Genomic DNA, 44,168 nt, shown 5'->3' on the forward strand with positions numbered 1-44,168 from the left:
ATGGATGCCGGCACACCTAACATATCTAGTAATTCCTGATCCCATTGCAAGTCGTAAATATTGTACATTAATGTTCTCGAAGCATTGGAATAGTCCGTCACATGCGTCTTACCGCCAGATAATTTCCAAACCAACCATGTATCAATCGTGCCAAATAATAGATCGCCTCGCTCCGCTCTTTCTCTCGCACCTTCTACATTATCCAAAATCCATTTGACCTTGGTGCCTGAAAAATAAGCGTCAATGAGCAAGCCCGTCTTATCGCGAACCATGTCATCATAGCCCTGCGCTTTTAGCTCTTCACAAATATCGGCAGTTTGTCTTGATTGCCAAACAATAGCATTGTAAACTGGATCCCCTGTATGTTTATCCCAGACAACAGTCGTCTCACGCTGGTTTGTAATACCGATGCCCGCAATTTGATTGGCATTGATATTTTTCTCTGACAATACGCCTGCAATTACGGCTAAAATCGAACTCCATATTTCGTCTGCCCGATGTTCAACCCAACCTGATTGTGGGAAATACTGCGTAAACTCCTGTTGAGACGAATGAAAAATCTCTCCTTTTTGATCAAATAAAATAGCCCGTGAGCTCGTTGTTCCTTGGTCAAGTGCTAATATATATTTTTCAGTCATGTTAGATTCCCCCAAATTCTATTTTTAATGTTATGCGCTCTTGGCAACTCTTTGTTTCACAACTACTTCTTCCTCTTTTTTAAGCGTTAATTGTGCGCCTAACAGAACTACCAATGCAACGGCCCCAACTACCCAAAATGCAACACTATTGACGCCTATGAAAACTTGTTGATAGAATAGTGCACCGAACGTACCGCCAAGAATTGGACCTACGATAGGTACCCATGCGTAACTCCAGTCGGATGAACCTTTACCGGCAATCGGCAAGAAGAAATGTGCAATTCTTGGTCCTAAATCACGTGCTGGATTAATAGCATAGCCAGTTGTTCCACCGAGTGACATGCCAATTGCAACAATAAGTGCACCAACAATTAACGGATTCAATCCTTCTGTAAACTCATTCGCACCAATCATCAAAAGACCTAATAGCAAGACAAACGTCCCAATCATTTCACTCGTTAAATTTGATAATGGATGGCGAATCGCAGGTGATGTCGCAAACACAGCTAGTTTCGCACCTTGATCCTCCGTCTTTTTCCAGTGAGGTAAGTATTGGAAGTAAATAATCACTGACCCCAGAATAGCCCCAATAATCTGTGCAAGTATATAGTTTGGAACATCAGCCCATGGAAATTCTCCGATAGACGCCAAGCCAAGTGTTACCGCTGGATTCAAATGGGCGCCACTAAAATTCCCAACTGCGTAAACTCCCATCGTCACAGCAAGTCCCCAGCCAAGCGTAATGACAATCCAGCCAGCACCTTCTGCCTTCGAATCCTTCATCAATACACCACCGACTACACCCGCCCCAAAGATGATTAAAATCATTGTACCGATCAATTCCCCTAAAAATGGTGTCATTCTCTCTTCCTCCTTTTCTGGTAAGCGGTTACATGTGGTATCATAAAAAAATCCACATTTAAACATCCGCATTGTGCGGGATGAATAAATGTGGACCTCAATGCTCAACCACTTCTTATTAACCTATCCATATCTTAGTAAAGATTCAAACTATTGTCAATACATTTTGAAAAATAAATTAATATTAAGATTGGCTGTCGTTTTTAAAAGCTGCCCAAAGCTGCTGATTGGATGTTGTCACAGCTTTCGCCCCTGCGTCCAATGCCGCATGAACATGCTCTTCTGAACGAATCAGTCCCCCGCTAATAATCGAAATACCCGTTCTTTCATGTACTTCACTAATAATTTGAGGAATCACACCTGGAAGAATTTCAATATAGTCCGGTTTCGTCCGTTCAATGAGCGAATAACTCTTTTCCAAAGCGATTGTATCCAATAAAAACATCCTTTGAATCGCAATGATCCCTTTGGCCTTTGCTTTCATAAGCATATTCGACCGAGTAGAAATAATACCCGCTGGTCGAATATCATTACAAAGAAACTCCGCGGCATAATCATCCGTTTTTAACCCTTGAATTAAATCCGCATGAATAATAATCTTTTTCCCATAGCGATCTGCTTCATTTTTTATCGTTTTGAGATTACTAATATGCACTTCCAACAAGACTATATATTCATATGGGCTGTTAAGCAATGCTTCAAGTTGCTTCAAATTACGCAAAGCCGGTAAAATTTTTTGTTTATGAAAAGGCATAATATTCTCACTCCCCTTTCGAACAATTATAACTCGACCGCAGTCGTCGCACATACAATTTCCTGCTGTAATTCTTCTTCATAACGTGTCTGCTGATCCTCAGTCCAGCCAAAAATCGTAGCCATTTCAGCCATCACTTGCTCTTTCCACTTTAAAACAGTATAGATATCGAATAGTAATGCACCCGTCCTTCTGATAAAAAAATCAGTCGGTTTAACAGCCATTTCATGGTGAATTGCATACATTAATTGAGCATATAAAACCGGGGGTAATGTCGTATCATTGTCCGCCAAATGGCCAAACACAGCATCGACATTAGAACCATACATCTTCGCCAACTTGAGGCCTTGGTGTTCATTCAATCCTAAACGCCGCGCTTGCTTATTCTTCGCATATAAAAATTGTTGCAACTTTGCAGAACCACCCACATCACCACCCGAAATCGGGAAGTTTTTTGTGATGCATGGACCAAATGGCTTGTCGTCCGTTGCGTTCAATTTTTCAACAACCATTCCTACAACCGTTTCCGCCATTTTACGATAACCCGTTAATTTCCCGCCTGCAATGGTGATTAAACCTGTATCTGATTGCCAAATCTCATCTTTCCGGGAAATTTCAGAAGGATTTTTACCCTCTTCGTGAATAAGCGGACGAATCCCTGCCCATCCTGACTCAATATCTTTTTCAGTAATTTGTAACTCCGGGAACATATAGTGAATCGCGCCCATGACATACGCACGATCCTCTGCCGTAATCTTGATCGTCGCACGGCTTGCATCGTAAAATGTATCCGTCGTCCCTACATACGTTTTGCCATCCCGCGGAATCGCAAATACCATGCGTTTGTCAGGTGTATCGAAATAGACTGCCTGCTGTAAAGGGAAAGCAGATTGGTCAAATACCAAGTGGACCCCTTTGGATAAAACCAAGTGCTTCTCGCTCTTAGACCCGTCAATTTCTCGTACATCATCCACCCATGGCCCCGTCGCATTAACAACTGTTTTTGCCTGAACAGACACGGTTTTGTCCGTCAGCATATCTTTTATATCAGCACCCACTACTTGCTTTTTTTCGTCGTAAATAAACTGCGCCGCCTTAGCATAATTCGTAATGACTGCACCATTTTCCGCCGCCGACTTGATCACTTCTATCGTCAAACGCGCATCGTCCGTGCGGTATTCCACATAGACACCGCCACCGAGTAAGCCATCCTTTTTGACAATCGGCACTTTACGAACTGTCTCTTCTAGTGACAGCATCGTTCTACGCTCCCGCTTCTTCACGCCTGCTAAAAAGTCATAGACTCGTAGTCCTAATGACGTCGATAGCTTACCGAAAGTACCCCCTTTATGAAACGGTAGTAGCATCCATTCAGGCGTTGTCACATGAGGACCGTTTTCGTACACAATCGCCCGCTCTTTGCCGAGCTCCGCCACTTCCTTAATTTCAAACTGCTTCAAATAGCGCAATCCGCCATGCACCAATTTAGTCGAACGACTTGACGTACCAGATGCAAAATCCTGCATCTCCACAAGTGCCACCTTCAATCCACGCGTTGCCGCGTCTAAAGCAATACCTGCACCCGTAATTCCCCCGCCAATGACGAGTAAATCGAATGGCTCACCTGCCATTTTTTCAAACGTAGATTGTCTCTCTAAAGCTGAAAATGTACCCATATTCATCTTCTCCCTTTTGTAATTTTTCCATGAAAAAGAGACCTGAACACACCACTGCATATTCGCAATAATGTCGTCAGGTCTCTCATTAGCTCAAACCGAATCTATTAACTTAATTGTAGTCTATCATATACAGATCATTTTGTGAACTTTTTTACTTTGAATGAATTATAGCTAAACTCAAAAAGCCAACCCATCACAGGTCGGCTTTCCATGTATTACGCGTTGAAATGTGTCATCGCTTCGGCAACTTTTACTGTCCGTTTCGCTTGGTGATGAACAGCCGCTTTAATCGCCACTTCGTCCTCGATAATTTTTCCATCTTGACCAACTGTTACGCTAGTTCCATATGGATTGCCGCCAGCTGCAAATGTAGCTGGATCTGTGAATCCTGGTGCTGCAACAACTGCGCCCCAATGGTACATCGTTGTGTAAAGAGATAGGATGGTTGCTTCTTGTCCACCGTGTGGATTTCCAGCAGAAGTCATTGCACTTACCGCTTTATTGGCAAGCTTGCCTTGGTACCAATAGCCACCCAATGTATCCACGAAGGCTTGGAATTGGCTAGCAACGTTTCCGAAACGCGTCGGTACGCTAAAGATGATCGCGTCTGCCCACTCAAGATCGTCACCTGTCGCAACAGGAACGTCTTTTGTTGCTTCAACATTCGCTTTCCAGTTTGGCGTTGCATCAATGACAGCTTGCGGAGCTGTTTCTGCTACTTTCACTAATCTTACTTCAGAACCTGCTTCTTTTGCTGCTTCCGCTGCCCATTGCGCCAACTGATAGTTTGTACCGCCCGAGCTGTAATAGACGATTGCTGTTTTTACGTTTGTCGTCTTGCCCATCTCCTTTTCCGTCATCTTGCCAAACAGTCTGTATAAGTAACCCATAAATTATTCACCGTTTCTTTTGTACTTTTAATTTCCAAACTTCGCGTTATACCATTCTGACGCCGCATCGACTTCTGTACGCGTCAACGAATGGCCATTCATCTCCCAATGGATAGCCGTTTCCGCTCCTACACCCGTTAGCAACTCATCCAAATCCTCCGACTCTTTCGCCGGACACATCGGATCATTTTTCCCTGCGGCAATAAACACCTGAACTCCAGCTAAATCTGGTAAATCAATACCACGTCTTGGCACCATCGGATGGTGGAGAATCGCACCTCTCAAAGCACCTGCATAATGGAACAACAAGCTTGCCGCAATGTTTGCCCCGTTCGAATAACCGACTGCAATGATATTAGTCCTATCAAAACCATATTCTGCTGCAGCTTCAATAAGAAATTCGTTCAATTCCTTCGTACGGAAAATTAAATCTTCCTCATCGAAAACACCTTCTGCTAATCTACGGAAAAAGCGCGGCATACCGTTTTCAAGGACATTCCCTCGAACACTTAATACCGAGGCTTCCGGGTCGATTAAATCGGCAAGTGGTAATAAATCATTTTCCGTCCCACCTGTACCATGAAGCATTAGCAACACCGGCTTCGAAGCATTCGTTCCTTGTTTGAATATATGTTTCATCTAATAGCCCCCTATTTTAGATACAATAAAACTATCTCGAATTCAAGGAAACTTTATCAAAGAGAATTAGCATTGTCAAAGAGGTTGGCTCGCCAACTAAAAGTTGGCGTACTAGTTTTGTGACATTACACTATCAGTTTGGCGATTTGCCATGACAATTCTTGACGTTGCTCTTACGGTTTAAACATTTGCCATGACAGTCCAGCTTTTCCACTGACAGTCCATAGTTCTTCATCCAAAACTCGAACAACGCCAGTATTGCCAGGCGATAACTGGTGACATCCAGGCGAGGCCTTTACTTTCTGCCTGGTGAATCGGCAGCCACTCATTGCCTTCTCCACGTATCATATAAACTTCGTGATGCGGTGCTTGGTCATGGTAGCCGGTCATATCAAACGTACCATCTTGCCGCAGTACCGCCTGCACTTCATAGTCTATTTTCGGTGCAGGTGTGAGAGGATTACCGACTGCATGTGTGATAAAAAATCCAGATTCCTCTTGCTTATGATCCAAACGCTTCAAGACAATACCCTCATGAGAGGCGGTTGCTTGTTCACGAAATTGCTTCAAACGATTATAAGCAATCGTCGGTCCAACAGCTTTCGTGAACGTCAACGGAGTGCCAATCTGATCATATGCAAGCTCAATATGGACACGGGTTCGAAAACCTTCTCCATGCACATCAAACCCTCTGTCATCCCCTTTAAAATAATGGTTCCACGCCAATACATTCGGATTCGTCACCCATCGATCTGCCAAAAAAGTTGTATAGCGGAATTGCCATCTATCCACATTCGGGCGGCGTATCCGATCTTGAACTGGCACCAACAATTCTCGCGGCTTAGCAATCCATTTCGACATTTCAAACACCTCGACCGCCGCCTTTTCTTTCGACGAAGCCGGATTGACTAGACCAAAAGCAGTTGAAAATATGGACTTACTGACATTAAATCGATCTTCCGACTGGGCTAGTGTACGCTTTGAGCGAATCGTATAACGGTAGGTTTCATCCAACGAAATATCCCGGTCCACGTAACAATTATTGTTGACCGTTGTCAGATACATATCATTACGAAACACGTCATAGTCCTCAACTTCACTCATTTCCTCCCACGACAAGGCGATTTGCGTCTTTGCAACAATCGTTGTCATGACAAGTGATTGAAGTGGGTTGTCCTTATTCTTCTGTTCAGCAAACGCCGATGTTTGCAACGCAATCACATCGACAACTTCCCCATTTTCTACGCGCTCAATCGCATATGTAAAGAGCTTTGCATGCTTAATATCACCATCACTAAACTCCGGTACAGTCCCCTCGTATACATGCTCCTCGTCCTTATAAACATGATAGATTCCTCCAACATCATTCCATGTGAATGAAATAACATCTTCCTGATGCACAACGGTTTTTATTTCAAAAAGCACCGGATTCACCTCCCTCATGATAAGTGTGAGGTACTTTATCCTCAGTTAAACATGGGGGCAAAATTCAAACTGTTTTACTTTCTCCTCCGATAATTGTATAGACAATCCCTCCGAAAATAAGAAAGATGCCCATAGTTTGCAGACCAGAAGGATGGAAATCTAAAATAATCGTATCAAGTAAAATGGCAACAACCGGGTCGACAAATACCAAGGCAGAGATGACAACTGTTGCTAATTTCCGGAGGCTATTGAAAAACAAATAATAAACAAATCCCGTATGTATTAAGCCCGTCCCAATGATGTATAGCCAGTTTGAATCGCTTAACCCTACGAATACAGTGAAGTTCATAAACGGAAATAACATCAAAATGCCAATCGAAGTTTGAACAAACGTCATTGCATACGCACTTAGCCCCGTAATCTCTTTCCCAATTAACATCGTCATTGCATAGCACACAGCTGAAAGAATAGCCCAGCCAAAACCCGAACCAACGAATTCTGTCAGCGAAGTGAAACTTCGTATACCGATAATGAAGACACTTCCTAGAAAACAAGTGATAATCGCCAGCAATGCTGTCACTGTCATCTTTTCTTTCAAAAATAAGCTGCCTATGATTAGTACAAAAATCGGTGCTAAATTATAAAGAGTGATAGCAACTGTAATGGACATTTCTTCGAATGCCTTGAATAAAAACACCCAATTCAACACTAAAAAGACACCACAAATAATCGTTTGCACAACTTCCCGTTTTTTCCAAACCTCCACTTTTTGTTGACCTGTGACGATCCAGCAGAAGCTTAAAAAAAGCGTGGCGCAAATACAACGAACAAATACTAATTCCACCGCAGGAATCCCAGTCTTTCCCGTGAAGAATCCAATTGAACCGAAAATTGCCATCGCCAGCGTCATTTGTAGCATCGGAACACCATTCAAATTGATCACCCTATACTTTATTAATAGTTTCATAATACTCTAAAAACAATATGTTTAACAAACTTATTTTAAAATGGTAACGAAAAATAATTTGTATCTTGTCAATTATCAATTTCATGTTATAGTTGTGATGAAAATAGAATATTTTTTGCCACTAGGGGAGTCTTGTAAAAGGCTGAGACGCATATAAATATGCGGACCCTTGGAACCTGATCTGGATCATACCAGCGTAGGGAAGTGGGACCGCGCTGTTTTTTATTGACCAAACCATCGTGGGCCGCTTCCTGATTGCAATCGGGAGGCGGCCTTTTTAATTTTATTCAGCGGGAATTCAAACCCCGCCGAATAGTGACCCAAAGCCTTCGGCGGATGTCACAGATTTTCAAAATTAGAGATACGAGGAGTGGGCAGGATGACGTTTTGTGAAGAAGTACGGTCGGAATGTGATGCGTTATGGCAAGGAAGCTTTGACCATCCATTTGTCAAAGGAGTTGCGGACGGCACGTTGCCGCTAGATGTGTTTAAGTTTTATGTGCAACAGGATTCTTATTATTTGTCCCATTTTGCAAAAATCCAAGCGCTTGGTGCTGTGAAGGCCAACAATTTGAAGACGACACAGCGTTTTGCGGTACATGCAGAGCAGACATGTAGTGCCGAAATGTCCTTGCACAAGTCATTTTTCACCATGCTAAAGGTAACTGAAGAGGAACAAGCCTCGTTTCAGCCTGCACCGACAGCCTATCAATACGTTTCGCATATGTATCGCGTAGCTCACGAAGGTGATTTAGCGGATATCCTTGCTGCGTTGCTACCCTGTTACTGGTTGTATTACGAAATTGGCGAACGACTAAAAGACGCTAAACCGAATCACCCCGTTTACGATAAATGGATTCAAACATACGGTTCTGAATGGTTTGAAGGGCTTGTACAAGAACAAATTTCCCGGATGAATGAACTGGCGGAAGCTGTTTCACCAGAGAGACGCCAGCAGCTAAAAGAACATTTCCATAAGAGTAGCTATTATGAATGGCAGTTCTGGGAAATGGCCTGGACGAAACAACAGTGGGCCATTCACTCATACGAGGGAGTGGTGAGCAAATGATCCAACAATTACGAACAGAACAACCACTCGTGCACTGCATCACCAATATTGTCGTTGCCAACTTCCAAGCGAACGGCCTGCTAGCACTCGGCGCATCACCCGTTATGGCAGATGCCGTAGAGGAAGCGGCTGAAATCGCTAGCATCTCGTCTTGTACCGTGTTAAATATTGGCACACTAAAACGAGAAACCGTAAAAGCAATGCTACTTGCAGGGAAAAGTGCTAATCAATATGGCAAACCTGTCATTCTCGATCCTGTCGGGGCTGGAGCAACCGCATTCCGCAAAGAATCCGTTTTAGGGATTTTAGATGAAGTCGATGTGACGCTCATCCGTTGTAATGCAGGAGAACTAGCCGCCATTGCAGGCGTGAAATGGGAAGCAAAAGGCGTCGATGCAGGTCAGGGAGATGCGGATTTAGCCACACTTGCGGAGGAAGTGGCACGTAGACACCACTGTATCGTCGCCGTTACTGGCGTAGTCGATATTGTAACTGACGGCAACAAAACGCTTCACATTAGAGGCGGGCATCCACTGATGGCTAAGATTACAGGTGCCGGCTGCCTACTAAGTGCAGTCGCAGGTGCATTTTTGGCTGTCGCGAATGAAAATCAGATAGATGCGGTGGCAAGTGCATGTACTTTTTATAAGAGGGCTGGACAACGGGCTGCCGAAAAATCTGAAGGCCCTGGTGATTTTCAAGTTCAGTTTTTGAACGCCCTTGGAGGTGAAGTGGAATGACAGCCATCGCTTTAACAGTAGCAGGGTCCGATAGTGGAGGTGGGGCAGGCATTCAAGCTGACTTGAAGACATTTCAAGAGTTAGGCGTCTTCGGCACCTCTGCACTAACGGCTGTAACAGCACAAAACACACTAGGTGTACACGGGGTTTATCCAATTGAGGCGGCGGGCGTGACCGCACAAATGCGAGCAGTACTAGACGATTTCAACGTTGGAGCAGTGAAAAGCGGCATGCTATTTTCCGCGGACATCATTCGTGCGGTGGCAGAAACGCTGCAATCTTACAGTACGCCAACGCTCATTATTGATCCCGTTATGATTGCCAAAGGCGGTGCTTCCCTTTTATTAGAGGAGGCTGTAGATGCGTTGAAAACATTTTTGATTCCAATGGCTTCTGTCATCACACCTAATATTCCAGAAGCAGAAGTGCTAGCGGGCATGACAATCGAATCGGATGTAGATGTTGAGGAAGCCGCAAATCGTATTTTACAGTTGGGCGCAGGAGCTGTCGTGATGAAAGGCGGTCATCGGCAAGGAGTCCACTTTGCGGAGGATTTATTTTTATCGGCAGATGGCGAACGCCTTGCCCTTCGCTCCGAATGGATCCACACCCAAAATACACACGGCACCGGCTGTACATTTTCTGCGGCGATCACCGCTGGGATTGCACTAGGCATGCCCATTTCTGAAGCAGTCGTCGATGCCAAACGGTTTATCCAAGCAGCGATTACTGACGGTTTAACGCTCGGCACGGCAGGACATGGACCGACTAATCATTGGGCATATAGACAAAGGAGTGAAGCAACACGAAAGGAGACTGTTTTCATTGATTAAGCAACAACTACAATTGTATTTCATCATGGGTAGCGTCAATACAGGGGCGTCTAAGCCACTAGAAGTATTGGAAGCGGCTCTGCAGGGTGGCGTGACCTGTTTTCAATTAAGGGAAAAAGGTCCAGGTGCTTTAATTGGAGATGAAAAACAAGCATTTGCAGTAGCTTGTCAGACACTTTGTCGGCACTTCAACGTACCCTTTATCGTCAATGATGACGTGGAGTTAGCAATAGCCATTGATGCAGATGGCGTGCATGTTGGGCAAGACGATGAAATGGCAGCAATAGTACGGGATCGAATTGGCAAAGACAAGATACTAGGCGTTTCCGTGCACAACGAGTCGGAAATGTTGGCGGCTATCGAAGTGGGTGCAGATTATGTGGGAATGGGACCCATCTATGCAACGTCATCTAAAGCAGATGCAAAACCTGTCAGCGGGACTGCTTTCATTCGAGAGATGAGCCGCCTTTACCCTGCCATGCCAATTGTCGGTATCGGCGGTATTACGATTGCTAACTTTAAACCGGTCTTAGAAGCAGGTGCTTCAGGCGTCTCAATCATTTCAGCCATCGCTTCAACCATTGACCCCTATATCGCAGCTCGCCGTTTCAAAATTGCATTAAACAAGGAGGTTATTTCATCATGACAACTAAAAAAATGGTTATTATGACAATGTTCGTCGCCATTGCAGTTGCAGGTTCCACATTCGTATCATTCCCGGCAGGTATTGCACGCGCCTATCCTATTCAACATGCCGTCAATGTCATTGCTGCTATTATGCTCGGACCAGTTCCAGCTGTCATTATCGCTTTTGTGACAGGACTCGTTCGGATACTCACCGGTACAGGCTCACTGCTCGCATTTCCAGGTGGCATGATTGGCGCATTCCTTGCAGGTATGTTGTATAAGCAGTTCGGCAAAACATGGCTGGCAGCTGTTGGAGAAGTCATCGGGACAGGCGTTATCGCCTCACTTATTGCGGTGCCTTACGCAAAAATACTGATGGGTACCACAATGACCGCCTTCTTCTTCGTACCACCATTTCTCGTATCCAGTATAAGTGGTGCAATGCTTGGTTTAGTACTTGTTGTACGATTGCAGAATACAAAGGTTAGCGGTAGGATTATGGGATAGTTGTGTGATTTTACACAGACGTTTCTAATTCGGAAAAATGCCCAGGAGTGGTTGCATAGACTACTAGCGGGAATCAGAATAGCGTTCTCTTGCACAAAGCACTCTATCGAAGTCCAGGTATTAATCAGTTTCCCGAAATACTTCTTTTATTTTATCCAATACGAAAACCACTCTGCATCACAGAGTGGTTTTTCAATCTTTTAGATGGACCATAACACTTGTTTTAGTCTGCTAGAAACTACTTAAGTTATCATCTGATACACAACTTCTCCATCCATGTACGTTTCATACACAGATACGTCCCCGATTTCCTCCTCAGGTATGGTGAACAAATCACGGTCAAGCACAGCAAAATTGGCTTTAAACCCCGTTTTCAGCATCCCTTGACGTTCCAGTCCACAAACAGCTGCCGCTTCTCGCGTATAGAGTGCAACTGCCGTTTCTACATCAATACATTCCGACTGTCCCGTATCCACCCCATTGTATGCCGTACGTGTCACGGCCGACTGAATACCTGCAAATGGGTTGACCGGATCTGCCCAAGACGTTGCAGGGGCGTCTGATGATAACGCCGTCTGAATACCACGCTCTAAAAATGTTTTGATTGGATAAGATGACTCGGTTCGGCCTTCTCCTAAGTTCGTTAAATAACTCTCGATTTCTGCGAACAAAAAGATCGACTGCGGCACAAAGGCAATCCCTGTCTGTTGGGCAATTGCCAGTGCTCGTTCCGTAGGCATTGCTGCATGCTCGATTCGGATGGATGGTTTGCCTTCCAGCCAAGGCTTACGATCTGCAAACGTCTCTGTAATCAAGTCAATCGCATTGTCGCCCATTGCATGAACGGCAAGCTGGATGCCATAGCGTTCAGCAAGATCCGCGGCTTCCGTCAGCTCTTCGCGAGTCGTCGTCGCAATCCCATGCTCATCTCGGCTTCCTTTAAACGGTTCAGATACCCACGCTGTACGCCCAGACACGCTGCCATCCGAGAACAACTTGATACCACCGATTCGGATGGATGCCTCATGATTGATACACGTAGCAGCATCAAGTTTCTTGAATTCATCCAACGTGTAATACATGACTGTGTCATGATTGAATCCAAGGCTACGTGCCTCCTCATACATCTCCAAATAATCATATGTCCCGTCATGTAACGCCATCATTTCCGTCACAGCAGTAATCCCGTGCGTCACTAGGTCATTGCCTGTTTCGACAAGTATTTTTGCAGTTTCAGTTTGCGTCAATTTCGGCATGTGGTCTTTTACAGCTTTCTGGGCAGGAATTTCACGTATAATGCCCGTCAGGTCGCCGTTTTCATCCCGCTCGAACTGGCCACCTTTCGGATCCGGTGTGTTCCGGTCAATGCCTGCTATTTCAAGTGCCTTGCTGTTGACCGAAATAATATGTGCACATGTTCGCGTCACGACAACCGGTGAATCCGAGCATGCTTCATCCAAATCATGACGATTTGGCGCACGTCCTTCGATAAGTTTGCCTTCGTCATAGCCCCAGCTTTCAATCCAGTCCCCTGCCTGCTGCTCACCTCGACGCTCTCGAATTCGCTCTTTTAGTTCTTCTATAGAATTTGTGACAGGTGCCATACACGGAATCTGCTTAGCGAAATCCGCTACGTATACGGGGTGCAAATGAGCATCGACGATTCCCGGAATGACTGTCCTACCTTCTAAATTCATGCCACCTTCCAAAGAAAACGGTAGAGCAGAATGGTTACCAATCCATTCAACAACTCCATCTTTCACACTAAATGCGTCTGCATATAACGCATCCGGATTTGCTGTAAAAATCTTTGCATTGTAGAAAACTGTACGTTTTGTCTGTATCATGATGTCACCTTCCGCTATCTGTAGTTGTTTCGTCAGAGACTGTTTGCTCAGAAACCTGCTTTCTCCCGCCCCAGTAAAAATCCAATGCCCATCCGACAGCACCGCCCACAATTGCCGGAACTAGCCAAGAAAATCCGCTTGTACCAAACGGTAAAAACCCGAGCGTTTTTAGAATGAATGCATCACCAATTCCAAACCCTGCAAGCGTCTCAAATGCACTAACAAGAAACGTCATGAGGATCGCTCCTCTGTAAATACCTGCATACAGGATGACCTTATGGAATACACCGAGCAGGACGAGTACAATGGCAATCGGATACAGCAATGTGAAAATCCATATCGTATAGTTAATAATCTTCTCTACGCCCAACGTACCCACAGATGCAGATACGATACAAATGATGGCTACCCAAGGCGTGTAAGTAATACGATGATTGACAAGTTTCGTTAAGAACTCCGCGATAACTGCAACAACACCGATTGTTGATGTTAGGCAAGCAAGTGCAATAACGACGGCTAGTACAGCAGACCCGCCACCACCAAGAAGGCGGCCAATTAATTCTTTCACAAGCATAGTGCTTTCAATATCCGCTGGAAGCTGTCCACTTGCACCTGCACTAATATATAGCAGACCTCCATATACAATTAGAAGTCCTGCTCCAGCAATGACAATTGACTTGAGCGCAATTTTTTTCGCTTCTTTACCCTTATAGCCATAATGCCGGATTGCAAGGAGAAAGATTGGGGCACATAGAATACCTGTAATGACATCCCCAGTCTGATACGCATTGACAAATGCCTTCGAAAAAGCCTGCGTAATTCCCGTGTCTGTCGGAGTACCCAATGGAGAAAAAATACCTTTGCCAACAATGAATAAAAGAAGAAGCACCATTACCGGCGTCAAATACTTGCCGATTCGGTCGATGACATTAGACTCGTCTTTGGCAAAGAAAAACGCAATGGCGAAAAATAGGATAATCGTCACTACAGGAGGTGTACCTGGTAATAACGCCGCCGTTCCGAGTTCATGGGTAGTTGCCGCCATCCGTGGAATTGTAACAAACACACCAATACCCACCATCAGCAGTAAATTAAACACTGTGTAAAACCAAGGACTAATCGGATTGGTCAAGTTCTCAAACTTGCCGTCAGCCTGCAAAATTGCAAACACAGCAAGTAGGGGAAGCACGATACCAGTTACAGAGAATCCGAGTAAAGAGGAAATCCACTCTGATCCACTTGCAAGCCCAATGGAAGGTGGAAAAATCAGATTTCCGGCACCGAAGTAAAGTGCAAATAATGCAAAACCTAAAATAAATGTATGGGATACCTGTCGACTCATAATGTACACTCCTTTGAAATCGCTTACAGTTTGTAGTAAGAATATTTGATACAATTCACTATATACTCATAAAGCCAACTAAAAAAGAGGGGAAAATTTTCCCCTCCCCCGTAAAAATTATAGCCGTAGCCCATATTTATCGAGTTTGTATTTCAGCGACTGTTTAGAAATCCCTAGCTTCCGTGCGGTCTCGGCAAGCACACCATCCGCTTTTTGATATTCTGTTTGAATGAGCAATCGCTCGTAATTATCCAGCGTATCACGCAAATTGCTTGCCACGTTCTTAGTTTCAGCCGTATCAGTAGAACGATCACCTGGATTGAATTCGGGCGGGAAGTCTTCCGCTGTGAGCAGGGTACCTTTCACATGATTGAATGCGGATTCGATGGCATTTCGAAGTTCGCGGATATTCCCTGGCCAACTGTACGCCAAAAACCGTTCAACTACACTATCTTCAACACCAGTTACACGCATATCCATCCTACTATTGTAGAAGCGGATGAAATGATCCACGAACGCACGAATGTCCTCTTGACGATTTTTTAGTTCAGGTAAGTTCACCCGAAGGACGGACAATCGGTAAAAAAAATCTTCCCGTAGCCGCTTGTTCCTGACGAGCTCTTCTGGGTCTTCATTCATTGCAGAAATAACGCGTAAATCAAGCAAAATTTCTTCGGTTCCACCGATCCGCCGTACCCGCTTTTCTCCGATTACTTTCAGTAGACGTGCCTGCATATCCAGCGGCAGCACGTTCACTTCATCCAAGAACAGCGTTCCCCCTTGAGCCTTTTCGAAAATCGCCGGACTCCCCTGCATACCAGGGAGCACATGATCCGCCAGTCCAAACAACACCCGTTCCATCACTTCCCCCGATAGTGCGCCGCAGTCGAGCGTCACAAAAGGAGCGGCAAAGCGACTGCTCGCATTGTGTAGACTTTGTGCCACCACGTTTTTCCCAGTCCCTGTTTTACCGTACAGTAAAATTGTCGTATCGCTCTTCGCTATGCGCTGCAGTTGCTCTTTCAGCGAAGCCATAACAGAACTGTCGACGATTAAATCCTCCATCGTGTACTGCGTACCATTCTTTCTATATATCGGATGACCAGCATATCCCTCAAAATGCTGAATATGATCTTTATCGAAAAAGTGAGAGGAAAACTCAATCGCGCCGATAATCTTCTCATCTTCTATAATCGGGTAAGTAGAACTTTTAGATGTATAGAATATTCCCGTTTTTGTAGCCAGACGCTGCTCCACATCCATCATCGCTTTTCCTGTCCGAAGCACAGTCATGATTGTACTTTCTTCTTCAGATAGATTTGTATAAAAACTCAGTATCTTTTTACCAATGAAATCTTCCGGACGATGACCAAGCTTCACAAGAATCGCCAAATCAGCAACATCATAATATAGCGTTTCTCCCTGGTCGTTAACGACAAGTACATTATCATAGCCTGCTAGCAGATCCAGCTGGCTTTTCAGCAAATGATCCATACAATTCCCCCTGTTTCGCAAGCCGATTTTATTTGTAAGTGTACCCGACAATCAGGCTTCTTACAATATTATGATGAGTACTTCAATTGTTCTAAGAGATGATGTTGGTTAAGCTATACACAATCGAAATAAAACGTACATACGATTCAGACGAGTTCTTCTACTATTGACGGTATCATATATAATCCCGACAAAAATTTAAATTTCTTCCTATAGTTCTCTCAACCGCTTACTCAGCTCATTAAAAACCCTATCTAGCTCAACGTACTCCTTATCACCTGCCTTCCTTAAACTCAGCTGTCCAAGTACAGCCTGCAATTCCGTTTCCAGACGCAACCGCTCCTGCGCCGACTCTTCCGGCTGCACCATCGTCCCATGTGCTTGCCATTCCGCCAACGTTAGCGGCACTTTCCGTATTGTCCCCTTATCAAACACCAGTAAACCGTCCGCCATCCGTTCTGTAAAATAACGATCATGTGAGGCAAACAACAGCGTTCCAGGAAACGATTCCAATGTTTTTTCAAGCTCCTCCCTTGAAGGCAAATCGAGATGATTGGTTGGCTCATCCAATATCAATACATCCACCCCTTCAAGGATAAACTGCATCAGCTTCACCTTCACGCGCTCCCCCATACTTAACGCAGACAGCGGTAAATGCCAATGCTCTTTCGTAAACCCAAGATTCATCAATTTAGTGCGAATCAATCCTCGCGCCTGAAACGTATCCACATAAAAGTACTCCGCCATCGTCAACTCCTCCGGCAAATCAAGCACTGTCTGACTTAAATAACCCATCGTCATCCCTGCCGTTGTCCACAAGTCTCCGTCATACATCTCCTCACCAAGTATCATCCGAAATAGTGTAGATTTCCCTGCACCATTGGAACCAACAAGACCAATCCGTTCACCAGCCTGTACTGTAAACGACACATCCGCAAACAACTCCTGCCCACCAAAGACCTTTCGAACGCCCTTCAACTCCAGTACTCGTTTGCCTTTCTTCTTGCGCCCCTTGACGTCAAAAGACACGCCTATTTCATCCTCCGGCTTGTCGATACGATTTTTCTCCAATTTGCCTTCTAGCCGCTTCTGCTTGGAGCGAATTTGCACATCCCGCTTTTTCGCCTTCATACGAAAGTATTCCTTAGCCCCTATCGTCCTTCCGCCCTTTTTCGCCGATTCCGCATGTGCCTTCGCAGACCAACTTCCTAACTCCTCAATCTGTTCCTCCACTTGCGCAATCTTCCGCTGCTGCTGTTCATAATGCTTCTGATGAATCTCTCGGTCCAACGCTTTCTTATCCCTGTAATCCGAATAATTCCCTGTATACACCGTCAATTTACCATGCTCAATCTCAAAAACAACATCCGCCGTCTTGTCAATGAAATGCCGATCATGCGAAACAATCATATACGTCCGCTTACCTTCACAAATAATCCGAATCAATTCCTCCAAACTATCACTGTCCAAGTGATTCGTCGGTTCATCCAACAATACAAGTTGGCTGTCATCCGCAAGTGCTGCAGCAAGCCGCATCTTCATCCGCTCCCCACCACTGGCAGACACATATTGCGCTCGCTCCGTCACCTTCCATTTCTTTCGGAACAAATGCGTCTCCGCTCGTTCCCAATCCGGCGTCCCTTCGTCTTCCTGCTCCTGCCTAAAATACGTAACAGACGGCGCCTTACCACTCCAACCAATCGAGCCCGAAGTCGGCAACATTTCTCCCGCTAACAACGATAACAGCGTCGTTTTCCCTGCACCATTCGCGCCAACAATTGCAATACAAGCTCCTTCCGGTATATCCGCAGACAACCGATCCAAAATCACCGTTTCACCGTGCGCAACTGATAATTGATGTAATGTTCCTAAAAGCATAGCCATTCCTCCATGTGCGGAGAGACAAAAAAAATCCCTCCGAAAAAAGTATCGGAAGGATCAGTCGCTATTCGTCCAAATCAAATACACCTTGGCGTATTTGCGTCCAGATTTTGAATTGAGCAAAACTTAATTAACTCCCTTCAAAATCTGTGACATCCGCCGAAGGCTTTAACTTGATTCGACAGTGAAATTCTGCTGAATCAAGTTAAAAGTTCCCTAAAAAACCCGTTGCATACGCAATGAGTAAGGAAATGACTTAAAAATGGACAGACTAATCCTATTTTCCGTGTGAATAAAAAATTCGTTTTCTCGGAATCAAAGATTAGTTATCCATCGTCCACCCGTCATTCCCTTCTCAATTAAAGTATCTTTAGTATATCATACTATTCTGTTTACTAAAAACTAATTCCAAATCCTCTTCACATCAGCCTCGTCATCAGTAATCTGCACCCGATACACATCCGGATTCGACAACGCTTGCCACCTCTCAAAATCAAACCGCTTATCATAATGCTTTAACAATAACGTCATCAAATTCCCATGCGTGACAAGCACAGTTCGAGAACCATCCCCAAGCTCATCAACCACATTACACGCACGGGACATCGCTTCACCAGAAGACTCCCCACCCTCATATTTCAAATGGAGGTCGGAAAAAGTATCCTCCAGCTTCACTAACCAATCTTCTAAATCACGTGAACTTAGCACACGCTCTGTCAACCGACTATCCACTTGCACATGCAGTTTTTTCCTTTCCGCAATTGGCCAAGCCGTGCGCAGCGCCCGCTTAAACGGACTCGTAATCATGCAATCGATCTCAATCCCGTCAAAAAACTTTGCGAGCTCTCCTGCCTGCAAAACACCTTCAGCTGTCAAATCCGCATGCGGCGGTTGACCTTCTGCAGAACAGTGACGGACGATGTAAATTATTTTCTCCATGAAATTTTCGCCCCAGTTCGTAAAGTTTCTGCCCTCCCAATACTTTCCTTCAAATAGTCTGGAGCTTCCACCTCCGCAAATACCTCTTTAGCCGTCATCCAATACACAGCCTCCACCTCATCAGCGCTTACAGCATATGGTTCTCCTTCAACATCTTCACAAAGAAAATTGATATTCACAATATGAATTCCTGTATCCGTTACAAAACTTGAACTATGTACATACCGCGGTCTACGGTTGATAATCACTCCAACCTCTTCAGCCACTTCTCGGACAACCGTGCGCTCTAAAATATCCGTCGAAAAACCTTCAACCTCCACCTTGCCGCCAATAAGCGAAAGCATTCCGGCAGCATGTTCTTCCTTCTCACTTCGTTTACAAATCAAATATTTTCCATCCCTATAAATCGCAGCCTCTGTATTAATGATGAACATATAACCACCCCTACTCTCTCGTAAAAGTTCTTGTATAAGCGGTACTCAAACATTCCTCTTTATTACGAACTTGATAATTATTTTCGTACCTGGCAGCATCCATAAACCACCATTTCCATTGGGACTCCATTCGATGTTTCCGTTTCAATAAATGAAGCTATTTTGGTAAACTGATTTCTTTCCAAAAGTGCAATTGATTTATGATTCATTGCATTCGTATACGCTTCAATTGTTTTAAGTCCCATGACTTCAAATCCATATTCAACGACTTTTACTAGCGCTTCACTCATAATCCCTTTTCCCGAACTTCCTGGAAAAAGCCCGAAACCTAATTCCGCTTTCGATTGTTCTGTTGATATATTCCAAATTGAAATGGTTCCAAGAATTGAATTTGTTTTTGCATCGGCAATACCCCAAATAATCCATTGGTTGTTACTTACACCCGCATTCATTTTAGTAACATAGTTTTGCGCCTCTTCTACGCTTGTATAAATCGGCATATCTACAAATTTAAAATTCTCTTCATTAGATTGATAATGAAAGATACGTTCATCATCATTCATCACAAGTTGCCTTAACAGCAATCTATCCGTTTTTAAGGTTGGAAAAGGATTGAAATTCAATTTATTCACAGCTATCACCTTCCGTTTCTTCAAGAATAAAAGCTTCCTGTTCAATTTCGAATTGCTATCGACACTTCAATATCTACCTTATAAAAACAAACATTTTTTGGGGTATTCATTGCATTGGAATTAATGGTGTTCAAAATATTTTTCCCGCATTGTATCCCTTTCGCCACTTTCCTTTAATACCGTTACTTTCTAAATCTATAATTACTAAAGATCTTTATACAACGTCTCGGACGTAAAGGTTTTATTAGTGGTAGATGGAATGCAAAAAAGCACCTACGTGAAAGACAATCACAATTGTCTCTCACGCAGACACCTTGGCTTACATTTCACTTATTCATTTGGGCGAGAAAATCCGCAAGGGGATCCATTTCATCCTCTTCTTCGGTAGGCACGCTTTCGGTTTCTTTTACTAATTGCCAATCGAAATTATCTAGATCATCATCATCCGTCTCGATGCCAATGACGTGATCTTCGGTCGTACTCGTTACTTCCTGAAGATAGAAGGAATCCTCTTTTTCTCCTGCATTACTGTTCAGTGATGCAAAAAGGGTAGCTGTCCGGATTGGATCAGATAGTAGCTGATACACGATACTTCCTAATAGCGCTTCAGAATGTTCATGCTTCAACCAGTCCCGTTGCGCTTTCGTTAATCCTTTCGGAAGAGGGATCATGATAGCCTCCCTATGCTTTAAAAGAGATTCATTAACGCCGTCGATTACGAATTCAGCAATTCTGCTGGAGAAGTTTCTTCTTTCAACTTCTTTTAACTGTTGCAGCTGCCTTAATACATGATCAGATGCATCAGATGGGATGCGAAACGTAATGGGTTGACCCCTTTTTATTCCTGTTTCTGTCACGAGCTATCACCCTACTTTGCTTTAACCAATTTCTCTTCTTGTTGTATAACTTGTCGATTTTTTTTCGCAAAATCGGAAATTAATTTATAATAAGCATTGGCCATCATCCAAACGCTTTCTTTTTCATCTTCAAAGAAATCAATGTTATAGCCATCTAAGCTATTATTTAAAGCTTTTAGGTAGTCTTTTAAAACAAGGGAGCCCCCGCCGATAAAATAGCAAATTTCCGATTGCGAGTTTCTTTGCCAGATATTCCGTAAATGGCGATATTGCTTTTTTGCTAAATCCAAGAGGATGCGATCTACAATATCATGGACGCTTGTCCGGCTGCCTTTTACCATAATATGATTCCGGTCATTTTTTCTTGTAATAATTTCTACAACGTCAAGACGGCTGTCCAGCTCTACGCCGTGTTTTGCGTAAATTTCTTCACGAATGGCATCAAGTGACTCCGAAACACCCAAATTGAAACCTTGTGCCTTGTCATCATCCACTTTGCGATTCTTAATCACCGCAACATCTGTCGATAATCCTCCAATATCTTGAATCAGAATTCGCTTATCAATCAGCTCTTTATTAATAATATTTAAATCATTATCCATCACGAGATTAATAAATGCCGCAAAGCCTTCAGGATATACTTTTACCTCTTCAAATTTAATATTCACTTTTAGACCTTGATATTTCGGCGTCACCAAAAACTCCACTTGGTGAACAGAGCCCAGCAATTGAGAACGATAACCAACATCCTTCCCTTCCTTTACTTCCCGCAGCGGAAGTCCTGTTCCAAGCGTATAGGTGGCCTCAATTACATTATTTGAACGTCTAAAGATTGTTTTATTTTCATCCCGTGCCGCGTCTAATGCTAGTGCAGCAAACAACATCACAAGGGTTTGATCCTCCTCGGATTTATTGCTCCCTGGATCTAACTCAGTTGAATTCCCGCTTTTTGTCGCTAAATTCCCGACACGGTAAATCGCGTTGTTATCTTGTAATGTGGGAGAGTGCAATCGAATATGAATGCCATCAGTAGGCTCTTGGCTGTCTAACTCTTCAATTCCGATGATTGGCCGATCTGCAATATCCTGTGCAATTACATTTGGGATCTTGAGTTCAACTTCCAACTTCCCAAAAATCGCTTTCAATGAATCATTTCCTACATCAATTGCCGCAATGCGAATTTCCGTCAAAGAAATCATCCTCCCCATCATTCTATCTACCTTCTAAATAATAGTATCCACATTTTATCCATACGTCAAACTATTCAGTTACTTATCACATAAATATAATATTGTGTGCACAGTTGTAAACTTGTATACATAGACACTTCCCCTTTTAAACACTGTATGCGTACGTGATTGTAAACTTGTACACGTTAATGTGTACATATGTATACATTAACGTGTACAAGTTTACTATTGATGTATACAACATATCTATTCATGTATACACAAGAGAACGGTGTAAAAATATCATTTTTCAGAAGTTTGATATCTTCTCTATTTACTCCCCGCTTCCCCTCTCGACACTCCCTACTCGGAACTCACTTACGTCGTCAAACGAAGGTATCTATTTTAAAAAACCGTTTATTTCATTCCACGTAAGGGAATAGTACATGTATATCAACCAATCGAAAGAAGGCGCATCATTTTGCACGATACAGACCACAGACCTGACAACCCCGACAAATCCATGTGGCTTAGTCTTTTAGCGGCCTGCATGATTATCGCAGGCATCATCATAACCAATATTACAATGCGTTAAGATGGTTACCCAACCAGGCCGACATGCAATCGGCCTGGTTTTAATTTGCTCACTAGACGATTCAATTGTTCTATTAAACAATGTTTGTTAAGCTATACCCAACAAATAAAGTTCAAAGGAGCATCAAATGAGCCAAAAAATTATTTTCTTCGATATAGACGGAACCTTATATGATCACGATAAAAAACTACCCGCTTCAACCAAAAAAGCCCTTCTCCAGTTACAGGAGAAAGGACATGAAGTGGCGATTGCCACAGGACGCGCGCCATTTATGTTTGAAGAATTACTAGAAGAGCTGGGGATTGAAACATTCGTCAGCTACAATGGACAATATGTCGTATTTAAAGGCGAACCTATCTATAAAAATGCTCTCGATAACGAGGCACTTCTTCGTCTAGCAGACCTCGCAGAAGAACGTAAGCATCCAATTGTCTACATGAACCATGAAGATATGAAAACAAACACACTGGACCATGAACATATATTAGCTGGTATCCAATCGTTGAAAATCAGCCACTTCCCAGCGCACGATCCAGCATTTCATGAAGGACGTGAGCTCTATCAGTCACTATTATTTTGCCAGGATCCCGAGGACAAAGAATACGAAAATGCATATCCCGAATTCGATTTCGTCCGTTGGCATCCATTCGCGGTCGACATCATTCCTGCTGGTGGTTCGAAAGCACAAGGCATTCAAAAAATTATCGACCAGCTAGGCATTGCCCCTGAAAATATTTATGCATTCGGTGACGGCTTAAATGACGTCGAAATGCTCAAAACCGTTGTCAATAGCGTTGCAATGGGCGACGGGCATGAAGAAGCAAAACAAGCAGCTAAACATGTCACAACAAATGTAACCGAAGACGGTATTGTCAATGGGCTGAAGATGGTTGGTTTATTGGAATAAATAATAAAAGGTCCCTCATTCTAAAAAGTTCTTTAGAGCGAGGGACCTATTTTACTCCGACATTTCCTCTTCAATCCGTTTGATGAATTCCTCCGCAGCACTATAGCCTTGTTGGTGAAGATACCAATTATTCGCCGCCGCTTCGATCAAGCTCGCAATATCGCGCCCTGGCTGAAGCTGGATTTGGATATATGGAATTTGAACACCCATATAATCCACAAACTTCGTTTCCAACTCCAACTCGTTATTTAGGGCATTATCCTCCCACTGGGTCAATTCAATATCCAATGCAATCCTCGTTTCCTCTTGGAAAGCAGCTCTGCCATATAGGCGTACAACATTTAGCAAGCCTATACTGCGCAGGGCAAGAAACTCTTTATTTTTTTCATCATGCGTACCGATAAGTGTTTGGGGACTCAGTTTTTTCAGTACGACAATATCATCCGCAATAAGTCGATGCCCACGACAAATCAGCGTATGTGCCGTCTCACTTTTACCTAATCCCGACTTCCCCCGCAATAAAATACCAATCCCTGATACATTGAGACAAACACCGTGCACTGCAATTTCTGGAGCCATTGCTTTCACCGTATACGCATCTAATTTCGCAGTCAGCTCACTCATCGAATCTCGCGTTCGTAACACAGGAATGTTTTCTTCCGTACAGTATTCAACCAGACCTAATGGCTCCTCTTGCTGAGACGTAATGATGATGCAAGGAGGATCATATTGAACAATATTGGCAATCCTCAGCTTGCACTCCTCAAATGTTAGCGTGTGCAAATAATTAACTTCATTTTTCCCTAGAATTTGGATATATTCTGTTGTAATGAAATCGAACTTATCCATAAACTCCAATCCAGGACGACGGACTTTTGTTCTTTTAATAATACGATGTAATTGGTCATGTCCGCTCAATACTTCCAGTGAAAACTTTTGGATAATCTCTTTAATCGTAATTGTCTTCATGACGGCCCTCTATTCTTCATCTATATAATGTAAACCTGATAAATTTTAACAGTATTCATATAAAACAAGTATAACAAATCACGTACTGTTTATAAAAGGAAATAAAAAGACCTTGGGAAACATTGAGCTATTTAAAATGAAAAACATTATATAAAAAGGAAACTAAAACTTCCGTTTTTATTAACTTTAAATTATTCTGCCTCTACTGACAATTCAGTATCCTATAGGGTTCTCTACACCAGTTAACCTTTTTTCATGCTCTTTTAATTATCTTTCCACTAACCCAACAGCATAGATTGACACACCCATTTTTCTCTGTTAAATTAACATATACTAACAAAAATATGCATGAGAAAAATTACGAGCACAAACTCGTCCCTTTGTTAGGGTCGAGTTTTTTTATATACGCAAGTTGAAAGGAGATTTACAATTTATGAAAAACTTAATTGTCGTCCTTGGTTCACTTATTATTGCCTTTGCATTTAACTGCTTCCTCGTTCCTTTCGGGATTTTGAGTAGTGGCATAAGTGGCATCGCCATTTTACTCGGGCTCATTACCCCATTTAACACCGGCATATTGAATCTAGTGCTTAACTTACCTTTAATCGTTTTAGGCTACTACAAACTCGGGAAAACCATCACCATTAACACCATGGTTTGTGTCTTATCACTTTCGACCTTCCTATACCTAATACCCGTCGTTGCAGTGACAGACAATATCATGCTGTCCACAGTTTTCGGTGGAGGGATTGGCGGTCTAGGAGTAGGTCTTATCCTTAAATACTCTGGAACTTCTGGCGGCTTGGATATCATCGCCATTATCGTTTCCCGCACAAGTTCTTTTAGCATCGGCCTTCTCCTTACAGGCATGAACGGCGTCATTGTACTGCTCTCTGGATTTGTTTTCGACTGGGAAATCGCATTATATACTCTACTATCCATCTATATCACAGGTAAAATGATTGACACTATCTTCACGGATCATGTGAAATTGACGATGCAAATTGTCACCACAAAAGGCGACTTTATCCGCAATGATTTACTCAGCTCCATCTATCGTGGCATTACGATTACAGAGGGCTACGGGGGCTATACACAAGAGAAAAAAGATATCTTAATGATGGTCGTTACGCGTTATGAAACGCTACATGTGAAAAAAATTGTGCGTAAGCATGATGAAGATGCGTTTATTAATATTTATGAGACGGTCGAGGTTGACGGCAAGTTTCATGTGAATTAAAAAAAATAGCCGCCCTGCTACCAAAGCAAGGTGGCTATTTCGCAATTGTTAACTGTAATTTTCGACCGGTGAGCTAACCAGCTGCCCAGCCACCATCACCCAACGATTTTTGGGCTTTCTCGCCACTACTTCAGCTGTAGAAGCCGCTTCGAAAAAGACAAAATCCGCTTTATCGTTCACCTGAGGCCATACTTGGTTGCCTCCGTTGTCTAACGGAGTGATCCCCTGCGTCACATATTTTAGTGCATAGCGTAGAGAACGTTCATCCTTTTTACCGTACATTTCACAGTAACGCGTCACTTTCTCTAATACATCTCCCGTTCCATATGGGCTCCAGCTATCATAAAAACCATCACAGCCAAAATGGACATTGACGCCATTGCGATCCAATAGTTCAATCGGTGGTAGCGTTCGATTTAGATTAATGGGCACAGTCGACATAATCGCGACCCCTTGGTCAGCTAAGCGTTGTGCAATGACCTGCTGCTGAGATGCGGATACATCGCCCAAACAGAATGCATGGCTCAGAGCTGTCCGTCCTTTATACCCCGCGTCCTCCACAATTTCGATCCATTTGTCTACCGTATAATAGCCTACGGAGCCGCCATCATGAAGGTGGATATCGATAGCGCTATCGGATTCTGTTGCAATAGCCATCACCTCATACAATGATCTTTCAATGGAACCGTCAATACCTGCCGGATCTAAGCCGCCAACCATCGTTGCACCCGACCGCATCGCTTCCCTCATCAATTTCGGTACGTCATCTCTCAACAAACCATGCTGTGGAAAAGCAACAATTTCGTGTGTAACCTTTCCTTTAAAGGATTCCAAGGCGGCTTTAACACCTTCCAGGTTTTTTAAACCAATATACGGGTCGATGTTCACATGCGTGCGAATATGTGTCGCTCCCTTGTTCAAAAGGGTTTCAATCATTTTAGTTGCTCGTTGTTCAGTAGAAACAGCCAACTCTACTAACTCTTCAGATTCCATTTGTAACCGCTCAACTAAAGAAGACACCGGAGTAACAGCTTTCCAGTCCAATGTCATATAGGTCTTATCCAAATGATTGTGCATTTCCTTAAACGCGGGGACAGCTAGCTTCCCTGCCATATCCACTTGTTTCCCCAGCAACTCACTTGTCTGTCCAGCTTGTTTAATCTCAGCAATCCGTCCATCTTCTATTTTTAAATGGAAGCAACCTGTTTCCGTTACATATTCACCATTGCCTACTTGTCTATCCCCAGTTTCCAATTTTACATTTGTCAGCCAAATGATTTCACTCATGCTTGTACCCCCTTTCCTTGTACTACTTTCCCTTGATAAATGACCCGCGTAATCGGTTGGCGCCTCGCTACTACTTGCGCGGAGCAGACGGCATCCAACAACAGAAAATTAGCGTCATCCCCTTTGCGCGGCCAAACTTGTTGCCCTTCATCATTTAAGGGTGTAATGCCACCAGATGCATATTTCCAGGATCTATTTAATGCATACTCATCCATAAATCGGAATCGCTCCGCCAGAATACACAGCTTTTCTATCGTATCGCCTGTGCCGAATGGCGACCAGTGATCTATCAAACTGTCATGCCCTAGCGAAACCTTCACACCATTGTCATACAAATAGGGAATCGGTATCGTCGTTCGGCCAATCGGTATCGTCGTTGTCACATCCATCTGTGCTGTCCGAAGAATGGACACCGTTTCCTCCAATTCACCACCCTTTAAATCTCCCAAAGCCATCGCGTGACTAATCGTCGCTTGTCCAATCTTCCCAGCCTCTGTAACGAGTTCAGCAAACTTTTTAAATTCAAAAGCTCCGAGTGATCCACCATCGTGAATATGCAAATCCAAACCAGCATTCGCCTCCACCGCGATGTCCATCGTAGCATGCAGCGAACGTTCAATATGACGATCGAGCGTTGCGGGGTCAACACCACCAACAAGTGTCGCCCCCTTACGCATCGCCTCTCGCATCAAAGGCTCCACCTTCGATCTCAACAAACCATGCTGCGGAAACGCAACCACATCATAAGTAAGCTTCCCTTCAAACTTCTTGAACGCTTCTACTGTTAATTCAATATGCTTAGTTCCAATATGCGGATCTACATTACAATGCGTCCGAATATGCGTGTGCCCTTGTGACAATAACCAGCCAATCATATTCTCTGCTCGCTCCAAGGCAACCGGCAATTGCTTCGGCAATAATAGTTCTTCCTCTTCAATGCGTGATACAATCCCTTTGGTTGCAGGCACAGTCGCTTTCCAAGGACCTCCAAAGTAAGTCTTATCAACATGAATATGCATCTCCCGAAAAGTCGGCATGAGCAAATCACCATTGCCATCTATGATTTCATCTGCATGGTTCGTCAAATCAGTGCCTATCTCTTCTATCTTGCCGTCTTTCACCAAAATATCGACTTCAGCAGTCGTTGTTCCTGAAACCCTATTACCAACGTATGTAAATCCAGTTTCAATTTTCACCCTTTTTATTAAAATTGTTGACATTCATTCCACTCCTTTATAAAAGAGAAAAGGTAGCCAATGATACCCCCATCCTCTTATCACACTATTATAAACTATCAATACACAATAATTTAAATTTTTCGGACTGAGTTTATTATTTACAATGAATTACTCGAATTAATTGATAAGGTACGATATGTTTACATAAGAAGACCGGACATCCGACTATATAGCTGAACAACTACTAGCAATTTTTCAGTGCAACCAGTAAATCGATTAGGAGTGATGATAATACTATGACAACAAACCTATACGTACACAACGACAAATTCATAGCAGGAATAACCATGAAAGACGAAGCAGAATTCGAACATAACAACATGGCCCTTCATGCCTGTACAAACCCTGATTACATTGTGGAAAATCGTAAAAAACTAGCTACATCCTTGCAATGCGAGCTAAGTGATTTCGTCTGCGCCAATCAAACCCATAGCGCAAACTTCCATCGCGTAACACTGGAGGACAAAGGACGTGGTGCCACGCAAATGGAAACCGCCATTGCGGATACAGATGCCCTCTATACGTACGAGCCAAATATCGTACTGTGTAGCTTCACCGCCGATTGTGTTCCAGTAATTTTTTACAATGAAGTGAAGGGTCTCATTGGCGTGATCCATTCCGGATGGCAAGGTACGGTGAAAGAGATTACCCTGAAGCTTTTTGAGCATTTAGCACAAGTTGAACAGTGTAATCCAAGTGATTTCCACGTTCAAATTGGTGCGGCACTTAGCCAAGAGAAATTTGAAGTCGACGAGGATGTCTATGCGAAATTCAAAAATCTTGGCTATGCGGATGAATTTATGTATCACAATAACCTGACTCGCAAGTATCACATTGATAATCAGCTAACCGTGAAAAGGCAATGTGAATTGGCTGGGATTCCGGCTGAGCAGATTGTGATGGATCGGACTTGTACGTATGTAGAATCGGCTGGCTTTTCTTATCGGGAGGATAGGAAGTGTGGGAGGCATTTGAGTTTTGTAGTGAGGAAAGGCGATTGACTATGTAGTCCATATTCAAAAAGCACATCTTTTTTGCCCTTGATGTGCTTTTGTCTATTACTGATGTATCGGGTAATGAAATAACCTCCATAAGCTTTACAAAAGCTGCGGAGGTTATTGTCACATATTACTGCTCTTCCACAATCCCCTGGACATCATTCAATTGCTGCTTGATCAAGTCTAACTGCTCTTTGTTTTGCTGGACTGAATTCGGTTGCTCATTTTGTTGTTCTACATTTGAAAATGCCTTTTCTGCACGTGATATTGAATTGAAGGCATGCTCCACTGCTATCTCTTCCGGATGTGACATTGCTTGCTTCACCGCACGATCTGCCTTTTGAACTGAGTTGCTAAAAAAAGTGCTTGGATTATCCTTCTTCCAACTGATGTCTGAATTCTTAGCCATTTATACCTCTTCCCTTCCTGCAAATAAGATAAGTTACGGAAAGCTTAGTATTGTAAAATATCCTGAAAGTATGCGCGGTTGAGGTCATTTCAATTTAATAATAATTAATTATCCCCAAATTTAACATTCAAAATTTTATATTATCTATTAACTAATTCAGTATCCTTGCTGTTAAAACTCAAATTATATGCTTCCCATAATCAAAAACCCATTCTTCAATCGAATGGGTTTTCCATTAATACTGAGCATCACTTACTATTTTTTCAAAGAGAAAATCCAGTGAAGGCGTTGGCTCAACGAATTTCAATTGCATATAAGGTTTATAATCAATAGCCAATTGGCTTGTATTGTAAAGACCTCTTCAGATATCTCTGTTACATCTTTTCAACTACATAAATCATAAAGAGATGCTTGAGTTGCAATTACTCTATCAATTCTTCTGGAAGCAGCGTGAACCCTTCAATCATTGTGTCTTCTTCCACCTCAATCAATATGCAACGTTTCCCATTGACAGTGACTTGCCTCACATATCGCAAGTCTTGCGGGCTGATAGAGATATTCGCCACTTTCGTTTCAATCTTGATGGACTTGGATGTGTAACTTGGAACGATATGGCTTGCCTGCATTTCATATGTTTTATCATCGATTACTTTCTGAAATGCCCTCTCCACTTTTTCCGTGCTCACATCTTTTACGCCACTCGCCTTCAGCACACGTTCCACTTCTTTCGTATCCAACGTAGGAAGGTACTCCTCTTCTCCCTCGTCTTCCACAACCAACATACTGTTGATTTCATCATAGACATTGGCAAGAGTTCTTGTATCCACCTCATTCCCAACCACTTCTTTTATGATTTCTTCAAAGACGGCTTTATCATCCTCAGCAGTCATTACCTCTTCACCGTCCAGTACATTCTCGATAAACTGGTAATTTGGCTTATTCGCTTTACCTGCAGCATACAAGACGTGATTGACGTCTGCCGCATTATCCGTGAAGACAGGGAACAAAAACCCACCCATTGGAGACGTTAAATTAATGATTGGATCAAGCATGTCACGCGACTTAAATTCCTTCTCATTGAAATCAAATACAAGTGACCGTTTCGGCAGTTCAGTCTGATTCATGCTGCATAGAATGAACGGTGTCTTGTACACTTCATCCCGCTTGGCGACTTCCTCTTCCTCGTGATTCCTTTTCGTCGGTTTAAAATAAGTACCGCGAATAAAAGTCACAACGACGTCCTTTTCATATTGAACATCTTGCACCATCTTTTCTGCGATGCTTTGCATATTCTCTTTCCAATCTCCTACTTCATTCGTGTGGAGACCCTCAAATAAAAGCTGTTGCGTATGATCCGCTTGCTCCTGCTCTTGTTGTCGAAACTTCACCTCAAATAGTTTTAAACCCAGTTTTCCACCTAACACTTTTTTAAAGTTGGTCAGAAACAACTCCTGTTGCTCCCTGTCCAATAGGGAAAATGGCTGACTTTCCTCATGATAGAACTCACTGCTCTCCTGCCTAATATACACTTTGTAAATATCAGTGATTGTCAGTAAATCTGTATCCAACTTAAATTGCTTGCGAATCGCCGCAATGTCCTTCTTGTTCATCACTATTTCAGCTCCCCGACTAGCATAATCTATCCTATCGAATCTAACATTCACGTTTTGAACGTCAAAAGAGCGTCAAAGCTTTCGTTCTGCATTTGACGCCTTCTTATTATAGCAATTTTTTTGATCATGGTAGAACTACAATCCATTTCGAATAATGAACGTTCCGAGCTGTCGTGTATTTCTCAGGGTGCCTGGCATCCCAGGGATGTATATCCATGCTTCACCGTAGTTTATACAACACTATTCGCTTTTTCCGGTTGCAATCCCTTTACATCCATTGCCTTTTTTCTAAAGTAAAAAATAACGGCCATTAAACACCCAAGAATAAAAGCACATAATACAAGTGACCATAGCGTAACGCTGATTGGATAGCGATCTATCAGTTCGCCAGCAATTCTTGGCAAGAATGCGCCACCTAATCCCCCCATCGCCATCAGTATGCTCGTCGTCCATTCCTCCAATCCTTTAGACGTTTCATTGACAATCAAGAGGCCAATTGAGAAAACTCCCCCCATTAATAAACCCGTTAAAAATATGGAGATAAAACTAAACATAGCAGAGGTTGAATAAGCAAACATCAATAGGGTGATAAACTGGCCGATACAGCAAATAACAAAGAGTTTGCTATACCCTATTCTATCGATGATACCCGTCATACTGATACGTCCAAGTGTCATCGCTGCCCAAAAGACTGTAATGCTTAAAGCCAGCGTGGAAGCATCTAAACTCGTTGTTTTGCTCATGATGGTCGGCAAGTAGTTCGGCAACACCATTTCAGTTCCCACATACATAAAGAAAAACAACGCACCCGTCGCAATAATCGGCAATTGCCTTGTAGAGTAACGCTTTCTCGCAGGTTTATTCCCATCCTCAGTTAAAGGCTTCGACTGTCTTTTTAAAACCGGATCCAATTCTCCAAACGAAAGAAATAACCAGAGCAACATAATGACCGTTGTAAACACGGCTACAAATGTAAACGAGAAATTCCATACACCCGTTAGTATCAAAAAAGCAGAGACGACTGGAATCACTAATGCGCCTACTCCAAAAAACACTTCAACGATGACAAGTGTCGAAGCTTTCTTTTCCTTCAAATGGCCAATAATAAGAGATGCAACAATTGTCTCGGCAATCCCTATTCCCGCCCCACCAAATGGCGCGATCGCTAACATCACATTCCAATTAGGTAAGATGCTAAACACAAACTGGGAAAGAGCAAACATGAGTAAGGCAAGAAAAATAGTCATTCTCCGACCAACCCTATTGACGATAAGCGGCGCAAACATAACCCCACCTAAAAAACCTAAAAATTGATTCATAATCAACTGCCCGCCATCCTTGTAATGAATTCCATACGAATCCACCATAGGTTCTAAAACGGTTCCGATGATAATATGGCCAAAGCCGTTTAAACAATAAATTAAGGAAGCAATCCATATAAATTTCTTCATTCTATTCTCCGTATCTGCATTATTCAGCATTATTTGAAAGTAGTGTTGCTTGTCTCATACTACCAATAATGGGCAGGGTCGTCTATATGGATTGGGGGTTATGTGAAATCAAATAAGGTGCTTGGCTCCCAACTGTGTGTAGTTGTCGAGAATCAGGCACCTTGTTTGATTTGTGGTTGGATTAATTTTTGAATGATTAATGCCCTGAGCTGTCGTTTGTTGTAGGGATTGCTTTTTGAATAGAAAATTTCACTCACTTGTAGTGTGGTATCCCAGGAGACCTAGCATAGATATTCATTCGCGTCCTTTCGCGAATTGTGGCTGAGCCTGGCATCCCGGGTTAAGTTAGTATCAAATAGTAGTATTTGGCATCTTGTAATGAGCTACTTAAATCAAATGACGCTTTGAAGGCAATATATAATGCAATACCAGCTAATATAGTTATAGTTACACCGCCGTCTTTAAGCATTTTTCTATTTTTCTTATAAAGGATAAGCGTTGTTATAATAACAAGTAAAAAGTATGATACCGATAAAATTAGTTTTACTAATACCAATTTACTATCATTTACAGCATTCATATAATTTACTAAATCATCTTCATTGGCGGCTCTCTGTTCGATAATAGATATATCTCCTTTGTAGCCAACCTCCCAAGAAAATTTATTTTGTTCTTTTGTTACGGTGTACTCATAACCCAAAGTCTTCCCATCACCAATAATCCCTGAATATTCCTGTGTATCTTCTTCACTTTGGGAACAAGCAGATAAGATTAAGGTAAAACTAAATAGCATTAGCAGAATACATTTTTTCATTTAAATTTCCTCCCATCTTTCGATAAATATATAAAAAAAGCAATACCAATTTGTACTTTAATGCGGTGTTATTTAAAGTTTTGTACCACTCAACTGAACGGGTTAGTATCAATCCTAGCGGTTTTCATTTTAGTATTGTATTTATCTTTTTCAATTAAAGCCATCTATACTATTGTTTGTGCCCTTTGGTTAACTGATGTTTTACAAAGTATGTGACCTAATAGGCGATCAATTTTAGTTCGATTAAACGTGTTAACAGGAGTGTGAGAGATATAGGGTGATATGTTGAATTATTTTGGGTGTACCGAATTAACGAACACGATTAACGGATTCACCACAACCAATCACCAAATCACCCCCCATTGCCTAAACAACCGAAAATAAGTATACTATATCAGGAACATAGACCAACTTTTGTCATGGGACATGAACTATTTTATCGGCCAAAGGAGAACCATATGAAGTATCTGGGAAGATTTATTTTATTATCACTATCATTGGCTAGTGCATGGATATATTTAATAGTCGGGAATATGGAAGTCATCCCATTTACTATTTTTACATTAATACATGTAAGTTTTTCATGGTTTATAGGAGGTTGGTATGACAAGTATAGGTACCTATCCTATCAAGATCCCTTAACTGGTGTGTATAATCGTAGATATGCCGATATTCAATTTAAGAAGAGTTTTAATCGAGCTAAGCGTCGAAATGAAAGAATAGGGATTTTAAATATTGATATCGATAATTTCAAATTGATCAATGATACCTACGGCCATAGCTATGGTGATTTTATATTAAAGGAAATATGCAGTTTAATTGTTGGAACCATTCGTAAAGAGGATATCCTAGTAAGGTGGGGCGGAGATGAGTTTCTTTTATTATTCATTGATATTGATTATACGTCTGCTCAAAATCTAACCAACCAAATCAACGAAACAATTAAAACTGAATTGAACAATTGCAGAGAATCTATGAAAACAGATATATCATTATCCATCGGCCATTCCATCTATCCAGAAGATGGTCAAAACATTTCAGATTTATTATCAATTGCCGATAAAAGAATGTATAAAGTAAAATCTATTAAGAAGGAAGTTAGTTTATCATGAGACATTTAGAAGAACTACACCATCCTATAGCAGAGATTCTTCCAGACAAGCCATTTACCCTTAGTGGGGTTGAAAAATGAAGAATACATCGTTATTACAAGAAGAAAAAAGAGCTACCATTTTATTTATGTGGTTATTTTATATTGTATTTTTTTTATATGATATTGTTTATTATAATCTATTTCCTTTATTACCATGGCTAGCGGATACTGCGCCAGATGCGGTATGGTATATTCTAAGTTTCATTAAACATTTTATCATCATCTGTCTGATCCCTGTCTCCCTCTTTTTATTTAAAAAAGAAAAACCTGAAAAGGTAAAATATATTATCGTCATTACTTTTTTAGTTACTAACCTAGTAACGGATATTTATTATTATTTTGGCAGCGTAGATTCCTATTCTAGCGGTAACCTAGTAGAGGTAGTTATTATACTGTTTTCACCTATTTTTATTAATAAACGATTTTTTCATCTAGTTACATGGGGATTAATCCTAAAATACATATTGGTAGGACTATTCATACAAGACCCTATCATATTATTTCCTGTTATTATCAACATCGTATTAGCTTTAATTGCCTATATCCTTCTTCATCGCATATTAATCTATGTTAAGGCACTAAAAAATTCCTATAGTAAACAATTAGAAGGAATTGTTAAAGGAGTTATTGCGACATTAGAATTAAAAGACCCTTATACGCGCGGTCATAGTGAACGAGTAGCCGAATATGCGAAAAATCTTGCAAAAGCAACAGGAAAATTGAAAGAATCTGAATTAGATCATTTTTATTATGCATGTCTATTACATGACATAGGAAAAGTGAATATTCCTGACACTATATTAACAAAGTCTGGTAAACTAACAGATGAAGAATATGAAATTGTTAAAACCCACCCAGTTGTAGGCGCTAAGGCAATTGAAGATGTAGAAGGAATTGCTGATAATATTGCTGTCGTTTATCATCACCATGAAAGATGGGATGGCAAGGGCTATCCAGATGGGCTTGTGGGAGAAGAAACACCCCTTGTTGCTAGAATCACAGCGATTGCAGATGCTTTTGATGCGATGACTTCCACAAGGTCTTATCGACCAGCGCTTCCTTTTGAAGAAGCTTATAAACGAATACTAGATGGACAAGGTTCCCAATTCGATCCTGCATTGGTGAAAGTTTTTAAACAAGTGTATCCGGATTGGATTACAATCTCTAAACAATATAATAAAGATTATTAACGAAAGGAGGGGAGCAAACATGAAAATCCGTAAACTTAAGAAAGTTAAAGTAACATGCTGGTGGTGTTTTATGTTTCCAAAAGGCTAAGTAACACGACAAATAGGATGCTAATCTATTAGCATCCTATTTTAATTTTTAAAGAGCGGTGGTGCTAAGTTTGGTATTAACGTTACAATCTCGAATCACTCTATATCCTTTATCGATTCAAAAAGATAAAAAAAATTATATCGTGGAAGAACCTGTTTCTGGTGATTTTTTTGAAATGCCAATGATTTGTATCGATGCGATAGAAAGGATAATTGAAGGTCAAACATTGGGTGACGTCGAAAGAGAGTTGCAGGGAAAATATCCGAATGAAAAAGTAGATATGATTGAATTTGGTGAACAGCTTATCGAATTAGGGCTTGTTCAAAAGCTAGATGGAGAAAAAATGACTCAAAAAAAAGAAACTCCAGCTACAGGTGGATTTACATGGATCCCCTCTTCTGTTGGACGTTTCTTTTTCAATGGAATCACGAATAAGATTTATCTCATTTTTTTATTGATCAATGTTGCACTTATGGTGTGGAACCCTGGATTATTCCCTCATTATCAAGATATATTTTTATTTGATTCGATGATGCTCAATATCATCACCTACATGCTAATATCCCTTGTATTAATCATCATTCATGAATTCGGGCATATCCTTGCTATCCGATCCTATGATTTACCAACTAAATTAGGTATTGGGAACAGGCTAATATTTGTCGTTTTTGAAACAGACCTAACTTCAGCATGGAAACTTGCGCCGAGGCAAAGAAATATCCTATATTTTGCCGGAATGTCTTTTGAACAAATTTTTGTTTTAAGCGCATTATCGATACAGCTCCTCTTTCCAGAAGCGAATGCTATTTTTATAGGTATTTTAGGTATAATCGTTTTTGATATTTTCATAAAAACCTTGTACCAATGCTGTTTTTACATGAAAACAGATGTCTATTATTTCGTTGAAAATATAACAGGATGCTATAACTTAATGGAAAGTGGAAAGCAGTTTTTAAGCAGATGGTTGCCATTTGTAAAAAGTGATTCTAGTGATTCAGATATGTTCGATGGAGAGCAAAGAATTGTTCGTATGTATAGCGTATTTTATATTGCTGGGATTTTGTTAACGCTTAGTCTAATTGCCTTTTACTTTCTACCACAGGCTTATTATGCTTATTCACAAGTTTTTTCTAATTTACTTTGGTCTACGACTCCATTTGCTTTTTGGGATGCAATAGCTTTTCTTGGACAAACAGTACTTTTACTAAGTTTATTCTTTTATTCTAAAAGAAAGTCATAATACGTAGGTACAAGTTCCATAGCCATCAAGCTAACAAAATCAGAGGAAATTATCTTTAACTTTTGTTAGCCTTTTCCTTTCTAACTTCTTCTGGATAGAATCCTTTCATCATGTCGTGTTCAAAGAATGACATGATGTAGTCACGAAGTTCACCTTTAGGTTTCATTGACCCATGGATATTCCCTTTGGGTCCTCATATTTCTCTTCATCCAATCAAACTTTACACTTATCCACTTGTATATCGTGACACGGATAATGAACACATATTTTCAATACCCACTTCTGATAAAGAACTAACACCTAATTCACAACTTTTTTGCCTCTATTTAGGGTACGGTTCACCGTAACTATTGTAAGTGCGGTTTTTTCATCTACGTTTATAAAATAAAAAAGCCGGTGATAGGCATGCTAAGTGAGCAACTTCAAAAGCAACTCATTGAGACTTTAAACAATGGCTTACTCCTAATTTTATTATGCTATTTGGTTCTTTTGCAAAAGGGACAACAAAAAATGCATGCCTATAGTAGCATTAAATTAATAGCGTGCAGGGATCATTGATACAATTTAAGAACGAGAAAGTGCATTTAGCGAAAAATGATGATATTTTAAAATTAACTTCGTATAACTGTTTGTTTTTTTGCCCTTTTTTGTTCGTACATTTTTTGATCTGCTTCAACAAATAATTGTTCCATTTTGTTGATAGATTGCTCACTAAAAGCATAACCAATTGAAATGTTGATTCGCATCTCATGATTTATACTATATATGTCAATCGCTGACTTTAGCCCCTCATAATTTGTACATATTTGAGCATCGGTAATTCCCGCTTGAATAATCACAAACTCATCACCGCCAATTCGTGCTACAACTGCTTCTTGCGGAAAATAATTCACTAAAATTTCCGCTATTGCACAAATTAATTCATCTCCTTGCTTATGGCCAAAATTATCATTAATATATTTTAATTCGTCTAAATCACATAACATAATGCTAATTGATGTATTAACTTCTTTGTTATACTTATTCATCTTCTCTTCATAATAACCGCGATTGTAAAGGTTTGTTAAAGAGTCGTGCGTAATTTGATATTTCAAATCCTGCTCTAACTTTACCTTTTCATCAATATTACGCATCACGCCTTGTATCGCAACTAATTCTCCATTTTTATAGATTGGCGTCGTAAATTCTTCAAACCACTTATAAATCCCGTTCGTACCACGAAGGCGTTGAATAATTCCTTTACTATAATCTGCCCCGTCCATTACTTTTCGATTCATAATATCTAGATCATCTGGATGAACCATTTTAAATGGCATATTTGGGTCACTGTTTAACATATCTAGCGTCCCCTCACCTAAAAAATAATCTACTGAAGGTGTAGTGTAGCAATGCTTATATTCTGGCTTTAATTCATAATAATAAATAATATCCTTAGACATCTCTACTAATTTCAAAATACTATCATTATCTTTAAAATTCGTTGTCTTTTTTGCCTTTATACATTTCATACAGGTAAAGAAAATAATGATTCCCGTTATAAAACCAAGCGCAAAATATGTCCAGTTTGTCATTGATGCTCCTCCGCTCAAGTATATTTAAAATATCGGTTAATTAGGCCTAATAAATTGTAAGCTATTTAATTACAGATACTACTTTGTACATGAAATTTCTCGTTACTTTAATATAACATATGCATCAAGTATTTTATGAATATTAGTTTATGACACAACCCATCTTCAAATAATTAATTGGAATGTACCTGTTGTAGATTCTTTGTATTGATGCTAGTTTTATTAAAAAACAGCAAAAAAACACCAAGTCGTTATTGCTTCAACGTTCTTGGCGGTTATTTTTTAAAACCGCACTTACTTATGATACGGTTCTCCTTATCAAAAATAAAGCTAGCCTCCTCATTCCTCCATCAAATAATGATACAACTTCCCCTCCACAGCCTGCTCCATCACCATGTTCATATGCACGACCGGAAGTTCCTTCCCATTCTTATCAATCATTCGATCTTCTTCAACGCTAGACTTGTCCGGAACCCCTCTCCCCAGATAATAAAAATCAGTTCCTTCATCGTCATCTTTCTTTACAAAGATATGAATATCCATGTTATTTTCAACGGATTGAATAACTTTTTGAACTTCCTGAGATTGTAGCGTTCTGTTACTTCTTGTATACCATTTAAAAATTCCTGGGCTTAAGAACTCATCACCATAGTCGACACTCGATTCGACTTCATCATTTTTATGGTAGGTCACGAAGATTGGACATGTGCCGTGCTTTGGCTTGTACCCGTACATCGTCGAGCTTTCGTCACTGCCCCAATTCAACAATTTACATGCATCTTTTCTTGAATACTTTTCGTACAGTGTAAGCGGCTGATCACATTGATATTTTTTTGCTTTCTCTTTGGCACTGTCGATGACATCTTTAATTAGTTTTGTGAAATATGGATTCTTCGATAAGCTTTCCTGTATGGATGTATTGTGCTGATAGCTTCCATCCTCATTCAGTTCCACAATTGGCTTTTCTCCGTACTTACTTTTATTGGCCTGCGTAAAAAATGAAAGATCCAGGATGCGATTTACTGATTGAAGCGTGCCTTCATCTGTACGACAATCATTGGCTGTTAGCTGCTCCAAATAAGCGGCGTGAGAAACTTCATTTTGTTTCAGTAACATCTCAATCAAAATGATTTCATGCTGTCTTTTACCATTTAACACTTCCGCGGAAAGCATTGTTAATACTTTATCTTCATAAACGCTTAATGCGGGAACTTCTTCGTTCATTTTCAATAAAAAACGATAGTAGTTCACATACTTATCTACAATAACGGTCGGATCAATGGAGTGATTTATGACAAAGTCATATAAATATGGAACTCTACCGATTTTATTTTTCAAATCAGTATACGCGTCTCTCAAAATCTTTAATGCTGTTAGATTGCTTTGATTTATGGAGCTGAAGATTTTTTTCTTCGCAATTTCTTCGAAGTTAATCGTTGAAACACCCTTTATATAACTCGTATCTTTCGTGTGTCGGCGTATATTATCTTTATTTAGGGATCGGTCACCTGACAAAGCCACGGGAATAAGATAGTTGTTTTTATAGTTGCCGATAAAATCAATGATCGTGACATAGCTTTTCGAATTATGCTTCCGCAGACCTCTTCCAAGCTGTTGAATAAAGATAATGCTCGACTGCGTTTGTCTCAACATGACGACTTGATTGATACAAGGAATATCGATTCCTTCATTAAAAATATCCACAGTTAAAATGTAATCAAGGAAGCCATTTTCCAAGAGATTTATTTGACGCTCGCGCTCCTCTGGGGAGTGGTCGCCTAGCAAAGCAACCGTTCGCAATCCTCGTACATTTAACGCATTGGATAACTCTACTGCTTCATCTTTTCGACTACAGAACATAAGCCCCTTTACACTCTCACCTGAAAAACCATAGTAACCTACCTTTTCAATTACATGATTGACCCGTTCTTCCGTCACAAGCCTCGATAAAAGCGTTGCATCGTCAATTTCCTCTCCGTCACGTTCAAAATCCGTCACGCCAAAGTAATGAAATGGGCAAAGCATATCCTCTTCAAGTGCTTCTTGTAAACGGATTTCATACGCGATGTTGTAATCGAACAGCTCATAAATATTAAAGTCATCTGTTCGTTCTGGCGTAGCTGTCATGCCCATTAAAAACTTCGGCTTGAAGTAGTCAATTACTTTTAAATAAGAAGCTGCACCAGCCTTATGTACTTCATCTATCAATATATAATCAAAATCTGCCGGATCGAATTGGCTTAGGTTCTCTTGTTTTGACAAGGTTTGAATACTAGCAAATAGATATTTCTTATCTACCTGCTTACTTGTCCCAACATACATCCCAAAGTCTTCACTGATGCCGCCAAGAATCCTTTGAAAGTCATCCTTTGCCTTGTTTAAAATCTGCTCCCGATGAACAATAAACAACATGCGTTTAGGCGCAAAATTTCTCACATCAAATGCAGATAAATAGGTTTTCCCAGTACCCGTTGCAGAAATAACGAGTCCCTTATCTTTTCCTTCATCACGAACCGCTTGAATTTGTAGCAATGCGGCTTGTTGCATATTGTTGGGGACTATTTTTAAAGACTCTTCGATTGCATTAGTCGTATACTTCCCAGGTATCTCAACAACTTGCTCAGCTATCCTTTTGTCCGCATTTTTCTCGTACTCTATTTCATAGTTTTCTATCCATTTTTCAGTGAGTAATTCTGAGTTGGACCATACGTCTTCAAACTGATTTTTAAAGTGATGAACAATGTCGCCATCTTCATGGGAAGTCAATTTCACATTCCACTCGTAATTCACTTTCAATGCATGTGCAGTTAAATTGGAGCTTCCTACAATCAACGAGTAATGTGTTTTTTGTTTGAATATGTAGCCCTTAGAATGGAAGCCTTTTAAATTGGTTAATCGTACTTCTATGTTTGTTAATTTCATAAGTTCTTTAAACACTTTTGGTTGATTAAAATATAGATAAGTTGAAGTTAGTATACGTCCCGCAACGCCTTTTTCTTTAAGGTCCAAAAATAAGGACTTTAACGTAGCTAATCCACTTTCGGTTATGAATGCAACTGAAAAAAGGAAGTCCTCGCTACTTGCAAGTTCCTCCTGTAAAGTATTTAATACATGACTATTTTTCTTTTCATTATTGATGAGTAGCTCCGGTTTAAAGCTTCCAGAATTGCTTTGATTTTTATCGATAAATCCTTCATGTAATGATGTTGTTAAATTACGAATAAAGCTTTCCATATATACATCACATCATTTCTCTGTATTATTTATTCAGGATTGTATTCGATAACTTTTCAATAGCAGGAACATCTGCAGGCGCCCAGTTAAGTGATGGTAACTCTTGTCTAGTCATCCACTTTAGTTCCGCGTGTTCAGAGACTTCTGGTATTCCTGAAACAACCTTAGCCATAAACGTCTCTAATCTCACAATGACTTTTTCATATTCATATGTCGTATCTTCCACATGATCAAAAACTTCGATCGTGCAGCCCAACTCTTCTTGAATTTCCCGCTTTAGCGCCTCTTCCTTTGATTCACCTTGCTCAATTTTGCCCCCTGGGAACTCCCAGTAGTTTGGTAATGTCATTTCTGGTCCTCGTAGTGCACAAAGAATTTCTTTATTATCATTTTCAATAATTGCACCTACAACATGTACTGTTTTCTTAATAATTCTCACCTTTTCTTTCTATTCACATCAAATTTCTTTCCGAATTATCTGTATACAAACATTATCCAACATCTACCGCCAATTTTCAACAATCATACCAATCCGTCCAATAAGCATCACCATTCCCATTATCATGGATCACCAAATACTCCTCCCACGAAATCACTTGCGTCAGACACTCCACACTACAATACTGCGTTGCATCCGATTCAAAGTAAAATCCTTCTTGCATCGGCACTCCGCATTCCGAGCATAAACGCTCCTCTTCGTCTGGATCTTTCATGCGGAAATCTTGAGCAATAAGCATGGTTCTCAATTCCAAAAGTGTTGCACATGAAAACCTGAAACAACCTTCATTCACATCATAAATTGCGCAGATTTCTTTGCTTTCTATCAATATCCCATCCTGAATCACAATCGTTCCATTCCCATCTACCACTTTAACTGATGTACTTTTGAAATTCACTGTCCTTCCCTCCCACTCAATTGATTAGTTGTGATTGAGGAACAATCCGCATGCTTTCAGAATCACAAACTTGGCATACGTATGTTTTATCTTCGTGCATTTCGTGGCACTCATTGCAGACGTAAAGCATTTTTTCATCAGACGGTTCTTCTACTCGCATCGACAGACCTTGGAATGACAGCATCTGATCCAAATCCTCAATCAGGGCACAAGCGAATGAAAACGACTTGTCATCTAAATCATAAATTGTACAAAGCTGATCCCCTTCTATTAAAATCCCATTCATAATGACGATTTCTCCATCATCTTGAATCACTTGAACTTGTGTTTCTTGAATTCTATACTGGATCATCAGTTTCAAATTAGACACTCCTTTCTCTGTTATATATCCGATCCCCTACAACCGATTTTCTAAACCTGTTGGTGTGTAAAACTCGCGAGTGTCTGTCACCGTAGCTTTTTCTCATGGATTCAATAAGAACAATTATGGGGTTGGCTTCATAGCGTAGCGGTAACAGGCACTCGGATGGTCATGTACTTGGTGTCACTTTTTATTCATCTAAAAAATAAGGACCAAATAAGGTACGCTAAATGTACCTTATTTGGTCCTTATTCAGCAAAAATCCTATTACAACGCGCTATAAGCCAAAGGATTTCTCTATTTCAACTTAAGTACCTATATTCATCCCCAACGTATAATCCCACCTACACCGGATACAATATAGCTACATTAGAAAGGGGGAATTTGGATAGCATATAAAAAACTATAAAAATAGTTGAAAGACTATTGATAGTACGCATATTTTTCCGTGCAAAGGGTAAAGGATTTGTACGGAGGTGATTTTGATGATTCTAGGGAAGAAGGTCAGGTTGAAACCTACAAAAGCGCAAGAATTAAAAATGTGGAAGTCGGTTGGTACCGCAAGATGGGTCTATAATTGGACGCTCGCACGTCAACAGGAAAACTACAAACAGGTTAACAAATTCATATCTGACAATGACTTGAGGAAAGAAATCACTAAATTAAAACAGCTGGATGATTTCAACTGGT

Annotated in this window: 41 protein-coding genes and 1 riboswitch (1 of these 42 only partly in view); of the genes, 12 read left to right on the top strand and 29 right to left on the bottom strand. The window is 41.1% G+C overall.

The window, feature by feature from the left end:
* From glpK to R2B72_RS09300, 8 genes are all read right to left on the bottom strand, one after another.
* A protein-coding gene (gene glpK, locus R2B72_RS09265; RefSeq protein ID WP_318616197.1) for a glycerol kinase GlpK crosses the window boundary here: on the bottom strand, nucleotides 1-638 show its beginning. 856 nt of this gene lie to the left of the window's left edge; the window shows 638 of its 1,494 coding nt (coding positions 1-638); its start codon is at nucleotides 636-638; its stop codon lies off the left edge, out of view.
* 30 nt (nucleotides 639-668) lie between these two features.
* Nucleotides 669-1,499, bottom strand: coding sequence for an MIP/aquaporin family protein (locus tag R2B72_RS09270; RefSeq protein WP_318616199.1), 831 nt, complete (start codon nucleotides 1,497-1,499; stop codon nucleotides 669-671).
* Nucleotides 1,500-1,683: 184 nt separating this feature from the next.
* Entirely contained in the window at nucleotides 1,684-2,253 is a 570-nt protein-coding gene (locus R2B72_RS09275; RefSeq protein WP_318616200.1) for a glycerol-3-phosphate responsive antiterminator, read from the bottom strand.
* A 26-nt stretch (nucleotides 2,254-2,279) separates the two neighbouring features.
* On the bottom strand, nucleotides 2,280-3,929 hold the full coding sequence (locus R2B72_RS09280; protein ID WP_318616201.1) for a glycerol-3-phosphate dehydrogenase/oxidase: 1,650 nt from the start codon (nucleotides 3,927-3,929) through the stop codon (nucleotides 2,280-2,282).
* Nucleotides 3,930-4,147: 218 nt separating this feature from the next.
* A complete protein-coding gene (wrbA, locus tag R2B72_RS09285; protein ID WP_318616203.1) occupies nucleotides 4,148-4,822 on the bottom strand; it encodes an NAD(P)H:quinone oxidoreductase in 675 nt (224 codons plus the stop codon).
* A 27-nt stretch (nucleotides 4,823-4,849) separates the two neighbouring features.
* A complete protein-coding gene (locus R2B72_RS09290) occupies nucleotides 4,850-5,461 on the bottom strand; it encodes an alpha/beta hydrolase (protein WP_318616204.1) in 612 nt (203 codons plus the stop codon).
* Nucleotides 5,462-5,692: 231 nt separating this feature from the next.
* Entirely contained in the window at nucleotides 5,693-6,886 is a 1,194-nt protein-coding gene (locus tag R2B72_RS09295; protein ID WP_318616205.1) for a DUF3238 domain-containing protein, read from the bottom strand.
* Between the two features lie 64 nt (nucleotides 6,887-6,950).
* Complete coding sequence (locus tag R2B72_RS09300) at nucleotides 6,951-7,829, bottom strand: DMT family transporter (protein ID WP_412177818.1); 879 nt, start codon at nucleotides 7,827-7,829, stop codon at nucleotides 6,951-6,953.
* 137 nt (nucleotides 7,830-7,966) lie between these two features.
* Nucleotides 7,967-8,073, top strand: a riboswitch (TPP riboswitch).
* 159 nt (nucleotides 8,074-8,232) lie between these two features.
* Between R2B72_RS09300 and tenA the strand changes: the two genes are divergently transcribed.
* The 5 genes from tenA to thiW are packed head-to-tail and all read left to right on the top strand — an operon-like array spanning nucleotide 8,233 to nucleotide 11,629.
* On the top strand, nucleotides 8,233-8,922 hold the full coding sequence (gene tenA / locus R2B72_RS09305) for a thiaminase II (protein ID WP_318616207.1): 690 nt from the start codon (nucleotides 8,233-8,235) through the stop codon (nucleotides 8,920-8,922).
* Nucleotides 8,919-9,662, top strand: coding sequence for a hydroxyethylthiazole kinase (gene thiM / locus R2B72_RS09310; protein WP_318616208.1), 744 nt, complete (start codon nucleotides 8,919-8,921; stop codon nucleotides 9,660-9,662). Before tenA ends, thiM begins: the two co-directional genes overlap by 4 nt.
* Complete coding sequence (gene thiD, locus R2B72_RS09315) at nucleotides 9,659-10,495, top strand: bifunctional hydroxymethylpyrimidine kinase/phosphomethylpyrimidine kinase (protein WP_318616209.1); 837 nt, start codon at nucleotides 9,659-9,661, stop codon at nucleotides 10,493-10,495. Before thiM ends, thiD begins: the two co-directional genes overlap by 4 nt.
* Nucleotides 10,488-11,141: a thiamine phosphate synthase gene (gene thiE, locus R2B72_RS09320; protein ID WP_318616210.1), complete on the top strand. Its 654-nt coding sequence runs from the start codon at nucleotides 10,488-10,490 to the stop codon at nucleotides 11,139-11,141. The genes thiD and thiE overlap by 8 nt, the downstream gene beginning before the upstream one ends.
* Nucleotides 11,138-11,629, top strand: a complete 492-nt coding sequence (thiW, locus tag R2B72_RS09325) for an energy coupling factor transporter S component ThiW (RefSeq protein ID WP_318616212.1) — start codon at nucleotides 11,138-11,140, stop codon at nucleotides 11,627-11,629. Before thiE ends, thiW begins: the two co-directional genes overlap by 4 nt.
* 242 nt (nucleotides 11,630-11,871) lie before the next feature.
* Here the strand turns inward: thiW and R2B72_RS09330 are convergent, their stop codons facing one another.
* The 9 genes from R2B72_RS09330 to R2B72_RS09370 form a co-directional block, all read right to left on the bottom strand.
* On the bottom strand, nucleotides 11,872-13,476 hold the full coding sequence (locus tag R2B72_RS09330) for an amidohydrolase (protein WP_318616213.1): 1,605 nt from the start codon (nucleotides 13,474-13,476) through the stop codon (nucleotides 11,872-11,874).
* Nucleotides 13,477-13,480: 4 nt separating this feature from the next.
* Nucleotides 13,481-14,818, bottom strand: coding sequence for a branched-chain amino acid transport system II carrier protein (brnQ, locus tag R2B72_RS09335; RefSeq protein ID WP_318616214.1), 1,338 nt, complete (start codon nucleotides 14,816-14,818; stop codon nucleotides 13,481-13,483).
* Nucleotides 14,819-14,935: 117 nt separating this feature from the next.
* Nucleotides 14,936-16,312, bottom strand: a complete 1,377-nt coding sequence (locus R2B72_RS09340; RefSeq protein ID WP_318616216.1) for a sigma-54 interaction domain-containing protein — start codon at nucleotides 16,310-16,312, stop codon at nucleotides 14,936-14,938.
* 210 nt (nucleotides 16,313-16,522) lie between these two features.
* Nucleotides 16,523-18,190, bottom strand: a complete 1,668-nt coding sequence (gene abc-f / locus R2B72_RS09345) for a ribosomal protection-like ABC-F family protein (RefSeq protein WP_318616217.1) — start codon at nucleotides 18,188-18,190, stop codon at nucleotides 16,523-16,525.
* Nucleotides 18,191-18,595: 405 nt separating this feature from the next.
* Nucleotides 18,596-19,132, bottom strand: a complete 537-nt coding sequence (locus R2B72_RS09350) for a histidine phosphatase family protein (protein ID WP_318616218.1) — start codon at nucleotides 19,130-19,132, stop codon at nucleotides 18,596-18,598.
* Nucleotides 19,120-19,566, bottom strand: coding sequence for an NUDIX domain-containing protein (locus R2B72_RS09355; RefSeq protein WP_318616219.1), 447 nt, complete (start codon nucleotides 19,564-19,566; stop codon nucleotides 19,120-19,122). The genes R2B72_RS09350 and R2B72_RS09355 overlap by 13 nt, the downstream gene beginning before the upstream one ends.
* Nucleotides 19,567-19,643: 77 nt before the next feature.
* Nucleotides 19,644-20,222 carry a GNAT family N-acetyltransferase gene (locus R2B72_RS09360; RefSeq protein ID WP_318616221.1) on the bottom strand — a complete coding sequence of 193 codons (579 nt, stop codon included), beginning with the start codon at nucleotides 20,220-20,222 and terminating at the stop codon, nucleotides 19,644-19,646.
* A 302-nt stretch (nucleotides 20,223-20,524) separates the two neighbouring features.
* Complete coding sequence (locus tag R2B72_RS09365) at nucleotides 20,525-21,055, bottom strand: hypothetical protein (RefSeq protein ID WP_318616222.1); 531 nt, start codon at nucleotides 21,053-21,055, stop codon at nucleotides 20,525-20,527.
* Between the two features lie 11 nt (nucleotides 21,056-21,066).
* Nucleotides 21,067-22,245, bottom strand: a complete 1,179-nt coding sequence (locus R2B72_RS09370) for a ParM/StbA family protein (protein ID WP_318616223.1) — start codon at nucleotides 22,243-22,245, stop codon at nucleotides 21,067-21,069.
* A gap of 701 nt (nucleotides 22,246-22,946) precedes the next feature.
* Here R2B72_RS09370 and R2B72_RS09375 point away from each other — a divergent pair.
* On the top strand, nucleotides 22,947-23,726 hold the full coding sequence (locus tag R2B72_RS09375) for a Cof-type HAD-IIB family hydrolase (protein ID WP_318616224.1): 780 nt from the start codon (nucleotides 22,947-22,949) through the stop codon (nucleotides 23,724-23,726).
* 51 nt (nucleotides 23,727-23,777) lie between these two features.
* On the opposite strand, the gene hprK is transcribed toward R2B72_RS09375, so the two are convergent.
* Nucleotides 23,778-24,695 carry an HPr(Ser) kinase/phosphatase gene (hprK, locus tag R2B72_RS09380; protein ID WP_318616225.1) on the bottom strand — a complete coding sequence of 306 codons (918 nt, stop codon included), beginning with the start codon at nucleotides 24,693-24,695 and terminating at the stop codon, nucleotides 23,778-23,780.
* A gap of 433 nt (nucleotides 24,696-25,128) precedes the next feature.
* On the opposite strand from hprK, the gene R2B72_RS09385 reads away from it, so the two are divergent.
* A complete protein-coding gene (locus tag R2B72_RS09385; RefSeq protein ID WP_318616227.1) occupies nucleotides 25,129-25,935 on the top strand; it encodes a YitT family protein in 807 nt (268 codons plus the stop codon).
* A 48-nt stretch (nucleotides 25,936-25,983) separates the two neighbouring features.
* Here the strand turns inward: R2B72_RS09385 and R2B72_RS09390 are convergent, their stop codons facing one another.
* Both R2B72_RS09390 and R2B72_RS09395 read right to left on the bottom strand, forming a co-directional pair.
* Nucleotides 25,984-27,222, bottom strand: coding sequence for an amidohydrolase (locus R2B72_RS09390; protein ID WP_318616228.1), 1,239 nt, complete (start codon nucleotides 27,220-27,222; stop codon nucleotides 25,984-25,986).
* Entirely contained in the window at nucleotides 27,219-28,442 is a 1,224-nt protein-coding gene (locus R2B72_RS09395) for an amidohydrolase (protein ID WP_318616229.1), read from the bottom strand. Before R2B72_RS09395 ends, R2B72_RS09390 begins: the two co-directional genes overlap by 4 nt.
* A gap of 254 nt (nucleotides 28,443-28,696) precedes the next feature.
* Between R2B72_RS09395 and pgeF the strand changes: the two genes are divergently transcribed.
* Complete coding sequence (pgeF, locus tag R2B72_RS09400) at nucleotides 28,697-29,461, top strand: peptidoglycan editing factor PgeF (protein ID WP_318616230.1); 765 nt, start codon at nucleotides 28,697-28,699, stop codon at nucleotides 29,459-29,461.
* A gap of 127 nt (nucleotides 29,462-29,588) precedes the next feature.
* On the opposite strand, the gene R2B72_RS09405 is transcribed toward pgeF, so the two are convergent.
* The 4 genes from R2B72_RS09405 to R2B72_RS09420 form a co-directional block, all read right to left on the bottom strand.
* A complete protein-coding gene (locus tag R2B72_RS09405) occupies nucleotides 29,589-29,867 on the bottom strand; it encodes a hypothetical protein (RefSeq protein ID WP_318616231.1) in 279 nt (92 codons plus the stop codon).
* A 422-nt stretch (nucleotides 29,868-30,289) separates the two neighbouring features.
* A complete protein-coding gene (locus tag R2B72_RS09410) occupies nucleotides 30,290-31,477 on the bottom strand; it encodes a DUF4317 domain-containing protein (protein ID WP_318616248.1) in 1,188 nt (395 codons plus the stop codon).
* A 233-nt stretch (nucleotides 31,478-31,710) separates the two neighbouring features.
* Nucleotides 31,711-32,931, bottom strand: a complete 1,221-nt coding sequence (locus R2B72_RS09415; protein ID WP_318616232.1) for an MFS transporter — start codon at nucleotides 32,929-32,931, stop codon at nucleotides 31,711-31,713.
* 340 nt (nucleotides 32,932-33,271) lie between these two features.
* Nucleotides 33,272-33,745 (bottom strand): hypothetical protein, encoded by a 474-nt coding sequence (locus tag R2B72_RS09420; protein ID WP_318616233.1) that lies wholly within the window; start codon nucleotides 33,743-33,745, stop codon nucleotides 33,272-33,274.
* Between the two features lie 458 nt (nucleotides 33,746-34,203).
* Here R2B72_RS09420 and R2B72_RS09425 point away from each other — a divergent pair, with 458 nt between their 5' ends.
* The 3 genes from R2B72_RS09425 (at nucleotide 34,204) to R2B72_RS09435 (ending at nucleotide 37,416) form a co-directional block, all read left to right on the top strand.
* The gene (locus R2B72_RS09425; protein WP_318616235.1) at nucleotides 34,204-34,857 is read left to right on the top strand and encodes a GGDEF domain-containing protein; all 654 of its coding nucleotides are present in this window, start codon (nucleotides 34,204-34,206) and stop codon (nucleotides 34,855-34,857) included.
* A 76-nt stretch (nucleotides 34,858-34,933) separates the two neighbouring features.
* A complete protein-coding gene (locus R2B72_RS09430) occupies nucleotides 34,934-36,088 on the top strand; it encodes an HD-GYP domain-containing protein (protein ID WP_318616236.1) in 1,155 nt (384 codons plus the stop codon).
* A 158-nt stretch (nucleotides 36,089-36,246) separates the two neighbouring features.
* The gene (locus tag R2B72_RS09435; protein WP_318616237.1) at nucleotides 36,247-37,416 is read left to right on the top strand and encodes a peptidase; all 1,170 of its coding nucleotides are present in this window, start codon (nucleotides 36,247-36,249) and stop codon (nucleotides 37,414-37,416) included.
* Nucleotides 37,417-38,027: 611 nt separating this feature from the next.
* Here the strand turns inward: R2B72_RS09435 and R2B72_RS09440 are convergent.
* The 5 genes from R2B72_RS09440 to R2B72_RS09460 all read right to left on the bottom strand — a co-directional run bounded on the left by R2B72_RS09440 (nucleotide 38,028) and on the right by R2B72_RS09460 (nucleotide 43,478).
* Nucleotides 38,028-38,987 carry a sensor domain-containing diguanylate cyclase gene (locus tag R2B72_RS09440; protein WP_318616238.1) on the bottom strand — a complete coding sequence of 320 codons (960 nt, stop codon included), beginning with the start codon at nucleotides 38,985-38,987 and terminating at the stop codon, nucleotides 38,028-38,030.
* A 339-nt stretch (nucleotides 38,988-39,326) separates the two neighbouring features.
* The gene (locus R2B72_RS09445; RefSeq protein ID WP_318616239.1) at nucleotides 39,327-42,221 is read right to left on the bottom strand and encodes a DEAD/DEAH box helicase; all 2,895 of its coding nucleotides are present in this window, start codon (nucleotides 42,219-42,221) and stop codon (nucleotides 39,327-39,329) included.
* 25 nt (nucleotides 42,222-42,246) lie between these two features.
* Complete coding sequence (locus R2B72_RS09450; RefSeq protein ID WP_318616249.1) at nucleotides 42,247-42,651, bottom strand: (deoxy)nucleoside triphosphate pyrophosphohydrolase; 405 nt, start codon at nucleotides 42,649-42,651, stop codon at nucleotides 42,247-42,249.
* An 85-nt stretch (nucleotides 42,652-42,736) separates the two neighbouring features.
* Complete coding sequence (locus tag R2B72_RS09455; RefSeq protein ID WP_318616240.1) at nucleotides 42,737-43,117, bottom strand: hypothetical protein; 381 nt, start codon at nucleotides 43,115-43,117, stop codon at nucleotides 42,737-42,739.
* A 16-nt stretch (nucleotides 43,118-43,133) separates the two neighbouring features.
* The gene (locus tag R2B72_RS09460; RefSeq protein WP_318616241.1) at nucleotides 43,134-43,478 is read right to left on the bottom strand and encodes a hypothetical protein; all 345 of its coding nucleotides are present in this window, start codon (nucleotides 43,476-43,478) and stop codon (nucleotides 43,134-43,136) included.
* 485 nt (nucleotides 43,479-43,963) lie between these two features.
* Between R2B72_RS09460 and R2B72_RS09465 the strand changes: the two genes are divergently transcribed.
* Nucleotides 43,964-44,168, top strand: a 205-nt coding sequence (locus tag R2B72_RS09465; protein WP_318616242.1) for a helix-turn-helix domain-containing protein, incomplete at its 3' end; no start/stop codon positions are given.

Origin of the sequence: Sporosarcina sp. YIM B06819 (genome assembly GCF_033485175.1) — a bacterium.
In the GTDB taxonomy this organism is placed as follows: Bacteria; Bacillota; Bacilli; order Bacillales_A; family Planococcaceae; genus Sporosarcina.

Coding starts and splice junctions, on each gene's coding strand:
- R2B72_RS09270 (WP_318616199.1), bottom strand. CDS start 1,499: ATGACACCATTTTTAGGGGAATTGATCGGTACAATGATTTTAATCATC.
- R2B72_RS09275 (WP_318616200.1), bottom strand. CDS start 2,253: ATGCCTTTTCATAAACAAAAAATTTTACCGGCTTTGCGTAATTTGAAG.
- R2B72_RS09280 (WP_318616201.1), bottom strand. CDS start 3,929: ATGGGTACATTTTCAGCTTTAGAGAGACAATCTACGTTTGAAAAAATG.
- wrbA (WP_318616203.1), bottom strand. CDS start 4,822: ATGGGTTACTTATACAGACTGTTTGGCAAGATGACGGAAAAGGAGATG.
- R2B72_RS09290 (WP_318616204.1), bottom strand. CDS start 5,461: ATGAAACATATATTCAAACAAGGAACGAATGCTTCGAAGCCGGTGTTG.
- tenA (WP_318616207.1), top strand. CDS start 8,233: ATGACGTTTTGTGAAGAAGTACGGTCGGAATGTGATGCGTTATGGCAA.
- thiM (WP_318616208.1), top strand. CDS start 8,919: ATGATCCAACAATTACGAACAGAACAACCACTCGTGCACTGCATCACC.
- thiD (WP_318616209.1), top strand. CDS start 9,659: ATGACAGCCATCGCTTTAACAGTAGCAGGGTCCGATAGTGGAGGTGGG.
- thiW (WP_318616212.1), top strand. CDS start 11,138: ATGACAACTAAAAAAATGGTTATTATGACAATGTTCGTCGCCATTGCA.
- R2B72_RS09330 (WP_318616213.1), bottom strand. CDS start 13,476: ATGATACAGACAAAACGTACAGTTTTCTACAATGCAAAGATTTTTACA.
- brnQ (WP_318616214.1), bottom strand. CDS start 14,818: ATGAGTCGACAGGTATCCCATACATTTATTTTAGGTTTTGCATTATTT.
- R2B72_RS09340 (WP_318616216.1), bottom strand. CDS start 16,312: ATGGATCATTTGCTGAAAAGCCAGCTGGATCTGCTAGCAGGCTATGAT.
- abc-f (WP_318616217.1), bottom strand. CDS start 18,190: ATGCTTTTAGGAACATTACATCAATTATCAGTTGCGCACGGTGAAACG.
- R2B72_RS09350 (WP_318616218.1), bottom strand. CDS start 19,132: ATGGAGAAAATAATTTACATCGTCCGTCACTGTTCTGCAGAAGGTCAA.
- R2B72_RS09355 (WP_318616219.1), bottom strand. CDS start 19,566: ATGTTCATCATTAATACAGAGGCTGCGATTTATAGGGATGGAAAATAT.
- R2B72_RS09375 (WP_318616224.1), top strand. CDS start 22,947: ATGAGCCAAAAAATTATTTTCTTCGATATAGACGGAACCTTATATGAT.
- hprK (WP_318616225.1), bottom strand. CDS start 24,695: ATGAAGACAATTACGATTAAAGAGATTATCCAAAAGTTTTCACTGGAA.
- R2B72_RS09385 (WP_318616227.1), top strand. CDS start 25,129: ATGAAAAACTTAATTGTCGTCCTTGGTTCACTTATTATTGCCTTTGCA.
- R2B72_RS09390 (WP_318616228.1), bottom strand. CDS start 27,222: ATGAGTGAAATCATTTGGCTGACAAATGTAAAATTGGAAACTGGGGAT.
- R2B72_RS09395 (WP_318616229.1), bottom strand. CDS start 28,442: ATGTCAACAATTTTAATAAAAAGGGTGAAAATTGAAACTGGATTTACA.
- pgeF (WP_318616230.1), top strand. CDS start 28,697: ATGACAACAAACCTATACGTACACAACGACAAATTCATAGCAGGAATA.
- R2B72_RS09405 (WP_318616231.1), bottom strand. CDS start 29,867: ATGGCTAAGAATTCAGACATCAGTTGGAAGAAGGATAATCCAAGCACT.
- R2B72_RS09410 (WP_318616248.1), bottom strand. CDS start 31,477: ATGAACAAGAAGGACATTGCGGCGATTCGCAAGCAATTTAAGTTGGAT.
- R2B72_RS09415 (WP_318616232.1), bottom strand. CDS start 32,931: ATGAAGAAATTTATATGGATTGCTTCCTTAATTTATTGTTTAAACGGC.
- R2B72_RS09420 (WP_318616233.1), bottom strand. CDS start 33,745: ATGAAAAAATGTATTCTGCTAATGCTATTTAGTTTTACCTTAATCTTA.
- R2B72_RS09425 (WP_318616235.1), top strand. CDS start 34,204: ATGAAGTATCTGGGAAGATTTATTTTATTATCACTATCATTGGCTAGT.
- R2B72_RS09430 (WP_318616236.1), top strand. CDS start 34,934: ATGAAGAATACATCGTTATTACAAGAAGAAAAAAGAGCTACCATTTTA.
- R2B72_RS09440 (WP_318616238.1), bottom strand. CDS start 38,987: ATGACAAACTGGACATATTTTGCGCTTGGTTTTATAACGGGAATCATT.
- R2B72_RS09445 (WP_318616239.1), bottom strand. CDS start 42,221: ATGGAAAGCTTTATTCGTAATTTAACAACATCATTACATGAAGGATTT.